Source organism: Parasphingorhabdus sp. (assembly GCF_036963705.1).
GTDB lineage: Bacteria > Pseudomonadota > Alphaproteobacteria > Sphingomonadales > Sphingomonadaceae > Parasphingorhabdus.
The window spans coordinates 1-55,630 of record NZ_JBALUT010000012.1; the positions used below are offsets into that span (position 1 = coordinate 1).

Sequence of the window (55,630 nt, forward strand, 5' to 3'; positions counted from 1 at the left end):
GCATTTCGTCTTCGGTCAGCAGCTGGAATTTTTCAAGCGCCGTCAAGCCGGGCTCGATGACCACATAGCTTTCAAAATAAAGCACGCGCTCGAGCTGCTTGAGCTGCATGTCGAGCAACAAGCCGATGCGCGATGGCAGCGATTTCAGGAACCAGATATGGGCAACCGGAGCAGCAAGGTCGATATGACCCATACGTTCCCGGCGAACCTTGGTTACCGTGACTTCAACACCGCATTTTTCGCAGACGATGCCTTTATATTTCATGCGCTTATATTTACCGCACAGGCATTCGTAATCCTTTACCGGACCAAAGATACGCGCGCAGAACAGGCCGTCACGCTCTGGCTTGAACGTACGGTAGTTGATGGTTTCCGGTTTCTTGATTTCACCAAAAGACCAGCTGCGGATGCGCTCTGGCGATGCAAGGCCGATCTGGATCTGGTCAAATGTTTCCGGCTTTGCGATCGGATTTGCAAAATTTGATACTTGATTCATGTCTTAATTCCTCTTGGGCTTTAGCCCCAAATTTGAAATGCTGCGTGGCGTGAAGCTAGGACCTCACTCCGCCGCTATTGCAATTCCGTCGCCGGGTTCATCATCGTCATCACCAAAGCTGGAGAGTTGGATGTTGAGGCCGAGCGACCGCATTTCCTTGACCAGAACGTTAAAGCTTTCCGGAACGCCGGCTTCGAAAGTATCGTCACCCTTGACGATCGCTTCGTAAACCTTGGTCCGGCCGATCACGTCATCGGATTTGACCGTCAGCATTTCCTGCAGGGTGTAAGCCGCGCCGTAAGCCTGCAGCGCCCAGACTTCCATTTCCCCGAAACGCTGTCCGCCGAACTGGGCTTTACCGCCGAGAGGCTGTTGCGTGACAAGACTGTACGGTCCGATTGAACGGGCGTGGATCTTGTCGTCGACCAGATGGTGCAGTTTGAGCATGTAGATATAGCCCACGGTCACCTTGCGATCGAACTTGTCACCGGTACGGCCATCATAAAGATTGACCTGACCGCTGCGATCCAGACCTGCCAGTTCGAGCATGTCGGAAATGTCGCTTTCATGCGCTCCGTCAAACACTGGCGTGCCCATTGGGATACCGTGACGCAGATGGCCGACCATTTCGACGATCTCGGCGGTATCACGGCTATCAATATCTTCGTGATATTGTTCGCCATAAATGACCTTGAGCCGTTCTTTGACAGCATCCGGTGGAGGCGCAGCCTCTGGATCGGGGTTAGCCAATTTCCACTCTTCGAGAGCTTCGGTAACCTGTTGACCCAGACCACGTGCGGCCCAGCCAAGATGGGTTTCGAAAATCTGTCCGACGTTCATTCGCGACGGCACACCCAGTGGGTTGAGCACGATGTCAACCGGTGTACCATCTTCGAGGAACGGCATGTCTTCCTGTGGAAGAATGCGCGAGATAACGCCCTTGTTGCCGTGACGGCCAGCCATTTTGTCGCCTGGTTGCAGCTTGCGCTTCACCGCGACAAAGACTTTGACCATCTTCAAGACGCCCGGAGCGAGCTCGTCACCGCGTTCCAGCTTCTCGCGACGGTCTTCGAACCGTTCGTTGATCAGCTTGATCGCTTCGTCATATTGTTGACGGGTGGCTTCGAAATCGGCCTGAACCTGATCGTCCTTGACGGCAATCTTCCACCAATCAACCTGCTCCAGTTCGGACAGACTTTCTTCGGTGATTGATGCGCCTTTTTTCATCGGCTTCGGCGCGGAAGTCGCGGTCTGGCCGATCAACATGTCCTTGAGCGTGTTGAAGGTTGCACGGTTGAGAATGGCGCGTTCGTCATCACGATCCTTGGTAAAGCGGGCAATTTCTTCCCGTTCAATCGCCAAAGCGCGTTCGTCCTTGTCAATGCCGTGGCGGTTGAACACCCGGACTTCGACAACCGTACCGGCAACACCGGGAGGCAGACGCAAAGATGTGTCGCGAACATCAGACGCTTTTTCGCCAAAGATCGCGCGGAGAAGCTTTTCTTCCGGCGTCATTGGAGATTCACCCTTGGGCGTGATCTTGCCGACGAGAATGTCGCCAGGTTCGATTTCCGCACCAATGTAGACAATGCCAGCTTCGTCGAGGTTGCGAAGCGCTTCCTCGCCGACGTTTGGAATATCGCGGGTGATGTCTTCAGGTCCGAGCTTGGTGTCGCGGGCCATGACTTCAAATTCTTCGATATGGATCGAGGTGAAGACGTCGTCTTTCACGATCCGTTCGGAGATCAGGATACTATCCTCGTAGTTGTAGCCATTCCAGGGCATGAAGGCGACGAGGCTGTTTTTGCCGAGCGCCAATTCACCCATGTCGGTGGATGGACCGTCGGCAATCGTGTCGCCCTGCTGGACGATTTCGCCGACCTTCACCAGCGGACGCTGGTTGATGCAGGTGTTCTGGTTGGAACGCTGGAATTTCTGCAGCGTGTAGATGTCTACGCCGGATTTTCCTGCTTCTACCGCACCCGATGCGCGGATGACGATACGGGTAGCGTCCACCTGATCGACGATGCCGGCGCGTTTTGCGGCAATCGCAGCGCCAGAGTCACGAGCCACGGTTTCTTCCATGCCGGTGCCGACAAACGGTGCTTCGGCTTTCACCAAAGGCACAGCCTGACGTTGCATGTTCGATCCCATGAGCGCGCGGTTGGCGTCATCATTTTCCAGGAATGGAATAAGCGAGGCAGCAACCGACACCAGCTGCTTGGGACTAACGTCCATCAGCGTGATGATGTCGCGTGGTGCCATCAGGAATTCGCCAGCCTGACGCGAGGAAACGATTTCCTCGACGAAGCTGCCGTCTTCGGTCAGTTCCGCGTTGGCCTGTGCCACCGTATGCTTTTGCTCTTCCATCGCGGAGAGATAGAGCACGTCGTCGGTAACCTTGTGGTCGACGACTTTCCGATAGGGTGTTTCGATGAAACCATATTGGTTGACGCGGCTGAACGAAGCCAATGAGTTGATCAGACCGATGTTCGGGCCTTCAGGCGTTTCAATCGGGCAGATACGGCCATAATGGGTCGGGTGAACGTCGCGGACTTCAAAGCCGGCACGTTCACGGGTCAGACCACCGGGGCCCAATGCTGATACACGACGTTTATGGGTGACTTCCGAAAGCGGATTGGTCTGATCCATGAACTGGGACAGCTGCGAGGAACCGAAGAATTCGCGAACGGTCGCGACAGCAGGCTTCGCATTGATCAGATCGTTCGGCATCACGGTGGATACGTCTACGCTGCTCATGCGCTCCTTGACGGCGCGCTCCATGCGGAGAAGGCCGACGCGATACTGGTTTTCCAGCAATTCGCCAACCGAGCGAACGCGACGGTTGCCGAGGTTGTCGATGTCATCGACTTCGCCCTTGCCGTCTTTCAGATCGACGAGGGTTTTGACAACAGCGAGAATGTCTTCCTTGCGGAGGATCGTATAATCAGCCGGTGCATCCAGTTCGAGACGCATGTTGAGTTTGACGCGGCCAACGGCGCTGAGGTCATAACGCTCAGGATCGAAGAACAGGCCTTCGAACAATGCTTCGGCGGTTTCGCGCGTTGGTGGTTCACCAGGACGCATGACGCGGTAGATATCGGACAGGGCGCCGTCACGGTCTTCAGCCTTGTCGACTTTCAGCGTGTTGCGGATCCAGGGGCCGGTGGTGACATGGTCGATGTCGAGCAATTCGAGCGCATCAATACCGACATTGTCAATCTTCTCGAGATTTTCAGCGGTCACTTCGTCACCGGCTTCGATGTAAATCTCGCCGGTCTTCTCGTTGATCAGATCAAAGGCGCTGTAACGGCCGAAGATTTCCTCGGTCGGAATGACGATGTTCTGCATGCCATCGGATTCGGCCTTTTTCGCGGCGCGAGGGGTGATCTTGGTCGCCGCTTCAAAGACAACTTCGCCGCTCTGCGCGTCGACAATGTCAAAGGTTGGCTTGATACCGCGCCATTGCTCGGCGACGAAAGGAATCGTCCAGCCATCCTTGGCGCGCTTGTAGACAATGCGCGCATAGAACAGGTTGAGGATGTCTTCTTCCGAATAGCCCTGCTTGATGATCTTGACGAGTTGCGCGCTCTTGGTGCGGCCTTCGTCTTCGATCTTGCCCTGCACGTCGATCGCACCCATTGGCTCACGGATGGTGATCAGATTGCCTTCAACTTCGAGAATTTCAGCCGGCTGTTTCATGCCCGCTACGCGGACCATCTCGCCGACTTTGAAATCAGGCTTCTTTTCTTTGACTTCGAGGATCGCGTCACCGAGCGAACGCAGCAATGCAGTCACCGGCAGCTTGCGCTTGCGATCGATACGGACGTTGACGATGTCTTTGGCGTCAAATTCAAAATCGAGCCAGCTGCCGCGGTAAGGAATGACGCGGGCGGCGAACAGGAATTTGCCGGAAGAGTGGGTTTTGCCGCGGTCATGGTCAAACAGTACACCGGGCGAACGGTGCATCTGGCTGACGATAACGCGCTCTGTACCGTTGATGACGAACGTGCCGTTCTTGGTCATCAAAGGCATGTCGCCCATGTAAACGTCTTGCTCTTTGATATCGAGAACCGAGCGCGCTTCTGTTTCGGGATCGACCTCGAACACGATCAGACGAAGGGTTACCTTCATCGGCGCGGCATAGGTGATGCCCCGCTGGCGGCATTCTTCGACATTATATTTGGGATCTTCGAGCTGATAGTTGACGAAGTCCATTTCGGCGGTGCCGGCAAAATCGCGGATCGGGAAAACGCTGCGCAGCGTCTTTTCGAGGCCAGAGACATATCCGATCGAAGCGTCCGAGCGCAAAAACTGTTCATATGATTCGCGCTGAACTTCGATGAGATTCGGCATCTCGATGACTTCGTGAATGTCGCCGAAAATTTTGCGAATGCGTTTCTTGCGGGTGGGGGTCGGAGCCGTCGTTTTGACCGAAGCTGCTTGGGTAGCCATATAGTTTTGCCTTCTCGCCATCGCCGGAAAACCGGCGGAAAATCAAAATGTGGAGACGCATCAAGACGACAAAAGCCGCATGTTCCCCAAGGTGGGAAACTGCAGCTTTTTAGCGTCCTGAAAACCGTGCAAATTTCATTTCTTCTGGCGTGCCGCGCGACTGCACACCCTGTCTCGAAATCTGTGGTGAGCGCGGGATATAGGGAGATGCCGGCTTTCGGTCAAGGGGGCAGGCCGGACAGAAATGGAAGAAATGGAAGCATCTTTCGATATTCAACGTCAATTCTTATTGAAAAACAATAATTATATTGACGAAATTCGATAAATTGATATTGTTAAACGATAAATAACGGAGACTCGCAGATGGAAACGAACGTAAAACAGGATACAGAAACAAACGACATCGTCCTGAAATCAGCCCGGGGGATATTGATTTTTTCGAAATGGATATCGGTCTTCGCGATCGTAGCGATCACCCTGGGGCTGGTGACCTTGCCATTCACCTATCAGAGCCTTCGGGCGGAAATGTCCACGGTTCTGGTTAATACACCGAGCCCTGAAGCCGCCGGAATGCTTGCTCTGATATTGATGATGGGCATTGTGATATTGCTGCTCACGCTTTTCGCGGTCAATCGCTTGCGCAGGCTCGTCGATTCCGTCGGCAACGGCAGTCCGTTTACGCGGATCAACGGCACCCGCTTGCGCGGCATCGGTCTCGCGGCATTTGCGATCCAGGTCGTATCATTTGTCGGCAGCTTGCTGGGCGAAGGCCTGCTCACCATGCTTGGCGAGACCAAGCCGGGACAGGATCTCAACATTTCGATCGACGCCAGCATCTCGCTCTCCGGAATCCTGCTGGTCCTGCTGCTGATCATCCTGGCGCGGGTGTTCGATCGTGGCGCTGAAATGCGCGAAGAGCTGGAAGGGACGATTTGATGGCAATCACCGTCAAGCTCGACGATCTGCTCCATGACAACCGGATGACGCTGACCGAATTGGCCGAGCGGGTGGATATCACGCTCGCCAATCTCTCGATCCTAAAAACCGGCAAGGCGAAGGCGATGCGTTTCACCACGCTGGAAGCGATCTGCCGCGAGTTGCAATGCCAGCCGGGCGATTTGCTCAGCTATGATCCTGCGGATCCAGAGTGAGCGGCATCCCGATATTGCGGGATTGGCAGAACAAGGTCAGCAGTCGCTGAAATTGGTCATCGTCACGACTTTGCGGACCATCTGCGGATCATATTCGACCTGACCATCGAGGATCAGCATCGCCAGCCCGTGGACCAGCGACCATGCATGGAGAGCAGCAGCGGCGCGCTGATCCTTTGACATTTCGTCTGGCATGGTAGCGGCAATGCCGGCGCGGAGCTGATAAAAGGCTTCGCCCATTGCGGTAGGATCATCGGCGGCCAGATCGACCTGGCCAACGCGGTTATATATCAGCCGCAACAAAGCCGGGTTCTTGACCGCCCATTTGACATAGGTAACCCCGACCTCGGCAAAGCCGTCACGACCGCCGCCGGCTTGCGCGGCTGCTTCCGCCTGATGCTGGCCAAGCCGGTTGACTCCTTCGAGCGCGAGCGCATCCAGCAGGGCATCCTTGTTCGGGAAATGGCGGTATAAGGCGGTGGCGGACACTCCCAGATCGCGGGCAAGCGCGCGCAAGCCGAGATCGGGCTGCTCCTGGCTCTCCAGACGCTCCATTCCCATTTGCAGCGCCGAAGCCCGCAAGTCGCCGTGATGATAAGGCGCGTTCATCGGAAGCACCGGCGGCTAGCTGCGCCTCGAGAAAGAGACATGTTGACACTGTTATCATTCATTGGCATGTTAACAGCATAAACATCGCGAGTCGATTTGCCAAGCCGGAAGGGACTGCTGCCAATGTTAATTTACGCAATCATCGTCGCCGTGCTTGGACTGGTCGTCGCGGTGGCCCATTCGGTGCTTGGCGAAAAGGTCATTCTCGGCCCACTCTATCGCGAGCAGACTAGCGGTCTGTTGGCGGCGCGAGCGACGCGTGACATTATCCGGGCGGTGTTCCACGTTCCCTCACTGGCCTGGGCAGGTCTCGGCATAGCGGTGCTGCTCAACCGGCTGCAGTCGGGCAGCGATCTTCTGCCGGTCACCGCAGCGATCATTTTTGCGCTGTCCGGCATCGGCAATCTTGCCGCGCTCCGCCGACCCCATCCTGGCGGGTTGATATTGCTGGCAATGGCATTCGCTACAATCGCCGATATCAGATTCAACTAGAAGGAATTTTCAATATGGCTTCCGTAATCGAAAAAACCATCCGCGCTGCGGTCACGCCTGTTCTGGGTGCAGTCTCCAAATATAACCGCAAGCGGATGAAGGCACCTGCCGGCGGCCATCCTTATCTGTCCGGCGTGCACCGGCCGATGACCGAAGAAGTCACTCTGGCTGACCTGAAAGTTGACGGAGAAATTCCGCCTACGCTCGATGGTCGCTATCTCCGCATCGGCCCCAATCCGGTTACCGCGCCCGATGAAGCCAGCTATCACTGGTTTACCGGCGATGGCATGGCCCATGGTGTCCGTATCGAGGACGGCCAGGCGAAATGGTATCGCAACCGCTGGATCCGCAGCAACGCGGTCAGCGATGCGCTGGGTGAGCCGCGCAAGCCCGGCACCCGCAAACCCCGCACCGATACCGCGAACACCAATATTGTCCGCATCGCCGGCAAGACATTTGCGATCGTCGAAGCTGGCGGTTTTCCGGTCGAGCTGACCGATGATCTGGAAACGGTGAAACATAATCCGTTCGATGGAACTTTGGTCAACGCCTTTTCTGCCCACCCGCACCTCGATCCGGAAACCGGCGAGATGCATGCAATCTGCTATGATGCGCCGGTCATGGACAAGGTCTGGCACGTCGTGATTGGTGCCAACGGGAAGGTCAAACGGGAAGAACCGATTGCGGTCAAGGACGGCCCCTCAATCCACGATTGCCAGATTACCGAAAATTATGTGCTGGTCTTTGACCTTCCCGCGACCTTCTCGATGAAGCGGATGCTGGGCGGCTTTGCTTTCCCATATGACTGGAATCCGTCTCATGGAGCCCGCGTCGGCCTTTGCCCGCGTGACGGATCAGGCGCTGATACCGTGTGGTGCGATGTTGATCCCTGCTATGTCTATCATCCGGCCAATGCTTATGAGACGGACGACGGCAGCGTGATCGTCGATGTGGTGGTGCACGAAAGCACTTATGCGCGCACGACCTTTGGCCCGGGCGGAGAATGGTCACGGCTGGAGCGCTGGACCGTCGATCCGGTGACCAGAAAAGTCGACCGCAAGATGCTCGATGATCGCCCGCAGGAATTCCCGCGCTATGACGAGCGGCTGACTTCAAAACCCTATCGCTATATCTATAATATCGCGCTTGCCGGCCTGCCCGACGAGCTCGACATGGCGGGAACCGAATTGTTCAAACATGATCTGAATAACGGCGACAAGCTGGTTCGCGATTTTGGCGAAGGGCGTCACCCGGGGGAGTTTGTGTTTGTTCCCCGGACTCCGGATTCCGCCGAGGATGGCGGATGGTTGATCGGTCTGGTGATCGATGCCGAGCATGAGACCAGCGAACTGCAAATCCTCAACGCGGATGATTTTCTTGGCGAGCCTCAGGCGGTGATCCATTTGCCGCACCGGATCCCTCCCGGGTTCCACGGCAACTGGATGGCGAACTAAGCGACCGGGTTTCCCCCGGCGCTTTAGTGGAAGCGGGTCTTTAACAGTGGAGGCAAGCGACGCGCTTTAATCGCGCTTTGCTTAACTCGCCTTTTTCCACTGAACCGTTGCAAGTGCTTCGACTGGTTCGAGTTCAGCGCTTTGGCAGCCGATATCGTATAGGGGAACCGGACGCTCGACTGTCGGTGCAATCCGCCCGACCACGTTGGCGGCGGGCATTGCCTTGCTGAACAAATACCCCTGAACCTGGACGCAGCCTTCCAGTTTCAGCTGGCTGAGCTGATCGCTACGCTCGACCCCCTCGGCGGTTGTCACCATGCCCAGGCTGGTCGCAAGACCGGTCACGGCGCGAATGATTGCCCGGCAATCTTCGCGACTGTCGACCCCGTCAACGAAACAGCGGTCAATCTTGATCTTGTCGAACGGGAAGCTGCGCAAATAGTTGAGCGAGCTATAGCCGGTGCCAAAATCGTCCAGCGCGATGCGCACACCCAGCGAGCGGATTTTGTGGAGCAATTCTACATTGGACTGATTATCGTTCATCAGCACCGATTCGGTGATTTCCAATTCCAGCCGATGCGGCGCGATGCCGGTTGTCGCCAGAGCATTGATGATGGTCGGCATTAGATTGGGGCTGCGCATCTGCGCCGGCGACAGATTGACCGCGACCGTAAGATGCTCGGGCCAATTGGCGACCTCGTGCAATGCCGATCGAACCACCCATTCGCCAAGCTGAACAATCAGGCCGGTCTCTTCGGCAACCGGAATGAAGACATCCGGCATGATCATGCCTTTTTCGCTGTGATTCCAGCGGAGCAGCGCTTCATAACCAATGATCTCGCTGGACTCTATATTGACCAGCGGCTGGTAAAAAAGCTCTAGCTCGTTGCGCTTCAGCGCAGCGCGAAGATCCAGTTCGATATTGCGCCGTTCCTGTACCGCTTCGTGCATCGACGGTTCGAATAGCGAGACACAGCCGCGGCCGTTTTCCTTTGCGTGATAGAGGGCAATATCGGAATATTTGATCAGCTCTTCGCAGCTAGTGCCGCTTTCGGGGGCGATCGCGATTCCGATGCTGACGCCGGTTGAAACGCGCTGTCCGTCGACCATCACCGGCTGCGAGACATTTTTTATGATGTCATTCGCTATCTGAATGACATCTTCGTTCGAACCGCAATTGCGCAAGGATATCGCAAATTCGTCGCCGCCGAGACGTGCGACCATACCCTGTATGCCGATCGTGTTTTCCAAACGGTTGGCAACGGATTTGAGGACCATGTCGCCCGCGCCATGTCCCAATGTATCGTTGATGGTCTTGAAATCATCGAGATCGAGATAAAGCACTGCCAGTTTCTGGTCGTCCCGCATCCGGCTGACCGAACGCTCCAGCGATTGTTTGAACAGGGCGCGGTTGGGGAGGTTCGTGAGGCTGTCGAAATGGGCGAGATGGGCAACTCTTGCCTCGGCCTTCCGGGCGCTGGTTATATCGGCCGCAACCCCGCGAACATGCTTGCTGACGCCATCTTTGGTCTTGATCCGTCTGCCGGACAGTCTCCACCAGCGCAATTTTCCGCGAATCTTTATCGGAGCGTGGATGTCGCGAAACGCTTCGCCCGCCGCCAGACTTTGAAGCAGCTGGTTACGCTCTGTCGAATCCTCGAACAGATCTACCAGCGGCATATTGCGCAAGTCGCGGATTTCCTTGTCCACTGCCGTCGCGAAGCGCGCCGATGGATTGACGATCAAATGATCGGCATTCACTTCCCACAGCCAGTCAGAGCTTTGTTCCGCATAATCGTAGAGCAACAGCCGGACAGTCTCCGCCGCATTTTTTTGCTTGGCTGCGTGGATATGCCGCTGGACAAAATTAAAGAAAAACATCCGGAAAATATAATCGATACACAGGGCGAAGAAGATCAGCAAAACCGCCGCGCTGATGCCGAGATATCCCTCTGCAGCGACGAACGAGAGGGCGTGTATCGTCGTGGTGATCAGGAGATAATAGGTTTGCGCTCGGGGTATGCTGCCATAAACAAAGCCGCCCAGCACCAGACCGCCCATCGCCAATATTGCGATATCCAGACTGAAAGGGATTTGTCCAAAGGCAAAGGGGATGCTCAATATGCTGGAAAAGGTAATGCCGGTGATGATGCTCTCAAAACAGATGCTTTTGGTCACCGCCTTATAGTCAGCCGTATCAGGGTCGAAAGCGACCTGGCGGAAATAGTTGCGACCGCCCATGAAGCCGGCGACGCACAGAAAGAAGCAGGATATTGCGATATAGGCTGGTTCGGCAAAAGCGAAAAGCAGGACGAGGGCATAGATGCCCAATGGCAAGGTGATCAGGATACCAATTCGCGAAATCTGGCCGAAAGATTTTAGCTGTTCGCGGGCGACAAGTTCGGCGGTCTCAGGATCAACACTGATCTTGAAGTTCCAAATCTTTTTTTGCATTTCCAGCAATCGCTGAAGCGTAATTGTCTCGCCCATGCGCACCCCAAATTACTCGATTTTACTAACAGCTGTCGGCCAATATCGAATTACAGTTTTCACAACGTTAATTACGGTGGATGCGGTTCCGACTGAAGGGTGCCGCCGATAACAAAGTCACAAACCGGTCAAATCTGGCTGATCAACGCGGCTGCGGCATCCGCAGCGCGTTTGGCGGCAGCGGCAAGATTGGCATGGAAGTCATCAGAGCTGTCGCCATTCGCGCCGTCGGTGACGGCCTTGATTCCGGCCCAGGGGGTGTCGAGCATCGCGGCTATCTGGGCCACCGCTGCGGTCTCCATGTCGACCAGATCGGCTTTCAACACATCGCGCAGATAGCCGGAGCGTTCGGGGCATTTTATGAAACAGTCCGCCGTCGCAATCCGCGCCTGGGGCAGGGCAAGAGCCGCTGGCATAGGATAGGATGTAAAGGGGCTCCAGTTCGCCGGTCCGATCGGCCATGAGCCGGCATTATAATGGGTAAAGCCGTCATGCTCGCCGAATCTGTCGAGCGTGCCATAATCGGCTTGCAAGGATTCGCGCAGATAGAAGCAATCCCCCTCCTGGGTACTGACATGACCGGCAGTACCGATCACCAGAAACAGGTCGGGTTGGAAATGGCTGTGCATATAGAGCGCCGCGGCACCGGCATGGACTTTTCCAATCCCGGAACAGAGGATGGTGACCGTTTTCCCGCCATGGTCCAGTTGCCGGATTTCACCAAACGGGCTGTCTAGCCTCGTTGCCGAATGATCGCGGAGGAATGCATCGGCTTCGTCCTGCACGCCGGTGATGATCGCGATATGGTCAATCACCGGCAAAGGCCATCAAAGCCATCGGCTTCACGCCGGCAGCGGCCAGTTTTCCTGCGCCTCCGAGATCGGGAAGGTCGACGATAAACAATGCCTGGTCCACTAGCGCGCCCTGGTCGCGCAACAACTGGGTACCGGCCATCGCGGTCCCGCCGGTGGCAAGCAGATCGTCGACCAGCAACACCCGCTGGCCCGGCTGGATGGCGTCGACATGCATTTCGATCCGGTCGCTACCATATTCCAGCGCATAATCGATGCTCACCGCTTTCCCCGGCAGCTTGCCCGGTTTGCGGAGCATGACTTTGCCCTTTTCCAGCGCGTAGGACATGGCGGCAGAAACGATGAAGCCGCGCGCTTCGATGCCCGCGATCAGGTCAAAGCTTTCCGGATCAACCAGCGCAATCATCCGGTCGATGGTCTGGCAAAAGGCCGGCCCGTTTAGCAGCAAGGTCGATATGTCGCGAAACTGGATACCCGGCTTGGGATAGTCCGGGATCGTCCGCACGAGGTCGATCAGGTCCTGATTGTCGGTCATATTGTCCCCTCGAAACACCAGTGGTCCTAGTCGCGCAGCAGCCCGACCATGTCAATCATTGTGCCCTGCAAAGTGAGCGGAAGGGAGGCGAATGGGTGGCGGCGCGCTTCGCTTGTAACAATAAAAAAGGGGCGGCTTCCGAACCGGAAACCACCCCAAATTTTTTCAATAAACCGTCAGGCTTATTTGAGTTCGACGGTACCGCCGGCAGCTTCGATCTTGGTTTTGATTTCTTCTGCTTCAGCTTTGCTGACGCCTTCTTTGACGGCCTTAGGCGCGCCTTCGACGAGTGCTTTTGCATCGGTCAAGCCAAGCTGGGTGATCGCACGGACTTCCTTAATCACCTGGATTTTCTTGCCGCCGTCGCCGGTCAGGATTACGTCAAATTCGGTCTGCTCTTCAGCAGCTTCGCCAGCGGCAGCCGCTGGACCAGCAACTGCAACAGCAGCGGCAGCAGAAACGCCCCACTCTTCTTCAAGTGCCTTGGACAGTTCAGCCGCTTCCATGACGGTGAGTTTCGAAAGTTCTTCGACCAGTTTTGCAATATCAGCCATTTTAAATACGCTCCAATTTTCTAAATATTTGAAAAGTTAAATTCATTCACCCGCAGCAGCATAAGCGCTGAGTACGCGTGCAACACTGGTTGCCGGCTCGACAAGAACCCGTGCGATTTTCGTTTGTGGTGCAACAAGCAATCCAACAATCGTTCCGCGCAGTTCGTCAAGCGAAGGCATGGCAGCCAGAGATTTTATGCCTGCTTCGTCAAGAAGGGTGTCGCCCATTGCGCCGCCAACGATTTCCAAATTCTCGTTGGTTTTTGCAAATGCAACTGCGATTTTTGCAGCCGCCACCGGATCATCCGATGTTGCGAGCGCGACCGGACCCGTTAGCATATCTGCTATCGGGGCATAGTCGGTTCCTTCCAGAGCCAGCTTGGCAAGGCGGTTTTTCGAGACTTTGAAGCTTGCGCCTTCTTCCCGCATTTTCGTCCGCAGCTCGGTAGATTGAGCAACAGTCAGACCCAGGTTGCGTGTTACCACGACCACCCCGGCCTCTTTGAAAATAGCGTTCAGAGCGACAACCGCTTCGGTCTTTTGACCACGATCCATATTTTGCTCCTTCACGTGGACTGCGTTTTGACGCGCAATCCCTTACTTCAATTGCGTCATCCTGAACTTGTTTCAGGACCCCGGGAGGCAACATGCTTCCCCGAGAGATGCTGAAACAAGTTCAGCATGACGAGCGAAAGAATTAGCCTGAGCCAATTCCATATAATCCGAAGGGGGGTTTTGGCCGTTCTGCCGCGTTAGAAAACGCTGGCTGCGTACCCGTGTGTCTCCACACGAAAAAACTGATCCCCGTCTAGGCTGGAAATTAAGAGAGCCAAATTACTCTCACCCGCTGTCTCGGACGGAAATTGTGATTCTTTTGACGGAACCGCAACTTGTAGGGGAGCCATTAACGGGTGGAGCGGGATTGTCAAGAGGTGCGCGAGTCTGGATGTTTGCAGCCGGCGCAAAAGCGGGCATTAGCGCTCGATGGGCTCGACGGCTGATGCTTGGGATATTATACGCTATAAACGGCGTTCAGTTTCTTCAATCGGTACATCGTTGATGCTCGCGAAACGCCTTTGCATCAGGCCATCGGTGTCAAATTCCCAGTTCTCGTTACCATAGCTGCGCCACCATTGATTATCTTGATCCCGCCATTCATATTCAAAACGAACAGCGATGCGATTGTCTGCAAATGCCCATAATTCCTTCTTCAGCCTATAGTCGCGCCCCTTGTTCCATTTGGCGACTAGAAATGCTTTGATTTCCTCACGGCCCGCCAGAAAGCTATCGCGATTACGCCACTCGCTGTCCGGTGTGTAGGCAAGAGCCACACGGTCTGAATCGCAGCTGTTCCAGGCATCTTCTGCAGCTTGCACTTTGGCGCGTGCGGTTTCTTCCGTGAAGGGAGGGACGAGTGTCTGTGTCATGATCTATTCGTCCGAGTCTGAGCTTGCAATTATAATCAAACCGGTACCGACAACCAAAAATCCGACGCCAACTAGGACTGCGGCACCGATGCCCAATTTCCCCGCAGTACTGGCATTGGCCGTACCTTCGGGCAATGCAAAAGGTTTTCCGTTCATCATCAGTTGTGGGTTTTTATCCAGTGTAAAACCAATACGCGCTTGTCGCGGTTGGGGATTATAGCTGCTCGATTTCACGTCGATGGTGCTCGGAACAAAATTATACGGATCTTGTTTGAGACGATGTTGTTGAAAGCTCAGATTAAACCGGGGCTTGGATGTCGCAGCGTTAGGTTGACCACCAAATGGTATCGTCAGATTTATGGCACTACGTATATCGCGCTCGCCATATTGATGAAGCGGATGCAGAGGCTGCGCGAACACGCTGCTCGCGAATAGCGCTGTTGTCATGACAAATAAACAGACATGTCCTAAATGCTTAATCATACTACTTCCTTTTAGAATTTTGTGATCCGATGATCAGCATCCGTGTTATTTGTCTTTCGAATATCGAAACCACATCCTTTTGAGATAGCCTTTTGGCTTCTTCATCGCGCGCAACAACGCTCCTGCGATATGGAGAATGGCGAGCAACATGATGATTCTGCCGATCAGGCCGTGATACTCACGCAACCGATGTTCCCAGAAATCGGGTAATGCTATGTTGCTACCCAGGAACAAAGTGGCGTAAGCGCCCGATTGAAGGACCATTATCGCCCCGAAGCCGGGCCCGACAAGAAGCAGGCTGATAAGCAAAAAATGGTTAACTTTGACCATGGTTCTTCGCCATTTGGGTGTTCCAGGTACAGGTCCGGGTTTTTTGTCATAAAACATCCACCAATAGACGTGGAATAATGTCAGCCCCAAAACAGTGATGCCCGCGATGGCGTGAAAGCGCAAAAGAACGGTCTTTGTTGCGCCCGGATCGGTTCCATCGGCAACAATACCGAAATATAGGGCGGCAAGTACCATGATTGCCGTTGCCCAATGGCTCGTTCTTGGTGTTAAGATGATTGGGCGATGAGCGTCTGAACTGCGGCAACTCTCTCAGGTCCGGCTTTTTCCGGAGAACCGGAATCGAAAGGAGGCTGGGGATCATATTCAATGAAGAGCTGAATCGTGCGCGCCAGCTCATCGCCAGCTATTTCAGCCGCTAGCGTCAAACCGAAATCGATACCCGCAGTAACCCCACCGCCAGTCAAGCGGTTCCGATCGCGTACCACGCGTTCTGCAATCGGTTCCGCTCCAAAGACAGTCAACTGGTCCCGGAATGCCCAATGACATGCCGCTTTATATCCTTGCAACAAACCTGCCGAACCCAAGAGAAGCGATCCGCTGCAAACCGACGTCACATATTGCGCGACTGAACCTTGTCGCTGGAGAAACTGGAGCGTCATTTCATCCTCGAGCAACGGTACCACCCCCAATCCGCCACAGACACAGATGACATCGAGATCCGGACAATTTTCGAATGTCGTCGTTGGATTGATTGAAAAACCAGCATCAGCGGTGACAGGGGATAGATCTTTCCAGATCATATGAATGGTTACACCGGGAATACGACTCAAGACTTCCGCCGGGCCGGTAACATCGAGCTGGGTCATTTGTGGAAAAATCAGGAAACCTACGTGCATGTCGTGCGTCATAAAAAGCTCCATTATAGAATTTGTAATGTCTTATGCGGCGATCAGCTCTATCCGGTGGCCATCAGGGTCTTTGACAAACGCGATGACATCGCGTTTTCCATTCTGGTCTGCATGAGCCATTGGTCCTGCTGCCCGTATCAGTTCCACTCCGTGCTCCTGTAGGCGCTGGCATTCGGCATCGATGTCCTCGATTTCCAGGGCGATATGTCCGAAACTGTCGCCATGTTCATAGCTGCGCTCATCGTGATTGAAGGTCAGCTCAATCACGCTATTTTCTGCTTCGTCTCCATAGCCGACAAAGGATAATGTGAAGCCGCCGGTTTCATATGTTTCCCGGCGAAATTCGCGCATGCCGAGGATGTTGCAATAAAAGTCCAGTGACGCATCAAGATCACTGATACGGATCATCGAGTGCAATATTCGTTTTGCTGTTTGATTAGGCATTAAAGGCTCCCAAGGTTGATTTCAGAATCACCCGGGCGGCCGCGGGTATAACCGCCCGAGCGAAAGCATTTAACTGGTTCTATTTGCAAATCTGGCCGGAATATCGAACGAGACCCTGCATATTGTTGGGATCGCGCAAATCGACGAGGCCATAGCTTTTGAATTGGCCGTCATATCCGATCAGAGTTCCTCGGCCTTTGCCTTTCTGCACGTCATATGTAATTTCGAGCATGTAACGACCCGGTCTACCGGGAACCGCGGTCAAAATTCCGAGATCTTGAGTATAGACAGAGCCACCGTCGCTCCGACCAAAATAATGTTCCATATCCATCTCAAGTCCGGTTGCTGTCGCGCGTTGGGCGAGAATTTTACCTGCAGCATTTTGCACGCTTCCCATCAGCGTTGCCGAGATGATGATCGGCTGACCGTCACCTTCTGCAAAGAAATTCGGAAGGGCGACCCCGCCCAGATCGATGCATTCATTGGCCTTGGCTTGGGCTTGCCCACTGAGTGCAAGAGCAAGGGCGAACATTGTGGTTTTTACTTTCATGGATTTGATTCCTTCTGTTGGTCTGGTTAATTTCAATTCATGCAGGTGCGATAGCGACAAGCATGTAATTGATGGACATTAGATAACGACCACTATATAACGATCGCTATGCCAAGTAGCTGCGAGCGCGGATGGCGTCAACTTAAAAATAACGATCGTTATATAATTAGGAATGTAAATGGCCAAACAAACCGTCCGGAAGAAAGAAACGCGACAAAATATGATCGCCGCTGCAAACCGAAACTTTCGCAGTTTTGGATATAATGGCGTTGGAGTGGATGCGATCGCAAAGGACGCCAAAGTTACATCAGGGGCCTTTTATGCGCATCTCAAGTCGAAAGACGCAGCCTTTGCGATCGCGGTTGAATCGGGACTTGATGAAGTCATTGACGCTATTCCAAAATATCAAAAAGACCATGGCAAAAAATGGGTAGAAGCTTTTGCGAGCTATTATTTGGGAAAGTCCCATCGCGACGACATGGCTTGCGGGTGCGCTATGACATCTCTGTCGCCGGATGTTGTCAGGGCTGATGACCAGATTCGGCTGATTTTTGAAGATCGGATGGCGCATATCATCAATCTGATTGCCGATGGTCTGGACGGAGACACGGTAAAGCTGAGACGAGAAAAAGCCTGGATGTTTCTCTCGGTCCTGATCGGTGGATTGACGACGGCGCGTGCTGTAAAATCGCCACCTCTGGCTGAGGAGATTGCCGCTTCGGCGAAAAGGGCAGCTATTGAACTGGTTTCATGAAGAGAGGTTCCCATTCGTCATCTCGAGCGTTCCGTTCGCTCGAATTAGGATGTGAGATTTCTGAGCCGTCGAGCAAAATCGCCAGACAGGGTTCTCGGTTTTCCATCGGCTTGGCCCTCGCGACACCAACGGACACAGCACCCATGACCAAATTAATATGTCTGCGAAATACTTTGGTTGATCCAGAATGAAAGGCACAAATGATGACGACAGAAAGCATCCTATCTAACGTGAAAATCAAGGGTGGCTGTCTTTGCGGAGCGGTCACTTTCGAGGTCGTCAATGCGTTCGACAAATTGTACTTTTGCAGCTGTGATCAGTGCCGCCAGATAACCGGGTCGGCTTTCGCATCAAACCTGTTCACGAACATTGACGGGTTTGAGTGGCTCAAGGGGGCTGATAATATTGTCAATTATCAGGCTCCGGGGCGGGATATCTCCAAATCATTCTGCCGGTTCTGCGGGTCCGGGGTTCCTTGGAAAAATGGTGACAAAACAAAGATGATCGTTCCGGCCGGATCTCTGAGCGCGTCGCCTAATATTGCCGAGCGGATCAGAATCTTCGCTTCTGAACAACCCTCGTGGGCGTCGGGTCTGGAGCAGGTCTCCGTACATGCGAAGTTCCCAAAGCAGGGGTAAGGCCGAATGCTTGGCAAGGCTCTGGATCCGTTTTCGACGGCACCATTTTCGCGGTGCCGGGCACCAAACTACCCGTCCCGCTGCAGCACTCCTGCTTCAATCTGGTAATAATCGCCTTTGTCGGCGACGAAGATATGGCTCCAGATTTTGGTCTCCGTCGGCTGGTCGAAACAACCCATGGCGATGGCGATCTTGTCGTGGTGGATCGGATCCCAGAACAGGAACGCGCCGCAAGTGTCGCAAAAACCCCGGCGGACTTTTTCCGATGATTGATACCAGCGGATATGATCCTCACCATGGATGGTGACGGCGCTGGTCGGGACATCGATCGAGGCCCAGTAATGGCCGGACTGCTTGCGGCACAGGGTGCAGTGGCAGGCATCGGCCTCGGGCAGGTCGCCGGTGACTTCAATCTTTATTGCAGCGCAGAGGCAGGAACCCTTGTGCATATTTCCCTCCCGAAAATTGTTGGATGAGAAGTCTAACGGCAAAGCGCTGTGGTTTGAAAGCCGGAAATTGTCCGCCGGATTTCAGGCGCGTGAAACGGTCACCCGTTGCTCGACCATATTCATGCTGCCGAATGCGGTGAGAAATGAGACGTCGGTGGCATCGCGGCCGATGCCGATCACCGCCATGTCCGATGCCTGGGCCATCCCGGTCGGGTCGACCAGATGCCATTGACCGCCCAGAAAAACTTCTGGCACGGCGTGGAAATCCTGTGGGCGAACGTCGGGCGCATAAGTGCTGGCAAAGCGGGCCGGGATATTGGCACAGCGGGCCATGCTGATCAGGATATGGGCATAGTCGCGGCAAACGCCCTTGCGCGCGGCAAAGCTCTGCTGGGCGTTGCAATGGACATTGTCCGCGTCCGAACCATAGGTCATGATCTGTTCGATATAGCCGGCCATAGCGGCCACCAGCGGGCCACCGCCGAGGCCGGAAAATTCGCCTGTAACGACAGAATCAAAAGCGTTGACCGAACAATAGAGCGAGTTGAACAGATAGGGCACGGCATGGCCGGGTAAGTCGCTCAGCGCGGTCGCGGGCAGGGTGGCAAAATCGGGATTGGCGCGGTCGATTGTCACCAGCGCATCATAAGAGATATCTAGCTGTTCCTGCTGGCTGGTCCACAGCCGGGTGCCGATACCGTCATGGGCCGGAACGCTGGTCTTGTCATCATTCGGGCCAATATCGATATTGGCCTCGGTCACAATCTGGTCGCGCGTCTCCGCTGCCTCTACCTGAACCAATATCGTGCAGGGCATCGGCAGACGGTAGGATAATTTTGCGCTGATCTGCAATTTTGTCATATCGGCCGCCTCTCACGGTCATAAGAAAAAGGCCGGGATTGCGCCCGGCCTTTTCTAAATCCATTCAATACGTCATGCCTGCCTAAGCAAGGCCCGACGCGCGGTGCATCAAGCGCCTTCAATCTCGCCGAGATTGATTTTGAGGCCCGGGCCCATGGTCGTGCTGAGGCCAACTTTACGGACATATTTGCCCTTGGCGCCAGCTGGTTTTGCTCTGACCACTGCATTGACGAGCGCATCGAAATTCTTGCGCAGATCGGCTTCCTTGAAGCTGGTCTTGCCGATGCCATTGTGGATGATGCCAGCTTTTTCGACGCGATATTCGATCTGTCCGCCCTTGGCGTCCTTGACCGCTTGCGCGACGTTCGGGGTTACCGTGCCGAGTTTCGGGTTAGGCATCAGGCCTTTGGGGCCGAGAACCTTACCGAGACGGCCAACAACGCCCATCATGTCCGGGGTTGCGATAACGCGATCATAGTTGAGGTCGCCGCCTTGCATGGCTTCGAGCAGATCTTCAGCGCCAACCGTATCGGCGCCCGCTTCGCGTGCTTCGTCTGCTTTTGCATCTTTGGCAAAAACAGCTACGCGAGCCACTTTGCCGGTTCCGGCAGGAAGCGAGATCACGCCGCGGACCATCTGGTCAGCATGGCGAGGATCGACACCGAGGTTGATCACAACATCAAGCGTTTCGTCAAATTTCGAAGTCGATGCGAGACCTTTCAAAGTCATGATCGCTTCGTCGATGCTGTACAGCTTTTCGCGATCAACTTCTGTGTTGATCTTCTGCATTTTTTTGGAGAGTTTCGCCATGTTCTTATCCCTCCACCACGTCTACGCCCATCGAGCGCGCGCTGCCTGCGATGATTTTCATTGCCTGTTCAATGCTGTTGGCATTGAGGTCGGCCATTTTGGTTTCGGCAATTTCCTTGATCTGCGAAGTCTTGATCGACCCGCCAGAAACTTTGCCTGGTTCGCTTGAACCTTTTTTCAGCTTTGCGACCTTCTTGATCAGATAGCTGGCTGGTGGTGTCTTGGTTTCAAAGGTGAAGCTGCGATCCGAATAGACGGTAATCTTCGTCGGGATCGGCGTGCCTTTTTCAAGCTTGTCTGTTGCGGCGTTAAACGCTTTACAGAAATCCATGATGTTGACGCCGCGCTGACCCAATGCTGGGCCGATTGGCGGGGATGGATTTGCAGTACCGGCGGGCACTTGCAAATTGATGTAGCCATCAATTTTTTTAGCCATTTGGCTGTCCTTTCATTCTTTTGGGATTGGCGACATTGCCGTTCCCGCAAATTAAGTGGTCAAACGGAGAGCGAACCCTCCTCCCACAGTGGTATTCGAAACCGGAGTTTCAAATTCTGTTTGTTCCGGACTTGATCCGGAACATGAAACTAGCTGATCAGGTCGACTTCGCCGAAGTCCAGTTCGACCGGGGTAGCGCGACCAAAGATGGACACGGAAACCTTGACCTTGTTCTTGTCGAAATCGAGTTCTTCGACGATACCGTTGAAGCTGTTGAACGGGCCGCTCTTGACCTTGACCTCGTCGCCAATTTCGTAGCTGACCGTGATCCTTTCTTTCGGAGCGTTGGCTGCTTCTTCCTTGGTGTTGAGAATGCGGGCGGCTTCTGATTCGCTGATCGCCTGCGGCTTGCCGCTGCTGCCGAGGAAGCCGGTAACCTTGGGTTGGTTCTTGACCAAGTGATAAACATCATCGGTCATTTCCAGCTTCGCCAGCACATAGCCGGGGAAGAATTTCCGTTCGGACTGGATTTTCTTGCCGCGTTTGACTTCGGTAATGGTCTCGGTCGGGACTTCGATATCCTCGACCAGCTCGGTCAGGCCGAGTCGCTTGGCGTCAGCCTCGATGGCTTCCTTGACCTTGTGTTCAAAGCCCGAATAAGCGTGAATGATGTACCAGCGTGCCATGCGAATAACCTAAAAATCTGTTGGGATTAAGCGAGGCTCAAGAGCCAGGCGACAAGCCCGTTAAAAACCGAATCAACACCCAGAAAAAACAATCCGAGAATAGTCGTCATGATCAGCACGAGGATCGCCGTACGGACGGTCTCGGGCCATGTTGGCCAGACGACCTTATTGGTCTCGGCCTTGACCTGATTCATGAATTCGCCTGGATTGACTTTCGCCATGCTTGATTCCTTAAATTCGCTTCCCGGTTTCCGCATAAACTCCGGGTGTCAGTCGTTTGACCGTGGTCGGATATATGCATGATTTCGGAAAGAACCAGCCCTTTAACCGCAGATTCCCGGATTCGCAAGAAAAGAGTGGGATTTTACGCGACTTTGGCCGCTTCGATCAGCGACCTTATCCACGGAAGATGTTCCCGGCCAACGAACAGCTGGTCTGCAATCAGATAAGATGGTGATTCGAAAATGCCGCGTTCTTCGGCCTGGACCCGGAGCGAAAGCAGCTTGGCGCGGGCTGACTGCGGGTCGGGAACCTCTGTCTGAACCGACGAGAGCAGCGCCGAAACGACTGTTACGTCATCAAGATTTGCCTGTTCCGTCCAGTAAGCGGCAAAGGCGGCGCGGATGAACGGGACGGGGTCGCCATCGATGGTTGCCAGTGCGGCCAGTGCTGCCTCGCTGCCGGCGGGTGTTTTGGAAAAATGCATCTCGCGCCCCTGAACCGCGGCATAATGGAGCCAGGTATCGCGCTGGGACAGAGCGCGGACGCGGCGGTGACGTTCGCCCACCGTCTCCTCGGCCTTCTCTTCGGGGATCAAAAACGGCCGCACTGAAAACGGCAGCCATTCTATCTGCACGCCGGTTTTCCGCGCCAGTTCCAGTGTCGGCTCGAGCGCCAGACAGGATGCAGGCGATTTGAAATCGACGGTGACGGTCAGCATGGCTGTGCCTCCATCGCGTCAATCTCGTAAGCAATGTCTGGCGCCGGACCTTTTTGTCCGGTCAGGTACCATCGGACATAGGGCAGATGCTCTCGGCCAAACAGGATCTTGCCGTCAAAGACATAGGTTGGGACGCCGTAAATGCCGGCCGGGTGAAGCTGAGCCTGAAGCGCATCATGCTGAGCGCGGCCTTCGTCTTGCTGAAAGGCGGCAAAGCCGGTCGAGTCGATACCGGCCTGCTCGAGGATTGCAGCGACCACCGTCACGTCTTCAACATCCAGTTCGCGCCGCCAGAAGGGCGGAAAGACTGTTTCGAGATAGGCGCCGAGCCGGTCGCGGTCGTTCTGCACTGCCCACAAAATCCCGATATTGGCGATCGAGGAGTCCCAGATTTTCTCGGTGCCCTTGAGAATATGCCCCTGACGCTCGACATAGCGTCGCGCGTCGCGATAGCCATATTTGATCCGTTCCCACTGGCTTGCGCTGCGGGTGCTTTCGACGACTTTTCCTTCGCTTTTGCGCGCCGATCCCAGGTAGCTCGGAATATCCAGGGTTAGCGGCCGCCAGTCGAATCGCATGTCGAGAGACTTCTCGAGCTCGAGCGTCGGCTGGATGGCGACAAAAGCATAAGGGCTCTTGATGTCGACATAGACAATCAGCGGTGCATCACTTTCCAGAGCGTTCACAGATTATCTCCTAGGACCACAGTCTGTGTAAAAGCGGATTGGTTCAACCGGCCAGCGCTCTGCCGGGATGCATGCCATCGACATAACCCATGAACGGTTCGTGGATCGAATAGCCGAGCAATTCTTGCGCGCGCTTTGGCAAGGCCGCTGCTTTTTCGGGTGGAACAGCGAGCAGCATGGTTTCCAGAGGCCGCATCCAGCCGGGACAATATTGCGGTGTGACAATCAGCCGCGTTGCCTGCGAACGGTTCGCCCCGCCGCAATGCCACAGATTGCCCTTGGCGATCATCAGGGATCCGGCTGGCATCACCGCCTTGATCGCATCTTCATGCGCGCCCGGATCGACGTTCTGGTCGCCACTGTCTTTTGTAGCAAAATCGGAGGCTTTATTAGCGCCGTTCAATTCGACCTTGGCCCATTTGTGGCTGCCGGGAATGATCTCGGTCGCGCCATTATCTTCAGTCATCGAATCGATCGTCCAGAAGGTGCTGACGCCCAGCGCCTTGCGGGGCAGCGGCTGACGACAATGGTCATCATCCATGTGCCAGGGCTGGACGGTTTCACCCGGATGCAGATTGATCGCGAGGCAGGCGGAAAGCAGGCAGGATTTGCCCAGCTCGCGTTCCGCGAAAGCCAGTTGCAAGGGATGGGTGATCAGGTCGGCAAAAATCGGGTCTTTGCCGAGCATTGCATAGATGCGGTTGGACTCGACGCCTTCAAACACATTGCGGCCGCGGATATCGGCTTCGATGAACGGGGCAAGCGCAGCGCGTTGCCGCTCCACCTCTTCGCTCGCCATGATTTCGGGGAAAATGACATAGCCGTCATTTTCATATTGTTCCCAGCATTGCTCGAAACTTCTGCCGTCCAGAAAAGGCTCCAATATCGTCTCGTCAGTCAGCGTTGTTTTTTGCTCGATCATTGGAAAATTATGGCAGAAAACTGGGGTTCAGGCAACCTCACCGAGTGACGCTACGGCATCGGATATTAGTGCCGTTCGATCAAGTCCCATTTGTTACCAAAAGGATCGCGAAAGACCACCACTTTGCCATAGCTTTCGACTCGCGGAGTCTCGATGATGTCGACGCCTGCTCGCTCCATCAGCGCAAGGTCGCCATCAAAATCATAGGTTTCGAGAAACAGGAATACCCGGTTTCCTGCCTGTTCGCCGATCACTTCTTCCTGGGCCTCGTTGCTTGCCTGAGCGAGCAGTAGACGGGTTTCGGTGCTGCCCGGAGGCGCCACCAATACCCAGCGCTTGTCTTCGGAAATCTCGGTATCTTCGATAAGTTCGAAGCCCATCAGCCCGACATAAAATGCTATGGCCTGATCATAATCCGGGACGAGCAAGGTTATGGCGGAGATAAATTGGGTCATTTTCTGGATCGCCGCCTGGACAGAGAAAAAATGGCAGGAGTGCACGGACTCGAACCGTGGGCCCTCGGTTTTGGAGACCGATGCTCTACCAACTGAGCTACACTCCTGTACGGGCCGTATCACCCTTGCGAAACAGCCGGTTCGCGCGCCTTAGCGTTACAGGATGCTTTCGGCAAGCTTGATTCTTTCCATCCAAAGCAAATCGCAAGATGGTTAATTATGTGTGGATGGTTGTTTACCTCGAGGGGAAAGGTGGAATTTACCGATTGGTGTGATTATTGTCCCGTCGCTAACCCAGCGTAGGCGTGCGCAGCGTTAGCCGGATTTCAATCTACGGGCAGGAGACTGACATGCCAGACTCGATGTTTCGAACACCTACAGAAATTGCGAATGATGATGAGCATCTTTCCTATCCGGTGGCGTCGGATGAAAATCGATGCGCGCCGCGCCACCGACTCTCTATCCCGGCGCGGATGCGGTTTTCCTGTTCGAGCGCCTTTCCGGTGGAAGTGACCGACATGTCGCTTGCCGGATTTGCCTGTGACGCTCTAACCGCAGCACATCCGGGAACCTTGTGCTGGATTACGCTGCCAGGTCTGGGTGCGCTTGAAGCCGAAGTGATCCGGCATGACCATGACGGCGTTGGCTGCGCCTTCAAAAACCTCCTCAATCTGGCGGTTTTGAATCATTATGTAGCGAAATTTCCGGCTAAAAAGAAGTTTTCAAGGTAGCTGCGATACTCGTCGCTTCCCAAGGGTCCCACTCTGCCGCAGCGCAAACTATTCCTTGTGGGCAGGGACGTGCGCAACGGGTTTTTGCGGATCGGGCTCGTTGCGGGTCCATATCCAGCTGCCGCTGATCAACGCTGCCGCAATCGGAATGAGATTCCACGGCAGTTTGACAAACAGCAGGGCCAGCACGCAGCTGACGGCGAAAGCGACGGTCGCCGCCCATTTGCCGCGCCGGGTGATCGCCCTCCGGTTGCGCCAGTTCATGATATGCACACCAAAGACGGGATGCTCGACCAGCCAGGATTCCAGCCGAGGCGAACTATTGGCGAAACAGAAGGCTGCAAGGATCACGAACGGCACCGTGGGTAGCAACGGCAATATAACACCGATGCCGCCGAGGCCCAGCGAAACCAGTCCCGCTGCCAGATAGAGTTGCCGCTTCATCCGGTCGCCCTATCACGGATTGTGGTGAACGCCGATAGTTTCGGTGCGCCATCGCAGGTTCTCAGGTTTCGGACGCTGGAGCCCACCGCAGGACGCCATAACCTAGCAAGCCGGAAATCAGCGAACCGCTGATCACACCCAGCTTGACCGTCTCGATCTGATCGGGATCAACAAAGGCGAGGTTACCAATGAACAGGCTCATCGTGAAACCGATTCCGGTCAGGCAGGCAAGTCCGTATAGCTGCAACCAGCTGACACCGTCCGGCCGTTTCACCAGGCCGGTCTTTGTTGCCAGAAACATGAACCCGAACACACCAATCTGTTTGCCTATGACCAGTCCGGCTGCCACCCCGAGCGCCAGCGGGGCCATCAGATCGGCAAAGCGCAGTCCGGCAAGAGACACGCCGGCATTGGCAAAGGCGAATAACGGAAGAATCAGAAAGGCCGTCCACGGGTGCAATATATGTTCCAGATGCTTTAGCGGAGAACTGCCGTCCTTGGCGTTCAGCGGGACAGCAAGCGCAGCGATCACCCCCGCCAGAGTTGCGTGGACACCCGATTTCAGAACGCAGATCCACAGGAAGATGCCCACCAATATATAGGGCGCTGTTCGAATTACACCCAGCCGATTCATCGCGAACAACAATATGGTGCCGCCGCCGGCCAGCAATAAAGAGAAGCTCGATACCTCGCTTGTGTAAAACAGGGCGATGATGATTATCGCGCCGATATCGTCGATGATCGCGATCGCGAGCAGCAATATCTTCAGCGACACTGGCGCATGTTTGCCGAGCAACGCCAGCAGGCCCAGAGCAAAAGCGATGTCGGTTGCGGCCGGTATCGCCCAGCCGTTGATATTCCCCGGCATATCCCAGTTGAAATAGACGAATATCAGAGCTGGAATGGCCATGCCGCCGATCGCCGCGATCGCCGGAAGCGAGGCCTGCTCGATGCTGGAAAGCTGCCCCTCGAGCAGCTCGCGCTTCACCTCCAGTCCAATCAGAAAGAAGAAGATCGCCATCAGCCCGTCATTGATCCACAGCGCCAGCGGCTTGGCAATTTCCAGCCCGCCAAATTGGACGGCGACCGGAATGTCGAGAAAGCCGACATAATAAGACCCGAACGCGCTGTTGATAGCGACCATTGCCATCACCGCAGCGCCAAATAATATGATGCCTGCGCTCGATTCCAGTGCGACAAATTCCTGTAGAGCGGTGCGCATTTTTTTTACCATCGGGTCATCATCCTGGCGCTAAAAAACGGGGCGGTCAGCATTTGAGGCTATGCCGCCGCCCCGGAGTTGGGGGAAAGAGATTGGGAGCTATGCGGTTTCGTCTTCCTGACCTTTGTCTGCAGCACGTTCGATCTTGCGAATGCGTTCGGCCAGGCTGCGTTGCAATTCTGCGAGCTCGCGGACCTGTTCTTCCTGGTCGCGATCACTCGCAATGTGGTTTGCCAGCTCCCGATCTTTCGGGAGCGGGCTAGTGGAGGGCTTTTTCACGACATATCCTTTTTATGTCGCGCGTCGGCACCGACAAGGTTGATATGGCGAGAATCTGATGATAAACCCAATCGAATGAAAATGTCTCAATCGATAGATAGTTTCTATAAGAAGGGGTTGCCGCCATGCCGACGTTCCGCCAATTCGAATATCTGGTCGCCGTTGCTGACCACAGCCATTTTGGCAAAGCGGCCCAAGCCGCGGGTGCTTCGCAACCGACCTTGAGTCATCAATTGCGTACGCTCGAGCAAAGATTGGGTGTGACATTGGTCGAACGGCGAACCCATGGTGCGGAACTCACGCCGGTCGGCCGGGAGATCGCTGATCGCGCCCGGCAGGTGCTGATCCAGGTGAAGGATATTCGTGACCTGGCAGAACGGGCAAGCGACAGTCTGGCAGGAATCCTGCGCTTTGGTGTATCGCCGACCCTCGGCCCCTATCTGATGCCGCCGGTGATTGCCGCCTTGCACCGCACCAAGCCGGATCTGCGCTTCTATATGCGCGAGGGGATCCCCGATCTGCAGGCAATGGAACTTACCAAAGGCTCGATCGACATGCTGCTCGGTCCGTTACCGATCGAAGGTGATAATCTGCAGATTGAGCCGCTGTTTCGCGAGCCGTTGATCCTGGTTGCTCCGCCAGACCACCCGCTTGCGTCTAAGGAAAATCTCACCCTTGCCGATCTGCCAGGCCTGCCGGTGCTCAGTCTGGATCGCCGACACCATCTTCACCGCGACGTGGCGCGTCAGTGCCAGCTGCATGACATGAATCTGCTGCGTGACTATGAGGGCACCAGTCTGGACAGCGTGCGACAGATGGTTGCTTCGGGACTGGGGCTTGCGATTTTGCCAGAGCTCTACGTGCGGTCCGAATTGAACCGCGGCGGCGACGTCGCCTTGTTGGAGGTCGAAGGCTGGTCGGTAACCCGTAGCATCGGTGCCGCCTGGCGTACCAACGCCGGATTTGCCGAAGAATATGCCGCGATTGCCGAAAAAATTGCGGAAGAAGCCCGGGTGCTGATGTCTACATGACGCGCGGCATTGTGAATAGATTTCGAATTGTCCGAATGGAGTTGATCGGGTTATCTAATGTCCATGTCCATTGATCTCGACCTGCTGATGAAAGCTTATGCATCGGGCATATTCCCGATGGCGGACGCACGTGATGATCCGGATACGTTCTGGGTCGAACCCAAAGCGCGGGCGGTCATTCCGCTCGACAATTTCCAGATGTCGCGCTCGCTCCGCAAAACCATAAGATCCGACCGTTTTCGGGTCACCGCCGATGCCGCCTTTGCCGATGTGATTGATATTTGCGCGACACAAGCAGCGGATCGCAAGGAAACATGGATAAATGCCGAAATCGAAGAGGCATTCAACCAACTGCACCAACTTGGTTATGCGCATAGCGTCGAATGCTGGCAGGCGGATGAAGCGACCGGCGAGGACAGGCTTGTCGGCGGTCTCTATGGGCTGGCCATTGGCGGCGCTTTTTGTGGGGAGAGCATGTTTTCCCGCACCCGAGATGCATCCAAAGTAGCATTGGCCTGGCTGGTGGCCCGTCTCAAGGTCGGAGAATTTGAACTGCTAGACTGCCAGTTCATGACCGAACATCTGGGATCATTGGGAGCGGTTGAAATCAGCCAGGACGATTATGTCGAAGCCCTCAAAAAGGTCAGAGGCTATGCGCCGTCTTCGGTTGTTTCGGCGATCAGGTCACCGATCGGATCTGCCGGCGCTCTGTTCGCCGGCGGAGTCGGCCTAGGTGCGGCAGGCGCAGTTGCTGCAGGAGCAGCGGCTTCCGGCGCTGTTTCATTTGGCGCGCTCGACGAGCTGTTGGCAAGATTGGACGAAGATCTTCGCGGAGCCGTCGGATCGACCGCATCTCCAGGCGTCTCTTCTTCACCCGGGAAGCTCATCGCACAGCTTTTGACCCAGACGTCGTAAATCGGATGCTCGACCACATTCAGCGACGGTGATTCGCGAAACAGCCAGCCGGAAAACACGCGCTTCCACTGATCGTCACCGGACCGGTTTGGCGGGCGTTCATTGACCAGCAGTTGGACGAAGGCACCCTGTTCCGGACTCAATTCCCAGGGCGCGCTTTTCTCGCAGGCCCGCAGGCGAACAATAGCGCGGCCGATGCGAATCGATTGGCCGGGTTTCAGCTCGAGATCGCGCGTCAGTCCGTTGCGCTTGTTGAGGAAGCCGAGCGTGGCGACGCGTTCCGCCATTGGTGTGCCGATCTGCTCGGTCACCGATGCGACCAAATCGCCATCGGTGGCTGCAACCACGGCTTTTTCGGCAGCCTGACCGGTAGCATGTTCATCAACATTATCGCCACCAAGCCAGCCACAGCCGGCCAGCAGCGTCGTCGCCAGGATCGGGAATAAAATGGAGTGGCGCGTCATGCCTGTCATTCCGCTTCGGCAGGGTTCCAGGATTCATAATCACCGGTGGCTGCCGCACGGCGCCCGCCTTCTTCCAGAGCGCCGGCCGGCCGATAGGCTTGCGCCGTACCGGTCATATTCCCGCTAGGTTCTTTTTCCCAGATGCGCGCTTGCGGCAGATGGCTTTCGGGAATTTCGTCATAGCTGTGATGGAGCCAGCCATGCCACTCGGGTGGCACGCGGCTGGCATCATTGGCGCCATTATAGATGACCCAGCGGCGTCGTGAAGGATGGCCGGAACCCTCCTTTTTCGACTGAAAATAGATGTTGCCGAACACATCTTCGCCGATGCGTTGGCCATTGCGGGCGCTGAACAGGGCGGTGCCGATCGTTGCGCCGTCCCACCAAGTGAATATTTTCGCCAATATGCTCATGCCGTTCGCTTAGCCCCGCAGACACGCGGTCTGCAATGAAAAAATGTCAAACAGGAAGGATGATTGCGGATGTGGAGACGTTCACTTCCAGGTGACGGTGTCACCCGGTGCTATGCCGAGTTCAGCTGCTCGGCCTGCCGCAATTTCGAGCACGGTGGCGATCGGCTCGTTGGAGAGCACCGGGTCGAGCGAATAAGGCGTGGTATTGGCAGCGATCGATTCGATGGTTCCATCCCGCCGAATGAAGATAATATCCAGCGGGATCACGGTATTTTTCATCCAGAAACTCGCGACACGATCTTCCGCGAAAGGGAAAATCATGCCCTTGTCTGGCGCAATCTCCGTCCGGAACATCAGGCCCTTGGCTTGCTCGGCACCGGTTTCGGCGACTTCCACAACAAAGCTATGCAGCGCGTCTGATGTTTGGATGCTGAGCGGGACCTGTTTGAGGCCCGCCTCGGATAACAGTGTTTCGCTCTGCTGGTTGTTAGCCGCGGTCTCGCCGGTCCGGGCATAGCAACCGGGCAAGCTGGAAGCGGAGAACAGCATGAGAGAAAGCGCGATCGCTTTTGGTATCATTTTCATTTGTAAGATTTTCTGCTTCAGATTGAGGAAGGTAAACTGACTTGGGCCGCCATGTGGCCGCGATTGCCGTCTTTTATACAGGCCAATAATTGTTGCCCCGGAACGACATCTGCAATCCCTGCATCGCGGAGCGTTTCCATATGCAGGAAAATATCGCCGGCAAGATCGTCGCTAACCAGAAAACCATAGCCTTTGGCGCGATTGAACCATTTCACCTCCGCAGTGATATACTCGGAATCAGCCTCAACGGACCGGCATGCTTGCCGCGTGCTAGATGTTGCTGGTTGCGCGCTAGGCGCCGCGCAAGCGGAAAGATCGATGTCGAGGATTCTCGTAGCCTGCAATCCTTTAGGGGCGGCCACATATTCGCATGTGACCATCGCCATTTCGGGCAATTCCCGCGTGCCCAACGTTTCAAGCAGGCTCCAGTGAATCAATATATCCGACTGAGATGTTGCGCCACTATCGTCCGATTCTCCACCTTCCGGAACGATGAAGCCGAACCCGCGATGACTGTCGAACCATTTGACACGACCAGTAGTACGCAGCGGCTCAACGTCAGCCGAGCTTTGCTCGTCATCACTGACTTGGGCCGTGTGACTATCCGCAGTGGTTGGTTCCGCAAATAAGCTCGCCACGATGCATCTCCGAACAAAACTAAGCTAGATCAAGAGTCTACATACTTTTCGACTCGTCGAAGGTCTTATACCATAATAATTGTAAACTGGCGATTCCTGACCATCATGACGTCAAACCAATCGCCCCCGCCGATCGCACTGGCGGTTGTCAGTCTTCCGCTGATATCTCCGCGCCTGGCTTGGCAAAGACAAAGCGCGAGGCGACATCAAAATCATGACCGGCACGCAGAAATGCCTGCATTTGTTTGCGGCATTTATCGCTTTCCTGCTGTGTTTCGGCATAGGGGCCGATCCGGCGCTTGCGGGCAAATTTGTCCGCCGCTGCCCATTTGTTCGATTCGCTGGTCTGATAGGCTTCGCGGCCATCCGCTTCGCTAATCCCCGCCTCATATAGTGCATGCGAGACACGTCGGGTTCCATAACCGCGTCTGGTGAGTGCAGCTGCCTTGCTTCGGGCGTATGATGCGTCATCAACATAACCCAGTGCGGCAATATGCTCGACCAGTTCTTCGACCGCGGGAGGGTTGGTGTCATCCCACTCTCTTTCCCCGATTTTTCGTTGCAGATAGCGCGCCAGTTTTTTGCGGCTCGTTGCATATCGCTCGACATAGCGTATAGCGAGCCGATTCAAACTCTCCCGATCTAACGTTTTAACGCTGTTTTTCAACGGCTTGGCCTTCCGGTTTGACGTTTGCCCTTTTTGTGCCACAGTCGGGCCGGAATTTAAACGCCAGAGGTTATCAATGACAATGGCAGAATAGGTTAAAGGGACCTTAAAAAAGACACCTAGCTCTCTTACCGATAGAAGAAGATTGGTTTTTAGGAAGGCTGGACCTTCCGGAAATGGATATTGGATGACCGAAATGACAGCAACGCCGACTTTGGACGAACTTCCGCGCCGCTTTTCCGATTTTGACACGTTGGGCGAAGCCCTGGATTATGCGGCTAAAGGCCAAAAGGGATTCAATTTTCATGATGCCCGCGCTTCGCTTGTCCGGGCCTATCCGTTTAGCGAACTGCGCGAAGACGCGCTCGCCGCGGCAAAGCGGCTGATTGCATTTGGAATCACACCGGGCGATCGGGTCGCGCTGATTGCGGATACCGAGCCACAATTTTGCGCGCTATTCTTTGGCGCTGTCTATGCTGGCGCCTTGCCGGTTCCATTGCCGTTGCCGACCTCCTTCGGCGGCAAGGATAGCTATATCGACCAGATCGGCGTGCAGCTTGATAGCTGCAAGCCCGCGCTGTTGTTGTTCCCTGACGAGATCGCGGAATTGGCGGGCGCTGCCGGCCAGTCCCGCAATATCCCGGTTTCCGGCTGGGATAATTTTGCCGCTCAGGATGCTCCCGAAGTGCAACTGCCAGCAGCCAACAGCAGCGACATCGCCTATCTGCAATATTCCAGTGGTTCGACACGGTTTCCGCATGGCGTCGCGGTTTCGCACAAGGCATTGTTGCACAATCTCGGTTCGCATGCCCACGGCATGTTGATCAACGACACCGACCGATGCATTTCCTGGCTGCCTTTCTATCATGATATGGGTCTGGTCGGGTGCTTCCTGTCGATGGTCGCAAATCAGGTCTCTACCGATTATCTCAAGACTTCGGACTTCGCTCGGCGGCCACTGTCCTGGCTTGACCTGATCACGCGCAACGAGGGGACATCCTGCAGCTTCTCGCCGACGTTCGGCTATGAAATCTGCGCTCGGCGCATTGGCAGCCAATCCAATGTAAAGGAACGGTTTGACCTCTCGCGTTGGCGCCTTGCGGGCAATGGCGCGGACATGATCCGACCTGACGTGATGCAACGGTTTACCGATGCTTTCGCGGCGGCAGGTTTTGACGCCAAAGCGTTTTTGCCAAGTTACGGACTCGCTGAAGCGACGCTCGCGGTAACCCTGATGCCATCGGGCGAGGGCATGGAAGTAGAACTGGTCGAAGAGACCGAGCTTTCGGGCGAGAAACAGAGCGACGGCAAGCGGCCGAAACGTTTCCGCGCGATCGTCAACTGCGGAAAACCGGTGCGTGATACCGTACTGGAAATCCGCGAGGAAAATGGAGCGGTGCTGGCGGAGAAAACCGTCGGCAAAGTATGGATGCAGGGTCCGGCTGTGATGGAATGCTATTATGGCGACCAGGCGGCAACCGATGCCTGTCTGGTAGACGGCTGGCTCGATACCGGTGATATGGGATATCTGTCGAACGGTTATCTCTATATTGTCGGTCGCGCCAAAGACATGATCATCATCAATGGCAAAAATCATTGGCCGCAAGATATCGAATGGGCGGTTGAACAACTGCCCGGTTTCAAGGCAGGCGATATCGCCGCTTTCGCGATCACCACGCCCGGCGGAGAAGAAACACCGGCAGTGCTTGTTCAATGCCGGACTTCGGATGAAATCGAACGTTTGCGGCTGCGAAACGAAATTAAGGAAAAGGTTCGCGCGATTACCGGAATGAATTGTGTGATCGAACTGGTGCCACCACGGACATTGCCGCGCACCAGTTCCGGCAAATTGAGCCGGGCAAAGGCTCGAAACCTTTATCTTTCCGGTGATATCCAGCCTTATGCTGTCGCTGCCTGATCAGGATTAATTTTCGGCAACCAAAAATCGCAAGAAAATTTTGGCTGCTGCTTACGTTTCGATAAGGTTTCGGGCGTAAAGGTCGGGCGTGGAAAAAATCATTACCCCCTCCGGTTTGCCGCGGGATATCCCGCTGAGCGTGTTACTTGGCCTGACGAACCCTGAAGGGGTCGATGGGGGCCGTATTCGTGCGTTGCAATTCGATGGTACCCAGAAGCACAGTTTGCTGAAGATTATCGCGGCGATCGTGTGCGGTCTGCTGACCCTGCAATGGGGTGTCGGCCAGATCAATATTCTGTTCCTCGGCCTCTGGCTGGCGGCGTTAAGCTCGGTGAATATCTATTCCCATTTGCGGTTCCGCAAACAAGCGGCATGGCAACGGAAAACTGTCGATCGCGCCGAGACGAGGATGGTCAACTTATTGTCCCTTGCCGAGGGATCGGTCTGGGGTGCCGGCTTTTTGCTATTCGCATATGGTGCGGACGTGATGACGGTAAATTCGCTTTGGGCGATGATGATCTGTCTGATGGTGGGCTCGGCCATGATATTTTCTGCGATCCCGCTCAGCAGCATATTGTTCATTTCGGCGTTAAGCGCGGCGCTGAGCCTCGGCTGGTTCTATATCGGAAGTGTCGACTTGGCGATTGCGTCATTGGCAATCGCGGTTTTGCTGATCTCGGCTTGCCTCAAGACCGGCCGGTCATTCATCGATAGAAGGGTTTCGGAAGCCAGTCTCAACGAAAAAAGTGAAGTGGTCAGCCTGTTGCTCAAGGAATTTGAGGATACTGGCGCTGACTGGCTGTGGCAGACAGATACATCCCGGCGCATAACCCACGTCTCGCCACGATTTGCCCATGCGATAGGACAGCCGGCAGAAACAATCGAAGGCAAGCCGTTCCTGCAACTGGTTGCCGGAGAGTCTTGGGAGAGCGGTAAATTCTCGACCGCGCTGCACGAACTGGCAGACAAGCTGAAGCGTCGCGACAGTTTCAGCAACATGCTGGTGCCCGTCCAGATCAACGGCGAAAACCGCTGGTGGGAATTGTCTGCTTCGCCAAAGCTTGATGACAGCGGCGTGTTCCACGGGTTCCGCGGGGTTGGGTCGGACATAACCCAGCAGCGCGAATCAGCAGATAAAATCTCTCAATTGGCCAGATTTGATACGCTGACCCGTCTGCCGAACCGCTTGCAGATGACCGAAACGCTTGCGAAAGCGCTGGAAGCGGCCGAAAAATGGAATGGTCGCTGCGGTTTCATGATGATCGATCTCGACCGGTTCAAGGCGGTGAATGATACGCTCGGACATCCGGTGGGTGATCGTTTGCTGGCACGCGTGTCTGATCGGTTGCGCTCGATCATGACCGACAATGAACTTTGCTGTCGTTTGGGCGGTGATGAATTTGCCATCGTGATCAAGGACGCCCGCGATGTCGAATATATCGAATTATTGGCGCAGAAAATCATCGACACATTGTCGAAAATTTATGAAATCGACCAACATCCCCTATATATTGGAGCCAGCATAGGAACAGCACTCGGTCCGCGTGACGGACGTACCGTCGAAATGCTGATGCGCAGTGCCGACCTCGCCCTATATCGTTCCAAGGATCAGGGCGGTGGCGCGTATAATCACTATCAACCGAAGCTGCATGTTCAGGCAGAAGAGCGGCGTGTCATGGAAATTGCCTTGCGCAAGGCGCTGGAAAATGACGAATTATCGCTGAACTATCAGCCTGTGGTCAGCGCCGATACGGGCAGTGTTGTCGGTTTCGAGGCTCTTTTGCGCTGGAACAGTCCTAAATTTGGTAATGTTTCTCCGGTTAAATTCATCCCGCTGGCAGAAGATGCGCGGCTGATCGTTCCGATCGGCGAATGGGTCTTGCGGACTGCCTGCAAGGAGGCGATGAACTGGCCATCGACCGTCAAGGTCGCCGTGAACGTTTCCGCCGACCAGCTGGCCGAACCAAATTTTCTCGCGACGGTGGTGTCTGCACTTGAGGATAGCAAGCTTCCCCCGAGCCGTCTGGAGATCGAGGTGACCGAGAGCATCTTCATGCGCGAGGGCGCCGGTGCGGCACAAATGCTTGATGAAATCATAGCACTCGGCATCAACCTGTCGCTGGATGATTTCGGAACCGGCTATTCTTCGCTCGGCTATTTGCGTAAAACGCGGTTCACAACGATCAAGGTCGATCGCAGCTTTGTCGTGGGGGCGGCGAAGAACGTACCCGAGAGCCTTGCCATCATCCGCGCTGTCGTGGCGATGGCAGACAGTCTCGGAATGTCGACGACCGCCGAAGGGGCAGAGACTGAGGAAGAAGTGCAAATGATCCAGAAGCTGGGTTGCACCAAAATCCAGGGCTATTATTTTGGCCGGCCGATGGTCACCGAAGACGCTAGAAAATTGTTCAGCACATTCCATGCCGAGGTGCTGGAATATACCAAAAAGTCTGCATAGACTCGCTGGCCGCGTCTATTTTTTGGCCAACCGCTTTTCGATCCCGCGCCAGATTCTGGCATAAGCCTGGGCGGCGGGACTGCGCGGTGCGAAACTGCCGACCGGCATCTGTAACTTGGTCATATGTTCAACGGCGCTCGACATCGGGATGACCGGCCATTTCGGTTTTCTGATCAGCCCCTGGTTGTGGATCGATCGCCGCCGATCAACCATAGTATAGACCGGTAGCAACGGTGCGTGCTTTTTCCCGGCTGCGTTCAGGAACATCTGTACATCGGTGAGCGCGCGTTCAGAGAGCGGGGACGGTATGGTCGGGACAATCACGATGTCGGCGTTGCGCAAGATCTGTTCGCTGGTCTCGGTCAGGCCGGGTGGGCAATCAAGAATGATCCGGTCATAATCCTTGCCCATTTCTTTGAGCAATTTGCCTAGATGCCGCTTTTTGCCGATCTGGAAGAATAGGCGGTCGAGGCCGCGCAACGACATATCTGCTGCCAAGAGATCCAGATTTTCAATCTCGGTAGGTTTGATGAGCTTGGCCGGCTTGACGCTGCCGGCAATCAAGGCGCGCGCGCGATCTTTCTCCGCGTTATCTCCCTTCAGAATGAAAGAAGCAGCGCCTTGCGGGTCGAGATCCCAGAGTAACGTCCGTCGCGAACTGCTCACCGCACTATTCCAGGCAAGATTTACCGCCGTGCAGCTTTTGCCGACTCCGCCCTTCATGCTGTAAACTGCGATTACGGACATCATCTTTCCCGGTTTTTAGACCTGCTGAAAGCCGGCCGTGTCAGAGAATCTCCTGCACCAGCTCTTGTGGACGACATAGCCTGACCCCTTTGTCTGTCTCGACCAGCGGCCGGTTAATCAGGCTCGAATCCTCGGCCATGGCATCCAGAATCTGATCCGCCGTAGCATCGTCTTTCGTCAACCCGAGCTCCTCGGCGGGCGAACCCCGAACTCTTAAGCCTTCCTGCGGAGTGATGCCAGCATCGCCGAACAGCTGTTCCAGCTTGGCACGGGTAGGCGGGTTTTTCAGATATTCGATCACCGTCAGATCAACGCCGGGGGTTTCTTCCAGTATCGCCATGGTCTTGCGGGAGGTGCCGCATTTGGGATTGTGCCAGATGGTGGCCTTCATGTTTCTCACTCCTGTTGCGCCGAAAGCACTCCATAAACACAAGTGCGAGGGTTGTTTCAAAGAAAAACTCAGGGGAAGCAAAGTTCGCTGTTGCGTTTGATAACCATTCTCATTAGCAGCGGCGACTATTGAGAATAGTTCTCAAATGAAGGAGTTTATCTGTGAATAATTTTTCGCGCCGTCCATTGCGCTTCTTTGCTTCTGCCAGTCTGGTCGCAATCGCGGCAAATCCGGTACATGCATCGGCTCAGGAGGCGTGGGAAGATGGTTTTGTCGATGATCAGGAGATCATCGTAACCGGCGAGAAAGAGGGCTATGTCGCGATCAGCAGCGCTGGCTTGAAAACCCACACCCCGCTGATCGACACGCCCCAGACCGTCTCGGTCGTAACCCGTGAACAGCTGGACGATCAGGCGCTTCAGGATATTGGTGATATCCTCCGTTATACGCCCGGCGCATCGATCGGGCAGGGCGAGGGCAATCGTGATCAGATCACTATCAGGGGTCAGAATACCACAGCCGACTTCTTCGTCGATGGTATCCGCGACGACGTTCAGTATTTCCGACCGCTCTACAATATCGAGCGGGTCGAGATCCACAAAGGCCCGAACGCGATGATCTTCGGTCGCGGCGGCGGCGGCGGGATCATCAACCGGGTGACCAAATCACCGATCGCTGGCCGTAGTTTCGGAGAAGCAACCGCCAGTGTCGACAGCTTTGGCGCTTTTTATCTCGCGGGTGACCTTAATCTGCCCGTCGGCGATGCAGCGGCTTTCCGGCTCAACGGCCTCTACGAAGAATTCAACAATCATCGCAATTTTTACGATGGTCGTCGATTCGCGATCAATCCGACCCTCGGCGCCGAGCTGGACGATGATAACCGGATCTTGCTGTCCTACGAATATGTCGATGACGACCGCGCGGTAGACCGGGGTAATCCGGCTGAGCTGCGCGCTGCAGCGGATGCCTGCTCGTTGGCCGACCCATGCGGACCGCTCGCCGGTTATAGAGATACATTGTTCGGCCAGCCCGGCACCAACCGTACGACACTGCAGGCCCATATCGTCAAGCTGCGGGTGGAGCATGATTTCAGTGATGAATTGAGCTTCAGCTCGACCACCCAATATGGTGATTATGACAAGCTCTATCGCAACGTCTATCCGGTGGATGCGGTGAGCAACGACATCCGGCTGACACCAGCGGCCAATTCGGTCACGCTCGACGGTTATGTCGACACCACCGACCGCGAGAATTTTATTACGCAGGGCAATCTATTGTGGACGGGTGATACCGGCTCCATCGGTCACAGCCTGTTGCTCGGTTATGAAATCGGTCAGCAGAAATCGGCCAATGCTCGGCGGGACATATTGTTTGCCGCCAGCAATGATGACCAGATTGTCGTCCCGCTGAACGATGTGATTGCCGTTCCGGCCTTCACTTTTCCGGCGTTCAATCGCAGCACTATGTCCGATCTTAAATTCCTGTCGCTTTACGCGCAGAACCAGATCAGCATCGGTGATCATTTCGATATCATCGGCGGCGTGCGTTTTGACCGGTTCGATCTGGATGTGAATGATATCCAGAACAGCTTGTTGCTAAGTCGGACAGATGAGAAATTCTCGCCTCGTTTCGGTGCGATTTACAAGCCGCAGGAGAATATCTCGATCTATGCGAGCTATGCCAAAAGCTTCCTGCCGCGTTCCGGCGATCAGTTTCTGACGCTCGATCCGACCAATGCCAATCTCGCACCGGAGACCTTCGAAAATTACGAGATCGGCGTGAAATGGGATCTGACACCCGCGCTCAGCCTGACCACCGCCTTGTTCCGCCTCGATCGCGACGATCAGTCAATCCTGCTCGACAATCAGGGTAATAGCACCCTTTCCGGTTCGCGGACCGAAGGCGTTGAAGTGCAGCTGGTTGGCAAGCTCACAGATCAGTTGCAGATCAACGCGGGTTACAGCTATCTCGATGGCCAACAACGCAACGCGGCCAGTGTCGGCGGCCAGGATTTGCGGTTGTTCCAGGTACCTGAGCATATGGTATCCTTGTGGACCAAATATGATTTCACCGATCAATTTGGCGCCGGTGTCGGGGTAACCCATCAATCAAGTCAATTCGCCACCAATGATAATAGCGTCCGCATCCCGGCTTTCACCCGGGTCGATGCCGCGCTTTATTATGATGTGAGCGAACAGGTACAGGTTCAGCTCAATATCGAAAATCTGCTCGACGAAACTTATTATCCGTCGGTCCATAATAATGACAATATTTCAACCGGCGAACCGCTCAATGCGCGGCTTACCGTGAAATTCGGTTTTTAACAGACATGCGCCCTTCGCGGGTGAAAAACTCACTTCCCAGGTGTTAGCGCAGGGACCGCCTTGGCGGCGTCTTCGGGATCGATTCCCGGAGGCGGCGCTGCGCTGAGCACCGCTTCCCCGCGCGCCACGCGTCCGGCGCGCTGGATCGCCTCACGGATGCGTGGATAGGTACCGCAGCGGCAGATGTTAGTAATCGCCTCGTCAATCGCGGCTTTCGACGGATTGGAATTTTTCTTCAGCAACACTGCTGCTGCCATGATCATCCCGGACTGGCAGAAACCGCATTGCGGGACATTCTCGGCGGCCCACGCCTGCTGCACCGGGTGGCTACGATCGCGCGACAGCGCTTCGATAGTGGTAACGAAACGGCCTTCCATCTCGCCGATGGTGACAAGGCACGACCGGATCGCCTCGCCGTCGACCTCGACCATACAGGCGCCACAATCGCCGGTGCCGCAGCCATATTTGGTGCCGGTGAGATTCGACGCATCGCGTAGCGCCCAGAGGAGCGGCGTTTCAGGGTCCATCCGGTACCAGACCGGGCGATCATTGACGGTGAATTTGGTCAAGCCTCCCCTCCCGCAAGCGGGAGGAGGCTGGGGGCTTGGGACATGGATGCTGAAGCCGTCATGAAATTATCTATGCCCACCCCTGGCCACTCCCGCAAGCGGGAGGGAAAATTTATTCCCGCCAGCTTCTGTCTTCACGATCCACCAGTCGTACCATCGGGTCAAATTCCGGCACACCCTGTTGCAGCGGATCGATCGAAGCTTGCGACAGATTGTCGAGATGCTTCTTGATCACCTCTTCGCCGATGACAATCGGTTTGCCCATCGACAAAGTCTGCATCTGGATCTCGCAGGCGCGCTGCAATACCCAGTGGTTGAGGAACGCCTGTTCGAGCGTCCGGCCCATCACCACCGGTCCGTGATTCTCCAGCATCATCATCCGTTTTTTGCCGAGGCTGGCGAGAAAGCGCGGGCCTTCATCCTCATGAACCGTAATGCCTTCAAACTTGTGATAGGCAAGGCGTGGGACGACGGCGGCGGCGTAGAAGTTTATCGGCTGCAGGCCGCCTTCAACCGAGGATACCGCCATGGTCGCCGTCGTATGGGTGTGGATGATCGCATGGACATCGGGCAGTTCGCGGTGAAACAGGCTGTGCTGGGTGAAGCCGGCCTTGTTGACGGGATAAGTCGAGCCGTCCAGCGTGTTGCCGTCGATATCGATTTTGACCAGGGTCGAGGCAGTCACTTCGCTGAAATGCAAGCCGTAAGGATTGATCAGAAAGGCGTTGTCCTCGCCGGGTACCTTGAGCGTGATATGGTTGAAGATCATCTCGTCCCAGCCGAGATAGGCGAAAATCCTGTAGCAGACCGCTAGCCGCTGGCGCGCCTGCCATTCTTCTTCGCTGCAGCTGGATTGTATGTTGATCGCAGTGGCCATTTTTCTCTCCTCGAATCGACTTTTATAGTCTTTACACATCAATCTACAGCAAAGGTTCGAAATGACGAATCCAAAGCTCTCGTCATTCACGCATTGAATCGCGTAAAAGCTTGCCTCGGTGCAGAGAAATTGATAGGCGACCCGAGATTGAAGCAGGTTGATTCTGCTGCAAACCCTTATTTATGGCTTTTACACCAATTATAGGCCGGAAGAAATTGCTTCTGGTCCGCTACGAAATTTGAACGGAGTTACTCAGTCTTATGCAAATCATGGTTCGCGACAATAATGTTGATCAGGCGCTCCGGGCGCTCAAGAAAAAATTGCAGCGTGAAGGCGTTTATCGCGAAATGAAGCTTCGTCGCCACTATGAAAAGCCATCCGAAAAGCGTGCTCGCGAAAAGGCTGCTGCCGTTCGCCGCGCCCGCAAAATGGATCGCAAGCGTATGGAACGCGACGGCCTGATTTAAGCGCTTCGGCTCCACAATAATAAGGTAGCCTGCTCATGTCTGTCACGACGGTTCCGATTCACCCCATTAAAAAGGGTTTGCTGACCAAGATCTGGCTTGGCGTGTTGCTGATTGCAGGTGCTGCTCTGCTTCTCGCTTATACGGGAACCCAGAACGTCGTCACCAATGGCGCAAGCAACGATCAGTTTCTTGCCGCCAATGCGGACGAGGACGGTGTGGTAACCACCGAATCGGGCTTGCAATATAAAGTGATCAAGCCGGGCGAGGGGCCATCGCCAACCGCTACCGATACCGCATTGGTCAAATATGAAGGTCGTCTGCGGGACGACACGATCTTTGATGCCAACGAACAGACGCCGATGCCGGTCGGCGGCGTCGTCCCAGGTTTCTCCGAAGCACTGCAGCTGATGCAGAAAGGCGGAGAATATCGGATCTGGATTCCGTCGGAGCTCGCTTATGGAGAAGCATCTCCGGGCGAGCAAATTCCGCCCAATAGCCTGCTCATTTTCGATGTGACCCTGCTGGACTATATTTCCGCGGCACAAATGGAAGAATTGCGGCAGCAGATGCAGGCGCAGGGTGGCATGCCCGGTGGTCCGCCACCTCCAGGCCTTGGTCAATAAAGAACGCGGCTTCGTTGCCCGTGGAGATCAGCGCGTGAGCGATATCGGCCAGCCTCATAAGAACAACAAATCGTCATCGCGGACCAAGCCTTTTTTGCTCGGGCTATTGCTCGGCGCCATATTGGTCGCAATGCTGGCAGCTGCGATACCAGAAAAAACCAGCCCGACCGAATTTGCGCAAGCCGGATGGGAAAAGCTGTTTCCACCGCCGGGCAACGCCGATTTCTTGAAGGACAATGCGAAAGAAGCAGGCGTCCAACAAACCGAGTCTGGTCTTCAGTATAAAGTGATCAAGGCGGGCAAGGGCCCGATGCCCGCTGTCACCGATACCACATTGGTCAAATATGAAGGCCGGCTGCGCGACGGCACGATCTTTGATGCCAATGAACAAGCGCCGATGCCTGTTAACGGCGTCGTCCCCGGCTTCTCCGAAGCGCTGCAGCTGATGCAGAAGGGTGGCGAATATCGGATATGGATTCCTTCGGAACTCGCTTATGGCGAAGCATCGCCTGGCGAGCTGGTTCCGCCAAACAGCTTGCTGATCTTCGATGTCACTCTGCTGGACTTTATTTCTGCCGAGCAAATGGAAGAGTTGCGGCAGCAAATGCAGGCCGCGCCCGGTGGACCACCGCCCGCACCCTGAGTTTTCGCGTCGTTATATTGGGCAGGCCGCTGAACTAAGAGCGTTCGGCTTGGGCGACCGCTTCGGACGCTCGCAGAGCAGATAATATCCGCATCAGATGGTGGACATTATGCACTTCCAGATCAACATCGAATGTATGGAACGGTCCGTCACGATGGGACAGACGGAGGTTCAGGATATTGGCATTATGAAAGCCGAAAATTCCGGCCATTTCTGAAAGAGTTCCCGGCTTGTTGTGCAGCACCACGCATAGCCGCGCCGCCGCGCCGTCGCTCTCATTACCCCAGCTCAGATCCACCCAGTCGGCGTCCACACCATCTGCCAGACTCGAGCAATCAATCGTGTGTACCTCGACATTTTGGCCGCTGCGCCGTAGCCCGACGATGCGATCTCCCGGTACCGGGTGACAGCATTCGGCAAGATTGAAAGCAACTCCGGGCGTAAGGCCTTTGATCGAGATTGCACGATCCTGTTCGGGCCACTGCCGCTCGTCATCATTGTCGTTGACGCTGCCGGGAATGATCGCTTCCATCACTTCGCGGTCGCTGAGCTGGCGGGTGCCGATCGCCATCATCAGCTCGTCCGGGTCCTTCATATCCAGTCGCTTGAGCGCCGCCTTGACCGCGCGCGGACCGATCTTGCCAGGCAGGCGTTCGATGATTTCCTCATAAAGCTCGGTGCCCATGGCGATTATCTCGTCGCGTTCCTTGAAACGGACGTTGCGACGGATCGCCGACCGGGCCTTGCCGGTAATGACAAAGGATAGCCAGCCGGGCTGCGGTTCCTGCCCCTTGGATTTCAGAATTTCGACAACATCGCCATTTTGCAACTGGGTGCGCAAGGGCACGTGCCGGCCGTTGACCTTGGCACCGACCGCCTGATTGCCGAGATCGGTATGCACAGCATAAGCAAAATCGACCGTGGTCGAGCCTCTGGGAAGTTGCAGCAGCGTGCCTTTGGGAGTGAAGGCAAAGATCCGGTCCTGATACATTGCCAGCCGGGCGTGCTCGAGCAGTTCTTCTGCATCTTCCGCCTGGTCTAGAATTTCGATCAAATCACGGATCCAGCCCGCCTGCCCATCGGGGCGGTTGCCTTGTTTGTAGGCCCAATGCGCGGCGAGGCCATATTCATTGTCCTCGTGCATACGCTGCGAACGGATTTGGATTTCCACCCGCATATTATTGCCGTGCATCAAAGTCGTGTGGATCGATTGATAGGCGTTGCGCTTGGGCGTGGAGATGTAGTCCTTGAACCGGCCAGGAACCATTTTCCATTTCTCGTGCAGGATACCAAGGGCGCGATAGCATTCGGCGCTATTGTCGGTAACCACCCTGAACGCCATGATGTCGGTCAGCTGTTCAAAGCTGACATGGCGTTCCTGCATCTTGCGCCAGATCGAATAGGGATGTTTTTCCCTTCCGCTGACTTCCGCTGCGAGGCCACCATTTGCTAACGCCTTCTGGATCGACTGGGAGATTTTCTCGACCTGCCCTTCATCGCCTTCCTTGATCGCCTGCAACCTTTTGGTGATGGTTTCATAGGCTTCCGGTTCCATGTGGCGAAATGCTAGCAATTGCATCTCGCGCATATATTCATACATGCCGATCCGCTCGGCGAGCGGCGCATAAATATCCATGGTTTCATGGGCTATCCGCAGCCGTTTTTCCTCGCTCTTGATGAAGTGCAACGTCCGCATATTGTGCAGGCGGTCGGCAAGTTTGACCAGCAAAACGCGGATATCGTCTGACATTGCCAGCAGGAATTTGCGCAGATTTTCGGCGGCACGCTCATTATCGGTCTGCGCTTCGATCTTGGAAAGCTTGGTCACACCATCTACCAGCCGGGCGATTTCTTCGCCGAACAATTTTGCAATTTCCTCGGAGGTGGTGAGCGTATCTTCGACGGTGTCGTGGAGCAGCGCGGTGACGATCGTCTGCTGGTCCAGTTTGAGATCGGTCATCAGCCCAGCGACTTCGATCGGATGACTGAAATAGGGATCGCCGCTGGCGCGTTTCTGGCTGCCGTGTCTTTGCACCGAAAAAACATAAGCGCGGTTGATCAGATCTTCATCCGCATCGGGATCATAGGATCGGACCCGTTCCACCAGTTCATATTGCCTCAGCATCGGACAAGGATGTAGCGCTTTCGCGGCGGGGGCAACAAAAAAGAGCGCCGAAGCCGGCTCTCATGTCCGGGGAAGGGACCAGAGGCATGGCTTCGGCGCTAAGACTGACCGGGGGGAGCCAGCGAACTGGCTACTGTCGGGAGCGAGAGACCGGTCAGGCGGGGATCGTCAAATCAATCGTTGCACCTCGCGAGGGCCTCGGCGTCAAACGCTTCGCCTTTATAGGCGAAACTGGCAACGGGCCCGAATTCGTCGACGATTTTCGCGCAGACCGTACGGGGCGAAGAGCTGCTTTTGCCGCCAACACATTCTGTACCATCGCAGCGGATGACGGTGCCCTTGATGATTTCCTGCGCGGCTTCGACTGGGGCCTGCAATTCTGCTGTGTAAGCGATGGAAGTGCTGCGGGCCTCGGCCGTCGTGGCGGTAAACAGGGCGAGAGAAGTCATCGCGGCAATGCTGAATATGATCGATGCGCGAAGCGGGCTTTGGGAGAGAAGCATGGTATATCCTTTCTTATCTGTCAGTTTCCCGGCCGTTTGTTCGACGGCCAGGGGGGAGAAAATTAGCCTTGCAATATCAGTTGCGAATCAGTACTTAGATTAATAGGTTTTAAGTTGCAACTAAAAACTTATATTTTTTTCGCACTCATCGTCAAACTGGTTTAGGAACAGGATCATGGACAAAATCAGAGAAGATCTATCGAGTTTGACCGGCGGTGAATGTAGTCTACCCATGGCGCTGGAGGTTATCGGTGAGCGTTGGTGCTTCATGATATTGCGCGCCGCGCTTAACGGCGTCGGACATTTTGAAGATTTCCTATCGGAAATCGGTATCGCCCGGAACATATTGGCAAACCGGCTTACCCGCATGGTGGAGGCCGGGATCATGACCCGCCGTCCCTGTGATCATGACAAGCGCAAGGTCGAGTATCGATTGACCGACAAGGGTCAGGACTTGCTACCGACGATGATCGCGCTTCGGCAATGGGGCGAAAAATGGCAAACCGGCGTCCCGTCCAATCCGATATTGTGCGATTCGCGTGACCGGCAGCCGATTGGCAAGATCAGCATGCGGGCGCATGATGACCGGATCCTGGAAATGAAAGACCTTTGCTGGATCGACGAGTCAGAACTGAAATCGGATTCGGACGGTACCAATCGCGAAGACATGGTCGTTCGCCACCTTAAGGAAATAGGCGAATCCTCGGCCGCTTAAAAGTTAAGTCAGGGGGCCGCTATTCAGTCGGGTAGATGCTGTTTATCGGTCGCGTCATGACCCGCCGACCGATCGGTTCGAAAAATTCCAGCGGCGCTGTGAAATAAGCCGTATCAAAGGCCATCCGATCATATTTTGCTCAAAATTCGGTACAATCTTCAAATTGTTCCTGGCCTCTAAACTGTTCACCCATGTCGCGATCCTGTCCGAGATACCGAAAAAATGCCGGTCGAGACCTTTATTTGAGCAAATGATGAGCGATTCTTCCCCAACGGGCAATGCCCCGCTATAGATAGATTAATGGCCGTCCTAGAAATTCGCCCCCAGCCGTTTTTTGGCAACAAGAACCGGGCATTTTGGAACCTGCAATCTGCGGGCTGGGCCGGCGCGCTAATCTTGCGGGCGATTGGCGGGATATCCAATGGATTGCCTTTGAGCTTCCTGGTGCCGGTCATCATCTCGACGATCACCGGCTATTCGATCTCCTTGCTGCTGTCGGTGGTATACAAGAATCTGATTCACCGCCGTCCGATCGTGACATGGAGCAGCACTGCTGCAATTCTGACGATTGCCGCGGCGCTATACGCGTTCATCGATGCCTGGGTTTTTCTGATCCAGAACCCGACAAGCGAAACCGCGTTCATCACTCTATTCCTGGGGTCACTGTTCCTCGGCATCATGTTGCTCGGGGCGTGGTCTGCGCTATATTACGCGATCAATTTCTTCCTGCGTGTCGAGGAACAAAATGACCAGCTACTGCAGCTGGAGGCCCAGGCTACCCGCGCTCAGCTCGCAATGCTGCGCTATCAGCTCAATCCTCATTTTCTTTTCAACACGTTGAACAGCATATCGACGCTCGTGCTTCTTCGCCAGACCGAACCGGCCAATGCGATGCTGTCGCGCCTGTCGTCGTTCCTTCGCCACACACTGGTCAACGAAGTCCACAGCCGGGTGACTCTGGCACAGGAAGTGGAAACGCTGCATCTCTATCTCGATATCGAGAAGATGCGTTTTGAAGAACGCCTGCGGTCCCATTTCGATATCGATCCGGCGGTGCGCGATGCATTGCTGCCGTCCTTATTGCTCCAGCCATTGGTGGAAAATGCGATCAAATATGCGGTAACCCCGCAGGAAGAGGGCGCGGACATCTCGGTTTCCGCCCATCTTGACCGGGGCAAGTTGCGCATCACGGTGTCGGATACCGGGCCGGGGAAAATGGGCGCGATCGCCGCCAAATATGATTCAACCGGCGTCGGCCTGGGCAATATTCAGGAGCGGTTAAACCAGGCTTATGGAGAGTCCGCGATATTCGAAACGCGCTCATCTCCGGGTGAAGGGTTTACCGTTATCATCGCTTTGCCATTTGAAACGAGAGAACAGATCGACCGGGAAGCCGCCGATGATTCGGCGACCGATGAACAAGTGAGAAACGAAACGATTTTTGGGGAGCATGCATCCAGCGATGCCCATCAGCGGGAGCCGGTCAATACCCCGGCGATGGCATCCTTTCAGCATAAGGATTTAAAAACATGACGATCAAGACGATATTAGTCGATGACGAAAAGCTCGCGATTCAGGGTTTGCAGATCCGGCTCGAAAAATTCGACGATATCGAGATCGTCGATACCTGCCGCAATGGCCGGGAAGCGATTCGCAAGATCAAGACATTGAAGCCAGATCTGGTGTTTCTCGATATCCAGATGCCCGGGTTTGACGGTTTCTCGGTGGTGCGCGGAATCATGGAGATAGAGCCGCCCCTGTTCATATTTGTGACCGCCTATTCCGAACATGCTGTCCGCGCGTTCGAAGCCGAAGCGATCGATTATCTGGTGAAACCGGTCGAGGAAGACCGGCTCGCGGACGCGATTGACCGGGTGCGCAAACGTCTCTCGGAAAAACGCGGTGCCGACGAAATCGAGAAGCTCAAGTCGGTGCTCAGCGAAGTGGCACCGGATGCCATGGCAAATATGGGCGATTCGGAAGAACCGGCCTCTGCCGACCGTTATGAGAAGCTGATCAATGTGAAAGATCGTGGCCAGATTTTCCGGGTCGATGTTGATTCGATCGAACGGATCGACGCGGCCGGAGATTATATGTGCATCTACACCGCCGACAACAGCCTGATTTTGCGCGAAACCATGAAGGACCTCGAGAAACGTCTCGATCCCCGTCATTTCCAACGCGTGCACCGTTCAACCATCGTCAATCTCAACCAGGTTCGCGAGGTCAAGCCACATACCAATGGTGAATGTTTCCTGGTATTGGGATCGGGTGCGCAAGTGAAGGTGTCGCGCAGTTACCGTGATGTCGTCGCGCGATTCGTACATTAAAGGCTAGTCCCGCCGACTCCGGAAAAAATCTTTCAGCAATTCCGCCGATATTTCCTCATCCATTCCGGCGTAAACTTCCGGCTGGTGATGGCAGGTCGGTGCATTGAAAAAACGCACGCCGCTGTCCACCGCTCCGCCCTTGGCATCGCTGGCTCCGTAATAGAGTCGACCGATGCGGGCGTGGGCAATGGCTCCGGCACACATGGTGCACGGCTCCAGCGTAACCCAAAGGTCGCAGTCTTCCAGCCGGTCGTTGCCGAGAAACCGTGTCGCTTCGCGAATCGCAACGATTTCGGCATGGGCAGTGGGATCATGATCGATTCGGGTGCGATTATGGCCGCGCCCGATAATCTTCCCGCTTTGGACGACCACAGCGCCCACCGGTACTTCGCCCACCGTCAATGCTGCTTTCGCGAGGTCCACGGCGGTGTCCATGAAGGATATATGTTTTGACGGAGCCATCGGCTGCGCCTAGCGGGAAAGCAGATGGATTGCCAGATAGGGTGTCGTGCAAGGAAAAGCGCCGTAATGCTTGACGGCCTTATGGTTTGTGGTTATCCGGACCCACTTTCCCGCTGGGAATCACTCAATAACAAGAAATTGGACTTATACGATGTCGCGGATTTGCGAACTGACAGGTAAGACTCGGCTAGTAGGCAATAATGTGTCGCACGCCAAAAACCGGACCAAGAAGACATTTTTGCCCAACCTGCAAAATGTAACTCTTCTGTCCGACACGCTCGGCAAGGGCGTCAAACTTCGGGTCTCGACCCATGGTCTGCGTTCCGTGGAGCATGTTGGCGGTCTCGACAATTGGTTGTTGAAGACCAAAGATGAAAAATTGAGCCTGCGTGTGAAACGCCTCAAGAAAGAAATCGCGAAAAAGCAGGTTGCTACCGCTTAAGCGATCAATCTGATTCTAACGTTGAAAAGCCGGGGCTCGCTCCGGCTTTTTCATTTTGGCCTTTGCGAATGGATTTTGTCACAGCCTTCTTGCCCTTCAGCAGCCGGAACTTGAAAAACAGGCTCTCCTGAAACGCGCTGAAATTATCGTCGGAGGCGAGCCACACAATCACTTCGTCACCTTCCTTGGTGACGGCCAATGCTTCCATATTATCAACCTTCAGCGGTGGTTTTAAAGTCGCGATCGGGATCGAGCGGGCGACTTTTCCCGGCTTGAAATCAGCCAGCTGGCCGATTGACACGATCGCCGAGACCCCGTCGAGCGGTGTGAACCGCCGGTGGAGCATCAAGACGGACTTATCGTCAATCAGCGCCGCATCGGTAAGCTTATAGCCCTTTGGAGGCTGATGTCCGAAAAGTACCGGTTCGCTGGTCGGATCGGCGGGATCATCGTCAAATATCAGCGCCTGGTAGCCGCCTTTGGCATAAGGCGCAGATTCGGAAAAAACCAGAAACCGGCCGTCGGGCAATCGAATCATTGCCTCTGCTCCGCCATTCTCAGGCCATTTCTTCATGGCTTTGGGATAATGTGCTGCTTCTTTGCGAGCGAAGGACGGACCGTAGCGCCAGATACTATGCTGATGCTCATAGCCCACCCAAAATTGGCCGGTCTCGGGATTGTGGAGCAATGATTCTGAATCCCAATTCTGTCTGGCAAATTCATTCGGTTTCTCGGGACCGTCGGGCAAAGGCGCGATGAACGGGCGGATTGCGAGATTCCTGGTTTCATCCAATGTAAACCCGACCAATGTTCCATTGTCGCTAAGCATCAGGAAGCGTTTGTCGGGCAACGCCAGCATCGACGATATGCCACCGAATGCGGGATTGTCGCTGGTGACTTTCCAGCCACCGAGAAAGGCGAGGCGACCAGCCACAGTGCGGGTCGGGTCCTGTGAATCGAGCACGACCGGCTCGAGCTCGATATATTGACTTATATTTGCCGGAGGTACTGGTCCGCGCACATAAGTGACCGGCACCAGAAAGAAGAATAGTGACAGGCAGGCAAACAAGCGGATCATGGCTCGCGCATAACCGATTCGTTGCTTCAAACATATTCTATTCTGGACGCTCGGGCGCGACCTGCGCTAGACGCCAATCAATCAGTCAGGAAAGCGCGATTATGAAGAAAATCTATCCCGATGCGGCGGCCGCACTCGACGGCCTTTTGTTCGATGGCATGCATCTGTGCGTCGGGGGCTTTGGTCTCTGCGGAATTCCGGAACGTCTGATCGATGCGATCCAGAAGGACGGAGCCTCGGGCCTCACGATTGCCTCCAATAACGCGGGGATAGATAATGAAGGCTTGGGCAAGCTGCTCCGCTCGCGGCAGGTGAAGAAGATGATCGCCTCCTATGTCGGGGAGAATAAGGAATTTGAACGGCAGTTTCTTTCCGGTGAACTGGAGGTTGAATTCTGCCCCCAGGGGACACTCGCCGAACGATGCCGCGCCGGCGGTGCCGGTATTCCCGGCTTCTACACCAAGACGGGAGTCGGAACGCAGGTAGCCGAGGGCAAGGAGCATAAGGATTTCAATGGTGAAACCTTCATTCTCGAACATGGAATTTTTGCAGATGTCTGCCTGATCAAGGGATGGAAGGCGGACAAGGCGGGCAATCTGATCTTCCGCAAAACCGCGCGCAATTTCAATGCCCCGATGGCGACCGCGGGCAAGATCTGCGTTGCCGAGGTCGAGGAAATCGTCGAAGTCGGTGAGCTGGACCCGGATAGCATCCATTTGCCAGGCATTTATGTCAAACGCCTGATCAACGGTGCGCCTTATGACAAGAAAATCGAATTTCGCATGACCCGGGAGCGCGCTGACGCCTGATGAACCGTCTTCGCCTGCCCCTGATTGCTTTGGCAACCCTGCCGTTGCTCTCCGGTTGCGTTGCTGCGCTGCTGCCACTGGCGGCGCTCGGTACCATGGGCAAAAACCAGATTGATCGCGCAGAGGCGAAGCAGGAACTGGTCGCATCCGGTGCTATTGACCTCGCGATGCCGGTCGGCAAAGTCACGGTTGGTTCCGATAGCGGCACGACCGCTCGATTGCCTGCGAGCGAAAGAATATTCTCCGGACAGGGCGGCGCTTTCGAGATTGCCGAGGTCGGTCTTGACGGGGACGTGGCAGATTATATTTCCCAATTTTATCGCCCGATCGGGTCGGATGCATCACCCTATGCCGGTTTCGCGACGCACGCCCTGAAACAGGCGGCCAGACTGGAAGCGGGAGAGGGCGTTAAATCGGTGGTGCTGGTGCCGCGGGTGGATATTTTCAAGCCGGAAACCGTGGGTTGTGCGGGGAAACCCCTGGCTGTGGCTATCGACCTTGACGACACGACCGGTGGCGACTGGATGGAAGCGGAAACGCTGTACCGGCAAAATGGTTTGATTGAAGTGTTGCGCAGCTTGCGCACCGCCGAAATCAGTGTGATCTGGCTATCCGATGCACCCATGGCCGCGTCCGAAAGAATTTCGGCCATTCTCAATGAGGCGGGATTTTCGCAACCCGAATCTGATGATTTTCTTTTCCTTGACCGCGGTCGCGAAGACCGCAAACAGGTCCGGCGATGGGACGCTGCGCGCAACTATTGCATTGTCGCCATGGCCGGTGACGACCGCGCTGATTTTGACGAACTCTATGCCTATTTGCGGGATCCGGATGGTGCGATCACGCTTGAGAATATGTTTGATAATGGTTGGTTCCTGACACCGCCTCCACTCGTGGAGGCGAATGAAGCCACAAACCCAATACCGGTTGAGAAAGAAGGATAGATATGCCCTGGACTCGCGATGAAATGGCCGCTCGGGCGGCGCAGGAACTGCAGGATGGCTATTATGTAAATCTCGGGATTGGTATTCCGACATTGGTGGCCAACCATATTCCGGCAGGAGTAGAGGTCACGCTGCAAAGCGAGAATGGCATGCTGGGCATCGGACCATTTCCTTATGAAGACGAGATCGACGCTGACCTGATAAACGCTGGCAAACAGACGATCAGCGAGCTGCCGTCGTCGAGCTATTTCAGTTCCTCCGACAGTTTCGCGATGATTCGTGGCGGCCATATTGATCTGACCGTATTGGGAGCAATGGAAATTGCCGAAAATGGCGATATCGCCAACTGGATGATCCCTGGCAAGATGATCAAGGGCATGGGCGGCGCGATGGATCTGGTCGCGGGGGTGAAGAAAATCATCGTCGTAATGGATCATTGCGCAAAAGACGGCAGCCCCAAGTTTATTCCGGCGTGCACATTGCCGCTCACCGGCACCAATGTCGTGGATATGATCATCACCGATCTTGCTGTGTTCAAGCGCGACGATCACGACAGCCCGTTCAAGCTGATTGAACTGGCCCCGGGAGTCAGCGCCGAGGATGTCGCGGCCAAAACCACCGCAGCTTTTGAAGTGGCATTATAATATATTGAAGATGCCGAGACATCTCCCGCTGCTGTTCGGGCTGGCTGCTGCATTGCTGGTTGGCTGGTACGGTTACCGGATTCTTGTCGAGCAGCAAGCCGGCTTTCCGCTATCTGCATTGATCGAACCCGAACTGGAACGGAAGCTACCAACCGAACCCGGTGACTGGAAGGGCAAGATTGATTATCGCAGCCTGGACCAGAAATTTTCAGCTCTGGCGGCGCGGCCCGAAATGGCGGGCATGGCGGTTGCCATTGTCGAGGATGGCGAGATCAGTTTTGTCCGTGCTTATGGCGTGACCAATAAAGACAGCGGTGAACTCGTGAGCCCGCAGACAGTATTCCGCTGGGCTTCGCTATCGAAAGGTGTAGCGGGCTCGCTTGCCGCCAAATTGTCGGTCGATGGCAAGCTCGATCTCGATGCTCCGCTGAGCAGTTGGCAATCCTCACTGAGACTGCCGGGCGGCGCTGAGTCCCAGATCAGTCTAGCGCAGCTTCTCTCGCACCAGACAGGCCTGACCAAAAATGCCTATGATGAAAAGCTGGAGGATGGACAAAGCCCGGGCCTGCTCCGCGCGCAATTGGCGGCGGCTCCGCTGCAGTGCGTGCCGGGAACCTGTCACAGCTATCAGAATATCGCCTTTGATGCGGCGAGCGAGATATTGGGGCAGGCGGCGGGAATGATATATTCCGATGCAGTGCAAAAGCAGCTTTTCGAACCGCTTGGGATGAAGAGCGCGCGATTTGGGATGGCGGGGCTAACCGGAGCGCAAAGCTGGGCGCGGCCCCATCGAGGGGAGGAGGTGCGCACGCTGTCCGAATCCTACTGGCGGGTGCCTGCCGCCGCTGGCGTCAGCAGCGATATCGTCGACGTGGCGCGCTGGCTCCGCGCACAGATGGGGGAGAATGAAGATGTCCTGTCGGAGGCGGTTCGGGCACGCGCCCATTCGCCGCTGGTCCGCACCGCGCGGGTCTATGGCGGTGATCTAGCTCGTGCGCTCGGCGATCCCGGCTACGGGCTGGGCTGGCGCAGCTTCACTTATGCCGGTCGGCGATTGGTCGGGCACAGCGGCGCGGTCGATGGCTTCCGCGCGACGATGATATTCGACCCGGCGACCCGTACCGGCGTAGCAGTGATGTGGAACAGCGGTTGGGGGCGACCGTTCCGGATGCCTTTCGCGGTGTTCGATAGCTATTATGGTCAGATTGGCAATGACTGGCTAGACCTGTCCGATCTGCCGTTACCCGATCCTACGCCGCCCCATCGCTAGCGCAAAATCTTGCGATAGGACCCTTGAGCGTTCTAGTAGGGTGGGTGGCCGGTTAATGCTGTCGATCAGCATCAAAAGCATTTGCAAAGGGAGCAACAGGTGATGACAGAATTGGTGCTGCGCGAAGATCAGGCCGGGTGGACGTTGCTGACCCTCAACCGTCCCGACAAATTAAACGCCCTGACTGTAGCGATGTTTAAAGAATTGCGCGATCATGTAGCCGACCTGCGCAAGGACGAGAGCATCGGTTGCGTGGTTCTGCGCGGAGCGGGGAAATGCTTTTCAGCCGGACATGATTTGGGTGACATTGCCGAAGGCGAGGCAGTGCCTTCGCGCGGATGGCATTCCGAAACGCTACGATTGCTTGAAAAGCTGCCGATGCCGGTGATCGCTGCGGTGCATGGCCATTGCTATACCGGAGCGCTCGAAGTCGCACTGGCGGCAGATTTTATAATCGCGGCCGACAGCGCGCGCTTTGGCGACACCCATAGCAAATGGGCGTTGACGCCGGTCTGGGGCATGTCTCAGCGCCTGCCGAGACGGGTTGGCATAGCGACCGCCAAGCGGCTGATGTTCACCGCCGATATGATCAGGGCCGACGAAGCAGTGCGCATCGGTCTTGCCGAATATGCGGTGCCTCTCGAACAATTCGACGCCGAGATTGCTTCACTTGCCACTAGAATTGTCGCCAATTCCGGTTTCTCTCACGCTGCGAACAAGCGCCTTCTGGAGGCAACCGATGGCGGCCCACTGGATGCTGGGCTGCAATGGGAAGTGATGGAATCCGAAGGCCACGGGGCGGACATGCACGAGCGGATCGCGGCATTCACCGGCAAAGGCAAATAGGCGGGCCCGGGTCCTAGGCCAGGGTCGCCATGTCGATCACGAATCGATAACGGACATCGGATTTTTCCATCCGGTCATATGCGTTGTTCACATCCTGCATCGCCACCATTTCGACTTCGGGAAGAATATTATTCTCCGCACAGAAATCCAGCATCTCCTGGGTTTCGGCAATCCCGCCGATACCGGAGCCGGTGAGGATCCGGCGTCCGAGAAAATGACCGCTGTGCATTTCGGGTAGCATATCGATGACGCCGACCAGCACCTGCGC

63 protein-coding genes, 1 tRNA gene and 2 pseudogenes (1 of these 66 cut by a window edge) are annotated in these 55,630 nt (G+C 55.3%); 24 read left to right on the forward strand and 42 right to left on the reverse strand.

Annotation, left to right across the window (positions count from 1 at the left end; all coding sequences use genetic code 11):
* Positions 1–496: pseudogene (locus V7680_RS04440) on the reverse strand (DNA-directed RNA polymerase subunit beta'); the annotation flags it as partial.
* A 63-nt stretch (positions 497–559) separates the two neighbouring features.
* A complete protein-coding gene (gene rpoB / locus V7680_RS04445; protein ID WP_442954970.1) occupies positions 560–4,951 on the reverse strand; it encodes a DNA-directed RNA polymerase subunit beta in 4,392 nt (1,463 codons plus the stop codon).
* 363 nt (positions 4,952–5,314) lie between these two features.
* On the opposite strand from rpoB, the gene V7680_RS04450 reads away from it, so the two are divergent.
* Positions 5,315–5,887: a DUF2975 domain-containing protein gene (locus V7680_RS04450; protein WP_335652091.1), complete on the forward strand. Its 573-nt coding sequence runs from the start codon at positions 5,315–5,317 to the stop codon at positions 5,885–5,887.
* Positions 5,887–6,102: a helix-turn-helix domain-containing protein gene (locus V7680_RS04455; protein WP_335652092.1), complete on the forward strand. Its 216-nt coding sequence runs from the start codon at positions 5,887–5,889 to the stop codon at positions 6,100–6,102. Before V7680_RS04450 ends, V7680_RS04455 begins: the two co-directional genes overlap by 1 nt.
* 36 nt (positions 6,103–6,138) lie before the next feature.
* Here the strand turns inward: V7680_RS04455 and V7680_RS04460 are convergent, their stop codons facing one another.
* A complete protein-coding gene (locus V7680_RS04460; RefSeq protein WP_335652093.1) occupies positions 6,139–6,711 on the reverse strand; it encodes a TetR/AcrR family transcriptional regulator in 573 nt (190 codons plus the stop codon).
* A 123-nt stretch (positions 6,712–6,834) separates the two neighbouring features.
* Between V7680_RS04460 and V7680_RS04465 the strand changes: the two genes are divergently transcribed.
* Both V7680_RS04465 and V7680_RS04470 read left to right on the forward strand, forming a co-directional pair.
* On the forward strand, positions 6,835–7,203 hold the full coding sequence (locus V7680_RS04465) for a hypothetical protein (RefSeq protein WP_335652094.1): 369 nt from the start codon (positions 6,835–6,837) through the stop codon (positions 7,201–7,203).
* Between the two features lie 14 nt (positions 7,204–7,217).
* Positions 7,218–8,657, forward strand: a complete 1,440-nt coding sequence (locus tag V7680_RS04470) for an 8'-apo-carotenoid 13,14-cleaving dioxygenase (protein ID WP_335652095.1) — start codon at positions 7,218–7,220, stop codon at positions 8,655–8,657.
* Between the two features lie 81 nt (positions 8,658–8,738).
* On the opposite strand, the gene V7680_RS04475 is transcribed toward V7680_RS04470, so the two are convergent.
* From V7680_RS04475 to V7680_RS04525, 11 genes are all read right to left on the reverse strand, one after another.
* Complete coding sequence (locus V7680_RS04475; protein WP_335652096.1) at positions 8,739–11,111, reverse strand: putative bifunctional diguanylate cyclase/phosphodiesterase; 2,373 nt, start codon at positions 11,109–11,111, stop codon at positions 8,739–8,741.
* 164 nt (positions 11,112–11,275) lie between these two features.
* The gene (locus tag V7680_RS04480) at positions 11,276–11,962 is read right to left on the reverse strand and encodes a 5'-methylthioadenosine/S-adenosylhomocysteine nucleosidase family protein (protein ID WP_335652097.1); all 687 of its coding nucleotides are present in this window, start codon (positions 11,960–11,962) and stop codon (positions 11,276–11,278) included.
* Positions 11,955–12,494: an adenine phosphoribosyltransferase gene (locus tag V7680_RS04485; RefSeq protein ID WP_335652098.1), complete on the reverse strand. Its 540-nt coding sequence runs from the start codon at positions 12,492–12,494 to the stop codon at positions 11,955–11,957. The genes V7680_RS04480 and V7680_RS04485 overlap by 8 nt, the downstream gene beginning before the upstream one ends.
* 182 nt (positions 12,495–12,676) lie before the next feature.
* Positions 12,677–13,048 carry a 50S ribosomal protein L7/L12 gene (gene rplL / locus V7680_RS04490; protein ID WP_335652099.1) on the reverse strand — a complete coding sequence of 124 codons (372 nt, stop codon included), beginning with the start codon at positions 13,046–13,048 and terminating at the stop codon, positions 12,677–12,679.
* Between the two features lie 42 nt (positions 13,049–13,090).
* Entirely contained in the window at positions 13,091–13,603 is a 513-nt protein-coding gene (rplJ, locus tag V7680_RS04495) for a 50S ribosomal protein L10 (RefSeq protein ID WP_335652100.1), read from the reverse strand.
* Between the two features lie 464 nt (positions 13,604–14,067).
* Positions 14,068–14,475, reverse strand: coding sequence for a nuclear transport factor 2 family protein (locus tag V7680_RS04500; RefSeq protein WP_335652101.1), 408 nt, complete (start codon positions 14,473–14,475; stop codon positions 14,068–14,070).
* Positions 14,476–14,478: 3 nt separating this feature from the next.
* Positions 14,479–14,958, reverse strand: a complete 480-nt coding sequence (locus V7680_RS04505) for a hypothetical protein (RefSeq protein WP_335652102.1) — start codon at positions 14,956–14,958, stop codon at positions 14,479–14,481.
* 45 nt (positions 14,959–15,003) lie between these two features.
* On the reverse strand, positions 15,004–15,525 hold the full coding sequence (locus V7680_RS04510; RefSeq protein WP_335652151.1) for a cytochrome b/b6 domain-containing protein: 522 nt from the start codon (positions 15,523–15,525) through the stop codon (positions 15,004–15,006).
* Entirely contained in the window at positions 15,516–16,169 is a 654-nt protein-coding gene (locus V7680_RS04515) for a DJ-1/PfpI family protein (RefSeq protein ID WP_335652103.1), read from the reverse strand. The genes V7680_RS04510 and V7680_RS04515 overlap by 10 nt, the downstream gene beginning before the upstream one ends.
* Before the next feature lie 18 nt (positions 16,170–16,187).
* Positions 16,188–16,601, reverse strand: coding sequence for a lactoylglutathione lyase (gene gloA / locus V7680_RS04520; RefSeq protein WP_335652104.1), 414 nt, complete (start codon positions 16,599–16,601; stop codon positions 16,188–16,190).
* A 79-nt stretch (positions 16,602–16,680) separates the two neighbouring features.
* The gene (locus tag V7680_RS04525) at positions 16,681–17,151 is read right to left on the reverse strand and encodes a hypothetical protein (RefSeq protein ID WP_335652105.1); all 471 of its coding nucleotides are present in this window, start codon (positions 17,149–17,151) and stop codon (positions 16,681–16,683) included.
* 178 nt (positions 17,152–17,329) lie between these two features.
* Between V7680_RS04525 and V7680_RS04530 the strand changes: the two genes are divergently transcribed.
* Positions 17,330–17,905, forward strand: a complete 576-nt coding sequence (locus V7680_RS04530) for a TetR/AcrR family transcriptional regulator (protein WP_335652106.1) — start codon at positions 17,330–17,332, stop codon at positions 17,903–17,905.
* A gap of 200 nt (positions 17,906–18,105) precedes the next feature.
* Positions 18,106–18,543, forward strand: coding sequence for a GFA family protein (locus V7680_RS04535; RefSeq protein WP_335652107.1), 438 nt, complete (start codon positions 18,106–18,108; stop codon positions 18,541–18,543).
* A 68-nt stretch (positions 18,544–18,611) separates the two neighbouring features.
* On the opposite strand, the gene V7680_RS04540 is transcribed toward V7680_RS04535, so the two are convergent.
* The 11 genes from V7680_RS04540 to V7680_RS04590 all read right to left on the reverse strand — a co-directional run bounded on the left by V7680_RS04540 (position 18,612) and on the right by V7680_RS04590 (position 24,895).
* On the reverse strand, positions 18,612–18,992 hold the full coding sequence (locus V7680_RS04540) for a GFA family protein (RefSeq protein WP_335652108.1): 381 nt from the start codon (positions 18,990–18,992) through the stop codon (positions 18,612–18,614).
* Positions 18,993–19,073: 81 nt separating this feature from the next.
* Entirely contained in the window at positions 19,074–19,853 is a 780-nt protein-coding gene (locus V7680_RS04545; protein ID WP_335652109.1) for a transglutaminase-like domain-containing protein, read from the reverse strand.
* 108 nt (positions 19,854–19,961) lie between these two features.
* Complete coding sequence (gene rplA / locus V7680_RS04550; RefSeq protein ID WP_335652110.1) at positions 19,962–20,663, reverse strand: 50S ribosomal protein L1; 702 nt, start codon at positions 20,661–20,663, stop codon at positions 19,962–19,964.
* A gap of 4 nt (positions 20,664–20,667) precedes the next feature.
* The gene (rplK, locus tag V7680_RS04555) at positions 20,668–21,099 is read right to left on the reverse strand and encodes a 50S ribosomal protein L11 (RefSeq protein WP_176280762.1); all 432 of its coding nucleotides are present in this window, start codon (positions 21,097–21,099) and stop codon (positions 20,668–20,670) included.
* Positions 21,100–21,248: 149 nt separating this feature from the next.
* Positions 21,249–21,785, reverse strand: coding sequence for a transcription termination/antitermination protein NusG (gene nusG, locus V7680_RS04560; RefSeq protein WP_176280761.1), 537 nt, complete (start codon positions 21,783–21,785; stop codon positions 21,249–21,251).
* Between the two features lie 26 nt (positions 21,786–21,811).
* Positions 21,812–22,006, reverse strand: coding sequence for a preprotein translocase subunit SecE (gene secE / locus V7680_RS04565; RefSeq protein ID WP_176280760.1), 195 nt, complete (start codon positions 22,004–22,006; stop codon positions 21,812–21,814).
* A 143-nt stretch (positions 22,007–22,149) separates the two neighbouring features.
* Positions 22,150–22,725 (reverse strand): hypothetical protein, encoded by a 576-nt coding sequence (locus tag V7680_RS04570; protein WP_335652111.1) that lies wholly within the window; start codon positions 22,723–22,725, stop codon positions 22,150–22,152.
* A complete protein-coding gene (locus V7680_RS04575) occupies positions 22,719–23,411 on the reverse strand; it encodes a DsbA family protein (RefSeq protein WP_335652112.1) in 693 nt (230 codons plus the stop codon). The genes V7680_RS04570 and V7680_RS04575 overlap by 7 nt, the downstream gene beginning before the upstream one ends.
* A gap of 43 nt (positions 23,412–23,454) precedes the next feature.
* Complete coding sequence (locus tag V7680_RS04580; protein WP_335652113.1) at positions 23,455–24,333, reverse strand: phytanoyl-CoA dioxygenase family protein; 879 nt, start codon at positions 24,331–24,333, stop codon at positions 23,455–23,457.
* Positions 24,334–24,398: 65 nt separating this feature from the next.
* Entirely contained in the window at positions 24,399–24,788 is a 390-nt protein-coding gene (locus V7680_RS04585) for a VOC family protein (protein WP_335652114.1), read from the reverse strand.
* A gap of 31 nt (positions 24,789–24,819) precedes the next feature.
* Positions 24,820–24,895: transfer RNA gene (locus V7680_RS04590), tRNA-Trp, on the reverse strand.
* Between the two features lie 243 nt (positions 24,896–25,138).
* Here V7680_RS04590 and V7680_RS04595 point away from each other — a divergent pair.
* Positions 25,139–25,519, forward strand: a complete 381-nt coding sequence (locus V7680_RS04595) for a PilZ domain-containing protein (protein ID WP_335652115.1) — start codon at positions 25,139–25,141, stop codon at positions 25,517–25,519.
* Positions 25,520–25,567: 48 nt separating this feature from the next.
* On the opposite strand, the gene V7680_RS04600 is transcribed toward V7680_RS04595, so the two are convergent.
* From V7680_RS04600 to V7680_RS04610, 3 genes are all read right to left on the reverse strand, one after another.
* Positions 25,568–25,963, reverse strand: a complete 396-nt coding sequence (locus tag V7680_RS04600; RefSeq protein WP_335652116.1) for a YbaN family protein — start codon at positions 25,961–25,963, stop codon at positions 25,568–25,570.
* 61 nt (positions 25,964–26,024) lie between these two features.
* Complete coding sequence (gene nhaA / locus V7680_RS04605) at positions 26,025–27,197, reverse strand: Na+/H+ antiporter NhaA (protein ID WP_335652117.1); 1,173 nt, start codon at positions 27,195–27,197, stop codon at positions 26,025–26,027.
* 87 nt (positions 27,198–27,284) lie between these two features.
* Entirely contained in the window at positions 27,285–27,464 is a 180-nt protein-coding gene (locus tag V7680_RS04610) for a hypothetical protein (protein WP_335652118.1), read from the reverse strand.
* Between the two features lie 125 nt (positions 27,465–27,589).
* Here V7680_RS04610 and V7680_RS04615 point away from each other — a divergent pair, with 125 nt between their 5' ends.
* Both V7680_RS04615 and aat read left to right on the forward strand, forming a co-directional pair.
* Positions 27,590–28,495, forward strand: coding sequence for a hydrogen peroxide-inducible genes activator (locus V7680_RS04615; protein WP_335652119.1), 906 nt, complete (start codon positions 27,590–27,592; stop codon positions 28,493–28,495).
* Positions 28,496–28,552: 57 nt separating this feature from the next.
* On the forward strand, positions 28,553–29,410 hold the full coding sequence (aat, locus tag V7680_RS04620) for a leucyl/phenylalanyl-tRNA--protein transferase (protein ID WP_442954971.1): 858 nt from the start codon (positions 28,553–28,555) through the stop codon (positions 29,408–29,410).
* A 35-nt stretch (positions 29,411–29,445) separates the two neighbouring features.
* On the opposite strand, the pseudogene V7680_RS04625 reads toward aat, so the two are convergent.
* The 5 genes and pseudogenes from V7680_RS04625 to V7680_RS04645 all read right to left on the reverse strand — a co-directional run.
* A pseudogene (locus V7680_RS04625) lies at positions 29,446–29,883 on the reverse strand (DUF2155 domain-containing protein); the annotation flags it as partial.
* Complete coding sequence (locus V7680_RS04630; RefSeq protein WP_335652120.1) at positions 29,880–30,287, reverse strand: NADH:ubiquinone oxidoreductase subunit NDUFA12; 408 nt, start codon at positions 30,285–30,287, stop codon at positions 29,880–29,882. The pseudogene V7680_RS04625 and the gene V7680_RS04630, both read right to left, overlap by 4 nt.
* 81 nt (positions 30,288–30,368) lie before the next feature.
* Positions 30,369–30,872 carry a DUF192 domain-containing protein gene (locus V7680_RS04635; protein WP_335652121.1) on the reverse strand — a complete coding sequence of 168 codons (504 nt, stop codon included), beginning with the start codon at positions 30,870–30,872 and terminating at the stop codon, positions 30,369–30,371.
* A gap of 17 nt (positions 30,873–30,889) precedes the next feature.
* Positions 30,890–31,510, reverse strand: coding sequence for a cold-shock protein (locus V7680_RS04640; RefSeq protein ID WP_335652122.1), 621 nt, complete (start codon positions 31,508–31,510; stop codon positions 30,890–30,892).
* Positions 31,511–31,658: 148 nt separating this feature from the next.
* Positions 31,659–32,141, reverse strand: coding sequence for a regulatory protein RecX (locus tag V7680_RS04645; RefSeq protein ID WP_335652123.1), 483 nt, complete (start codon positions 32,139–32,141; stop codon positions 31,659–31,661).
* 223 nt (positions 32,142–32,364) lie between these two features.
* Here V7680_RS04645 and V7680_RS04650 point away from each other — a divergent pair, with 223 nt between their 5' ends.
* Both V7680_RS04650 and V7680_RS04655 read left to right on the forward strand, forming a co-directional pair.
* Positions 32,365–34,095: a fatty acyl-AMP ligase gene (locus tag V7680_RS04650; RefSeq protein WP_335652124.1), complete on the forward strand. Its 1,731-nt coding sequence runs from the start codon at positions 32,365–32,367 to the stop codon at positions 34,093–34,095.
* A gap of 88 nt (positions 34,096–34,183) precedes the next feature.
* Complete coding sequence (locus V7680_RS04655) at positions 34,184–36,553, forward strand: putative bifunctional diguanylate cyclase/phosphodiesterase (RefSeq protein WP_335652125.1); 2,370 nt, start codon at positions 34,184–34,186, stop codon at positions 36,551–36,553.
* A gap of 15 nt (positions 36,554–36,568) precedes the next feature.
* Here the strand turns inward: V7680_RS04655 and V7680_RS04660 are convergent, their stop codons facing one another.
* The gene (locus V7680_RS04660; RefSeq protein ID WP_335652126.1) at positions 36,569–37,300 is read right to left on the reverse strand and encodes a ParA family protein; all 732 of its coding nucleotides are present in this window, start codon (positions 37,298–37,300) and stop codon (positions 36,569–36,571) included.
* Positions 37,301–37,340: 40 nt separating this feature from the next.
* Complete coding sequence (gene arsC / locus V7680_RS04665) at positions 37,341–37,691, reverse strand: arsenate reductase (glutaredoxin) (RefSeq protein WP_335652127.1); 351 nt, start codon at positions 37,689–37,691, stop codon at positions 37,341–37,343.
* A 161-nt stretch (positions 37,692–37,852) separates the two neighbouring features.
* On the opposite strand from arsC, the gene V7680_RS04670 reads away from it, so the two are divergent.
* Positions 37,853–40,015 (forward strand): TonB-dependent receptor, encoded by a 2,163-nt coding sequence (locus V7680_RS04670; RefSeq protein WP_335652128.1) that lies wholly within the window; start codon positions 37,853–37,855, stop codon positions 40,013–40,015.
* Between the two features lie 29 nt (positions 40,016–40,044).
* Here V7680_RS04670 and V7680_RS04675 read toward each other — a convergent pair whose 3' ends face one another.
* Both V7680_RS04675 and V7680_RS04680 read right to left on the reverse strand, forming a co-directional pair.
* Complete coding sequence (locus tag V7680_RS04675; RefSeq protein ID WP_335652129.1) at positions 40,045–40,584, reverse strand: (2Fe-2S)-binding protein; 540 nt, start codon at positions 40,582–40,584, stop codon at positions 40,045–40,047.
* A 112-nt stretch (positions 40,585–40,696) separates the two neighbouring features.
* Positions 40,697–41,461: a class II aldolase/adducin family protein gene (locus V7680_RS04680; protein WP_335652130.1), complete on the reverse strand. Its 765-nt coding sequence runs from the start codon at positions 41,459–41,461 to the stop codon at positions 40,697–40,699.
* A 260-nt stretch (positions 41,462–41,721) separates the two neighbouring features.
* Here V7680_RS04680 and rpsU point away from each other — a divergent pair, with 260 nt between their 5' ends.
* The 3 genes from rpsU (at position 41,722) to V7680_RS04695 (ending at position 43,194) form a co-directional block, all read left to right on the forward strand.
* Complete coding sequence (rpsU, locus tag V7680_RS04685) at positions 41,722–41,928, forward strand: 30S ribosomal protein S21 (protein ID WP_067197663.1); 207 nt, start codon at positions 41,722–41,724, stop codon at positions 41,926–41,928.
* A gap of 35 nt (positions 41,929–41,963) precedes the next feature.
* Positions 41,964–42,551 (forward strand): FKBP-type peptidyl-prolyl cis-trans isomerase, encoded by a 588-nt coding sequence (locus tag V7680_RS04690; protein WP_335652131.1) that lies wholly within the window; start codon positions 41,964–41,966, stop codon positions 42,549–42,551.
* A 130-nt stretch (positions 42,552–42,681) separates the two neighbouring features.
* Positions 42,682–43,194: an FKBP-type peptidyl-prolyl cis-trans isomerase gene (locus V7680_RS04695; RefSeq protein WP_442954972.1), complete on the forward strand. Its 513-nt coding sequence runs from the start codon at positions 42,682–42,684 to the stop codon at positions 43,192–43,194.
* Positions 43,195–43,228: 34 nt separating this feature from the next.
* Here V7680_RS04695 and V7680_RS04700 read toward each other — a convergent pair whose 3' ends face one another.
* Positions 43,229–45,319: a RelA/SpoT family protein gene (locus V7680_RS04700; protein ID WP_335652133.1), complete on the reverse strand. Its 2,091-nt coding sequence runs from the start codon at positions 45,317–45,319 to the stop codon at positions 43,229–43,231.
* A 173-nt stretch (positions 45,320–45,492) separates the two neighbouring features.
* Entirely contained in the window at positions 45,493–45,822 is a 330-nt protein-coding gene (locus V7680_RS04705; RefSeq protein WP_335652134.1) for a CC_3452 family protein, read from the reverse strand.
* A gap of 175 nt (positions 45,823–45,997) precedes the next feature.
* Here V7680_RS04705 and V7680_RS04710 point away from each other — a divergent pair, with 175 nt between their 5' ends.
* The 3 genes from V7680_RS04710 (at position 45,998) to V7680_RS04720 (ending at position 48,867) form a co-directional block, all read left to right on the forward strand.
* On the forward strand, positions 45,998–46,537 hold the full coding sequence (locus V7680_RS04710) for a winged helix-turn-helix transcriptional regulator (RefSeq protein ID WP_335652135.1): 540 nt from the start codon (positions 45,998–46,000) through the stop codon (positions 46,535–46,537).
* Between the two features lie 300 nt (positions 46,538–46,837).
* On the forward strand, positions 46,838–48,070 hold the full coding sequence (locus V7680_RS04715) for a sensor histidine kinase (protein WP_335652136.1): 1,233 nt from the start codon (positions 46,838–46,840) through the stop codon (positions 48,068–48,070).
* The gene (locus V7680_RS04720; RefSeq protein ID WP_335652137.1) at positions 48,067–48,867 is read left to right on the forward strand and encodes a LytR/AlgR family response regulator transcription factor; all 801 of its coding nucleotides are present in this window, start codon (positions 48,067–48,069) and stop codon (positions 48,865–48,867) included. Before V7680_RS04715 ends, V7680_RS04720 begins: the two co-directional genes overlap by 4 nt.
* Positions 48,868–48,870: 3 nt before the next feature.
* Here V7680_RS04720 and tadA read toward each other — a convergent pair whose 3' ends face one another.
* Positions 48,871–49,329 carry a tRNA adenosine(34) deaminase TadA gene (gene tadA, locus V7680_RS04725; protein ID WP_335652138.1) on the reverse strand — a complete coding sequence of 153 codons (459 nt, stop codon included), beginning with the start codon at positions 49,327–49,329 and terminating at the stop codon, positions 48,871–48,873.
* 151 nt (positions 49,330–49,480) lie between these two features.
* Here tadA and rpmB point away from each other — a divergent pair, with 151 nt between their 5' ends.
* Entirely contained in the window at positions 49,481–49,771 is a 291-nt protein-coding gene (rpmB, locus tag V7680_RS04730) for a 50S ribosomal protein L28 (RefSeq protein ID WP_176280734.1), read from the forward strand.
* A 4-nt stretch (positions 49,772–49,775) separates the two neighbouring features.
* On the opposite strand, the gene V7680_RS04735 is transcribed toward rpmB, so the two are convergent.
* A complete protein-coding gene (locus V7680_RS04735) occupies positions 49,776–50,849 on the reverse strand; it encodes an esterase-like activity of phytase family protein (RefSeq protein ID WP_335652139.1) in 1,074 nt (357 codons plus the stop codon).
* A 98-nt stretch (positions 50,850–50,947) separates the two neighbouring features.
* On the opposite strand from V7680_RS04735, the gene V7680_RS04740 reads away from it, so the two are divergent.
* The 5 genes from V7680_RS04740 to V7680_RS04760 all read left to right on the forward strand — a co-directional run bounded on the left by V7680_RS04740 (position 50,948) and on the right by V7680_RS04760 (position 55,362).
* Complete coding sequence (locus V7680_RS04740) at positions 50,948–51,658, forward strand: CoA transferase subunit A (protein ID WP_335652153.1); 711 nt, start codon at positions 50,948–50,950, stop codon at positions 51,656–51,658.
* A complete protein-coding gene (locus V7680_RS04745; protein ID WP_335652140.1) occupies positions 51,658–52,602 on the forward strand; it encodes a hypothetical protein in 945 nt (314 codons plus the stop codon). The genes V7680_RS04740 and V7680_RS04745 overlap by 1 nt, the downstream gene beginning before the upstream one ends.
* Before the next feature lie 2 nt (positions 52,603–52,604).
* Positions 52,605–53,246 carry a 3-oxoacid CoA-transferase subunit B gene (locus V7680_RS04750; protein ID WP_335652141.1) on the forward strand — a complete coding sequence of 214 codons (642 nt, stop codon included), beginning with the start codon at positions 52,605–52,607 and terminating at the stop codon, positions 53,244–53,246.
* Positions 53,203–54,516 carry a serine hydrolase domain-containing protein gene (locus V7680_RS04755; RefSeq protein ID WP_335652142.1) on the forward strand — a complete coding sequence of 438 codons (1,314 nt, stop codon included), beginning with the start codon at positions 53,203–53,205 and terminating at the stop codon, positions 54,514–54,516. The genes V7680_RS04750 and V7680_RS04755 overlap by 44 nt, the downstream gene beginning before the upstream one ends.
* 102 nt (positions 54,517–54,618) lie before the next feature.
* Entirely contained in the window at positions 54,619–55,362 is a 744-nt protein-coding gene (locus V7680_RS04760; protein WP_335652154.1) for an enoyl-CoA hydratase/isomerase family protein, read from the forward strand.
* 13 nt (positions 55,363–55,375) lie between these two features.
* Here the strand turns inward: V7680_RS04760 and V7680_RS04765 are convergent, their stop codons facing one another.
* Positions 55,376–55,630, reverse strand: the final stretch of a protein-coding gene (locus V7680_RS04765; protein WP_335652143.1) for an NAD(P)-dependent alcohol dehydrogenase. It continues 813 nt past the right edge of the window; the window shows 255 of its 1,068 coding nt (coding positions 814–1,068); its start codon lies off the right edge, out of view — the gene reads right to left on this strand; it ends in the stop codon at positions 55,376–55,378.

Coding starts and splice junctions, on each gene's coding strand:
- rpoB (WP_442954970.1), bottom strand. CDS start 4,951: ATGGCTACCCAAGCAGCTTCGGTCAAAACGACGGCTCCGACCCCCACC.
- V7680_RS04450 (WP_335652091.1), top strand. CDS start 5,315: ATGGAAACGAACGTAAAACAGGATACAGAAACAAACGACATCGTCCTG.
- V7680_RS04455 (WP_335652092.1), top strand. CDS start 5,887: ATGGCAATCACCGTCAAGCTCGACGATCTGCTCCATGACAACCGGATG.
- V7680_RS04460 (WP_335652093.1), bottom strand. CDS start 6,711: ATGAACGCGCCTTATCATCACGGCGACTTGCGGGCTTCGGCGCTGCAA.
- V7680_RS04465 (WP_335652094.1), top strand. CDS start 6,835: ATGTTAATTTACGCAATCATCGTCGCCGTGCTTGGACTGGTCGTCGCG.
- V7680_RS04470 (WP_335652095.1), top strand. CDS start 7,218: ATGGCTTCCGTAATCGAAAAAACCATCCGCGCTGCGGTCACGCCTGTT.
- V7680_RS04475 (WP_335652096.1), bottom strand. CDS start 11,111: ATGCAAAAAAAGATTTGGAACTTCAAGATCAGTGTTGATCCTGAGACC.
- V7680_RS04485 (WP_335652098.1), bottom strand. CDS start 12,494: ATGACCGACAATCAGGACCTGATCGACCTCGTGCGGACGATCCCGGAC.
- rplL (WP_335652099.1), bottom strand. CDS start 13,048: ATGGCTGATATTGCAAAACTGGTCGAAGAACTTTCGAAACTCACCGTC.
- rplJ (WP_335652100.1), bottom strand. CDS start 13,603: ATGGATCGTGGTCAAAAGACCGAAGCGGTTGTCGCTCTGAACGCTATT.
- V7680_RS04500 (WP_335652101.1), bottom strand. CDS start 14,475: ATGACACAGACACTCGTCCCTCCCTTCACGGAAGAAACCGCACGCGCC.
- V7680_RS04505 (WP_335652102.1), bottom strand. CDS start 14,958: ATGATTAAGCATTTAGGACATGTCTGTTTATTTGTCATGACAACAGCG.
- V7680_RS04515 (WP_335652103.1), bottom strand. CDS start 16,169: ATGGAGCTTTTTATGACGCACGACATGCACGTAGGTTTCCTGATTTTT.
- gloA (WP_335652104.1), bottom strand. CDS start 16,601: ATGCCTAATCAAACAGCAAAACGAATATTGCACTCGATGATCCGTATC.
- V7680_RS04525 (WP_335652105.1), bottom strand. CDS start 17,151: ATGAAAGTAAAAACCACAATGTTCGCCCTTGCTCTTGCACTCAGTGGG.
- V7680_RS04530 (WP_335652106.1), top strand. CDS start 17,330: ATGGCCAAACAAACCGTCCGGAAGAAAGAAACGCGACAAAATATGATC.
- V7680_RS04535 (WP_335652107.1), top strand. CDS start 18,106: ATGATGACGACAGAAAGCATCCTATCTAACGTGAAAATCAAGGGTGGC.
- V7680_RS04540 (WP_335652108.1), bottom strand. CDS start 18,992: ATGCACAAGGGTTCCTGCCTCTGCGCTGCAATAAAGATTGAAGTCACC.
- V7680_RS04545 (WP_335652109.1), bottom strand. CDS start 19,853: ATGACAAAATTGCAGATCAGCGCAAAATTATCCTACCGTCTGCCGATG.
- rplA (WP_335652110.1), bottom strand. CDS start 20,663: ATGGCGAAACTCTCCAAAAAAATGCAGAAGATCAACACAGAAGTTGAT.
- rplK (WP_176280762.1), bottom strand. CDS start 21,099: ATGGCTAAAAAAATTGATGGCTACATCAATTTGCAAGTGCCCGCCGGT.
- nusG (WP_176280761.1), bottom strand. CDS start 21,785: ATGGCACGCTGGTACATCATTCACGCTTATTCGGGCTTTGAACACAAG.
- secE (WP_176280760.1), bottom strand. CDS start 22,006: ATGGCGAAAGTCAATCCAGGCGAATTCATGAATCAGGTCAAGGCCGAG.
- V7680_RS04570 (WP_335652111.1), bottom strand. CDS start 22,725: ATGCTGACCGTCACCGTCGATTTCAAATCGCCTGCATCCTGTCTGGCG.
- V7680_RS04580 (WP_335652113.1), bottom strand. CDS start 24,333: ATGATCGAGCAAAAAACAACGCTGACTGACGAGACGATATTGGAGCCT.
- V7680_RS04585 (WP_335652114.1), bottom strand. CDS start 24,788: ATGACCCAATTTATCTCCGCCATAACCTTGCTCGTCCCGGATTATGAT.
- V7680_RS04595 (WP_335652115.1), top strand. CDS start 25,139: ATGCCAGACTCGATGTTTCGAACACCTACAGAAATTGCGAATGATGAT.
- V7680_RS04600 (WP_335652116.1), bottom strand. CDS start 25,963: ATGAAGCGGCAACTCTATCTGGCAGCGGGACTGGTTTCGCTGGGCCTC.
- nhaA (WP_335652117.1), bottom strand. CDS start 27,197: ATGGTAAAAAAAATGCGCACCGCTCTACAGGAATTTGTCGCACTGGAA.
- V7680_RS04615 (WP_335652119.1), top strand. CDS start 27,590: ATGCCGACGTTCCGCCAATTCGAATATCTGGTCGCCGTTGCTGACCAC.
- aat (WP_442954971.1), top strand. CDS start 28,553: ATGTCCATGTCCATTGATCTCGACCTGCTGATGAAAGCTTATGCATCG.
- V7680_RS04630 (WP_335652120.1), bottom strand. CDS start 30,287: ATGAGCATATTGGCGAAAATATTCACTTGGTGGGACGGCGCAACGATC.
- V7680_RS04635 (WP_335652121.1), bottom strand. CDS start 30,872: ATGAAAATGATACCAAAAGCGATCGCGCTTTCTCTCATGCTGTTCTCC.
- V7680_RS04650 (WP_335652124.1), top strand. CDS start 32,365: ATGACCGAAATGACAGCAACGCCGACTTTGGACGAACTTCCGCGCCGC.
- V7680_RS04660 (WP_335652126.1), bottom strand. CDS start 37,300: ATGTCCGTAATCGCAGTTTACAGCATGAAGGGCGGAGTCGGCAAAAGC.
- arsC (WP_335652127.1), bottom strand. CDS start 37,691: ATGAAGGCCACCATCTGGCACAATCCCAAATGCGGCACCTCCCGCAAG.
- V7680_RS04680 (WP_335652130.1), bottom strand. CDS start 41,461: ATGGCCACTGCGATCAACATACAATCCAGCTGCAGCGAAGAAGAATGG.
- rpsU (WP_067197663.1), top strand. CDS start 41,722: ATGCAAATCATGGTTCGCGACAATAATGTTGATCAGGCGCTCCGGGCG.
- V7680_RS04690 (WP_335652131.1), top strand. CDS start 41,964: ATGTCTGTCACGACGGTTCCGATTCACCCCATTAAAAAGGGTTTGCTG.
- V7680_RS04695 (WP_442954972.1), top strand. CDS start 42,682: ATGCTGGCAGCTGCGATACCAGAAAAAACCAGCCCGACCGAATTTGCG.
- V7680_RS04700 (WP_335652133.1), bottom strand. CDS start 45,319: ATGCTGAGGCAATATGAACTGGTGGAACGGGTCCGATCCTATGATCCC.
- V7680_RS04705 (WP_335652134.1), bottom strand. CDS start 45,822: ATGCTTCTCTCCCAAAGCCCGCTTCGCGCATCGATCATATTCAGCATT.
- V7680_RS04710 (WP_335652135.1), top strand. CDS start 45,998: ATGGACAAAATCAGAGAAGATCTATCGAGTTTGACCGGCGGTGAATGT.
- V7680_RS04715 (WP_335652136.1), top strand. CDS start 46,838: ATGGCCGTCCTAGAAATTCGCCCCCAGCCGTTTTTTGGCAACAAGAAC.
- V7680_RS04720 (WP_335652137.1), top strand. CDS start 48,067: ATGACGATCAAGACGATATTAGTCGATGACGAAAAGCTCGCGATTCAG.
- tadA (WP_335652138.1), bottom strand. CDS start 49,329: ATGGCTCCGTCAAAACATATATCCTTCATGGACACCGCCGTGGACCTC.
- rpmB (WP_176280734.1), top strand. CDS start 49,481: ATGTCGCGGATTTGCGAACTGACAGGTAAGACTCGGCTAGTAGGCAAT.
- V7680_RS04735 (WP_335652139.1), bottom strand. CDS start 50,849: ATGATCCGCTTGTTTGCCTGCCTGTCACTATTCTTCTTTCTGGTGCCG.
- V7680_RS04745 (WP_335652140.1), top strand. CDS start 51,658: ATGAACCGTCTTCGCCTGCCCCTGATTGCTTTGGCAACCCTGCCGTTG.
- V7680_RS04750 (WP_335652141.1), top strand. CDS start 52,605: ATGCCCTGGACTCGCGATGAAATGGCCGCTCGGGCGGCGCAGGAACTG.
- V7680_RS04755 (WP_335652142.1), top strand. CDS start 53,203: ATGTCGCGGCCAAAACCACCGCAGCTTTTGAAGTGGCATTATAATATA.
- V7680_RS04760 (WP_335652154.1), top strand. CDS start 54,619: ATGACAGAATTGGTGCTGCGCGAAGATCAGGCCGGGTGGACGTTGCTG.